Raw genomic sequence first — 57,671 nt, 5'->3', positions numbered from 1 at the left:
CCCAAGCCCAATCAATAGCCTCTTCTTTAAAATAGTCACCAATAGAAAAGTTGCCAAGCATTTCAAAGAACGTATGATGACGAGCTGTTTTCCCAACATTCTCGATATCATTCGTACGAATGGATTTTTGCGCGTTACAAATACGCGGATTATCAGGAACCACGCGGCCATCAAAGTATTTCTTTAATGTCGCGACCCCGCTGTTAATCCATAACAGTGTTGGATCATCATGCGGTACAAGTGACGCACTCGGTTCTACAGCATGTCCTTTTTCTTTAAAAAAGTCTAAAAACATTTGACGTACTTGAGCAGAAGTTAAAGTTTTCATTCAAAAATCCTCCCTTTTCATTTCATCAATCTCCACACAAACGAAAAAACACCCCGCCCTATGCAAGCATAAAACTACTTACACAGGGACGAGATGTTCTCGCGGTACCACCCTGATTATAGACATGTTCGTCTATCACCTTCACATCCGATAACGCTGGAAGAGAGCGGCAGTGTTTATCTGCACTCAGGACTAGCTTCCGTTAAAGGTCTGATAAGGCTTTTCTCAGCAAAATAAAGCCTCTCTCTGCAACAGCTTTTTAACGTACTCGGGTCCATCATTGAATTCAATATGTATGAATCGAAATTATTATAGACAACTCGGCTCGTCTTGTCAATGAACGCTTCGCCTCATCAGGATATATTGCACAATCATAACCCTGATAATCGCGGCAGTTGGTACGGCTAAAATCATCCCAATTAAGCCAAACAACTCTCCTCCTGCGAGCAAAACAAGCATAATGACGACAGGATGCATATGAAGACTTCTTCCAACGATAATCGGGCTAAGTATATTGCTTTCCAAAAATTGCAGCACAGCCACTGTGATCAGCACAATGATAACCGATTTCACCGAAATGGTAAAAGCAATAAATACAGCAGGAATCGCCCCAATAATAGGACCAAAATACGGAATCACATTCGTTGCTCCAATCAGCATGCCTAATACAAGCGGATACGGGATATGAAACAGCCAGAGAACGATGGCTGCTGCTCCCCCAATCAATGAACAAACAAGCAATTGTCCTCTAATATAATCACCAAGCGAGTCGTCGACTGCTTTCACAAATGCGTGTCCTCTCTTTCGAAATCTTGGCGGGGTTAAATACCATGCAGCCCGTTTCATTGTATTCATATCTTTCACCATATAAAAGACAAGAAAAGGAATGAGCGCTGCGACTAATGCGTAATCAAATAATACTTTACAGCTTAGAATCATCCGCTCTGCCCCATTTGCTGCATATGTTTCCGATTGAACAATCAAACGATCAAGCCGTTCATGCAGTCCGTCAGGCCAATGGCTTGTATGACGATGAATATGAGATAAAGCGCCATTATAGGTTTCGGCAAGCACAGGAATTTGTTCAGACAGCTCATTTAACTGCGTAATCATGACAGGCGCCCCTTTATAGACCGCAAAACCAATCCCACCAAAAAACAGCACATAAATCAATAAGAGACTGACTGTTCTCGGCAAGCCTCGCCCATGCAGTCTTTCCACAATAGGATAAAGCAAATAAGAAATAAAAATGGCAATGAGCAGCGGAATAAGAACCGCTTTTAACAATAAAAAAATAGGCATCCATAACTCGTCGAGCTGAACCAAAATGAGTAAGGATGCAAGGACAAGCAGTACACCTGCAGCATATATTAGAAATTGGATCGGACGTTTCTTCACCTTTTTCACCTCTTTTCTTATTGTTTAACCATCTTCTGCAATTATCCATGTAAATAAAATTTGTCCTAACTTTGTTAAAAATGAATACACATGAAACATACAGCTCCTTCCAAAGTCACTGTTTGCTGTAAAATCTCGTTAGAAAATATTCCATTATTTACTTATTTTCACACAAGGTATGCTAGAATCCACTTTAGCCAAATAAACACAAGAGGAGGTTCTTCATGATCACATTCGAAGAAGTCAACAAACATTATGGCCAGTTCCATGTACTTAAGGACATTAACCTACATATTCAAAAAGGTGAGGTTGTTGTGATCATCGGTCCTTCAGGGTCTGGTAAAAGCACGATGCTCAGGTGCATCAATCGTCTCGAAAGCATTGATGAAGGAAAAGTACTTGTCAACCAAGTGTCTGTTCAGCATCCGAAGACCAACATCAATCTTGTTAGGCAAAATATCGGGATGGTGTTTCAGCATTTTCACCTCTACCCGCATAAGACGGTGCTCGAAAACATTATGCTTGCGCCGATGAAGGTCAAAAAAGTGAGCAAGGAAGAAGCGAAGGAAACAGCTGAATTTTATTTAAATAAAGTTGGCATTCCTGATAAAGCAGACACCTACCCTTCAAGACTTTCCGGAGGACAGCAGCAGCGCGTTGCCATTGCAAGGGGGCTTGCTATGAAGCCTGAGGTCATGCTTTTCGATGAACCGACATCTGCTCTTGATCCAGAAATGATCGGTGAGGTACTAGATGTAATGAAACAGCTGGCCCGCGAAGGAATGACCATGGTTGTCGTCACACACGAGATGGGATTTGCCCGGGAAGTGGCTGACCGCATTGTCTTTATTGATGAAGGTAGAATTCTTGAAGAATCAACACCCGCTGCATTTTATGAGAAACCGCGCGAGAAACGTGCTCAGTTATTTTTAAGCCGTATTTTAAATCACTAGGGGGAATGGTTTGATGAAAAAAATGAAACGTTTTGGTCTATTACTCTTTATGACTTGCTGTATGGTCGCACTGGCTGCTTGTGGTTCTACTGAAAAAGGCTCGACTGATGCGAAGCAAGGAAGTTCATTAGAAGCCATTAAGAAAGACAAAAAAATCATTTTCGGTGTAAAGAATGACACCCGTCTTTTCGGTCTAAAAAATCCTAGCAACGGAGATATTGAAGGGTTTGATATTGATATCGCTAAAGCCATCGCAAAGGAAATGCTCGGCGATGAAGGAAAAGCAGAATTCAAAGAAGTGACATCTAAAACAAGAATTCCTTTGCTGCAAAAGGGTGATATTCATGCGATTGTTGCTACTATGACCATTACAGAAGAGCGCAAAAAAGAAGTCAATTTCTCAGATGTTTACTTTGAAGCAGGACAATCACTGCTTGTGAAAAAAGGAAGCGACATTCAATCAATTGATGATCTCAAAAAAGGAACGAAGGTGCTTGCAGTGAAAGGATCCACTTCGTCTCAAAATATCCGTGAGAAAGCACCTGAAGCATCTGTTTTAGAATTTGAAAACTATCAGGAAGCCTTTACAGCACTAAAATCAAACCAAGGGCAGGTGCTTACAACAGATAATGCCATCTTATTTGGCATGGCAGACGAGGATTCAAATTACGAAGTCGTCGGCGGAACCTTTACAGATGAGCCTTATGGCATTGCTGTGAAGAAAGGCGATCAACAATTGACAGATGCCATTAACAAAGCGTTAAAGACTTTAAAAGACAATGGAGAGTATGACAAGATTCATAAAAAATGGATCAAAGAATAATCGTTTGACTAAGTCAAGATGCCCACAGGTGAGCCGCTCATTGGCTCCCCTGTGGGCCAGGAAGGAAGTGAACTGATTGCTGCGGTTTTCAATTTTAACTGAAAACTTCAATCTTTATTTAGAAGGGTTTAAATATACCATTGGTGCAAGTGTCATTGCTTTGATTGGAAGCTTTTTGATCGGTACACTCATTGCGATTATGAGAATTGCTCCACTAAAGCCGCTCAACTGGTTAGGAACGGCTTACGTGGAATTTATTCGGAATATTCCGTTATTATTAATCACATTTGTTTTCTTCTTTGGTTTACCAGTGCTAGGTATTGTGGCAGATGGCTTCACAGCTGGAACCATTGCTCTGGCCATCTATACCTCTGCATTTATTGCTGAAGCCATTCGAGCAGGTATACAAGCAGTACCGCTTGGACAAATGGAAGCAGCCCGGGCTTCTGGTCTTTCATACGGCGGGACGATGCGATATATTATTCTTCCGCAAGCGATTAAAATTGTCGTTCCCCCTCTTGGGAATCAATTTATTAACCTTGTCAAAAACTCCTCTATTCTAGGTGTCATTGCCGGGTTTGATCTCATGTATCAAGGAGACCTCATCGCTTCTAGAACGTTTGTGACATTTGATGTATACATCTTTGTTGCCATGTTTTATCTGCTATTAACCATTCCGCTCAGTCTAGGCGTTGGTTATTTAGAAAGAAGATTGGCAAGAAGCCACTAGAAAGGAGGAAACACAATGGATTTTATAGGTGCCTACCAGCCTGATCATCTCGCCTTTTTACTTGAAGGATTTGCTGTCACCTTAAAAGTGGCTTTTATCTCCATCATTTTGAGCTTTATCATCGGATTAGTCGTTGGCACATTGCGGTTCGCTCAAATTCCGGTTTTATCAAAGGTGCTGGCGGTCATCGTAGAAACCATTCGGAACCTGCCGCTTTTGCTGATCATCTTTTTTACGTATTTTGCACTGCCTGAAATCGGCATCAAACTAAGCATCACAGCCTCTGCCATAGCAGCTTTAACCGTGTTTGAATCAGCCATGCTGTCAGAAATTATTCGGAGCGGTCTAAAATCAATTGATAAGGGCCAGATCGAAGCTGCCAGGTCTTCTGGTTTAACCTATATTCAAACATTAAAAACGATTATTATGCCCCAGGCTTTACGCCGTATGGTACCACCGATTGTGAGTCAATTTATTTCACTTTTAAAGGATACATCGCTTGCTGTTGTCATTGCGCTTCCTGAACTATTACATCACGCACAAATTTTAAACGGTCAGAGCCAGTCGTATTTACTGCCTATTTTCCTATTGGCGGCTATGATGTATTTTGTTGTCAACTTCAGCTTATCCTTACTTGCACGCCGTTTAGAATACCGGCAGGCATAAAAAAGACATCCGCTTGACGGATGTCTCAGATTGTTGACAAAGGGCTAAAATGATCTTGATTTTAGCCCTTTGTCTTCTTTTCAGCGTGATAGAAAACCTTTGCAGTCTAGGAAGGACACGCACCGGAACGGAGCGAATTTAACATACGTGAGTACCGGCGTGCAGGCCTGACACCGAATGCAAGGGTTTGTCTACACGCTGGACATCCGCTCATGGTGGATGTCCCTTTTGTTTAAAGCATTCGCATAACACGTTTTCTTAGCTTTTTCATATCCCGCTTCGATGGCATATCATATCGACTTGCAAAGTGATATGCCAGTGCACCTGCACCAAGCGTTAATAGTGAAGAAGTCATTTTGCCCATTCGAAATTCCCCCTTAACACTTATAGTTGAATTGAACGTTCATCATCACTAAACAGATCATCTAAACTGCTTAGAGTACCGTCTTCCTCCACTTGGTGTGTAGATATTTTGCCTTTTGACAGCGTCAGTTCAATAAAACAGCCCCAGCAATAATATTGATTGACCCCAATTTTTCCGATGTCTTTACATTTGCAATTTGGGCAAATGAGCATAATCAGCACCTCTTTACGTTCGGTTTAGAACAAGTGCTTCCTTTTGAACGTTCATCAAGGTTCCGGCAGCATGCAGCTGTTTTCGAATCCCTGATAGCTCTGTAAAGAAGCCGTCCGAGAGTTCATATGCTACGATTGTGCCCGAATTTGCGCAAAAGTATACATCTTCCAAAATACCTAAATTTTCACCATCAGCTGATTGCATCATTTTCTTTTTCAATTTCGAAAATAATAAGGATGGGGCAGAGGAATCCATTCCGACTCCCTCCTGGCAGCTCACATATAGACCTTTGTCTGTCAGCTTATCGCCAGCTGAGAATGGAATGAGTGCACAGTCTTTCTTTTTCCCCTCTAACACATATCCCCCGCAGCTGCCGCCGGCTAATAAGCAAATATCTTTGATGGCACCAAGTGAATGAGACTGCTCACCTGTATAAATCGACATTCCTTCAAGCTCTCGACATGTTCTCAAAATGTGCTCAACCACCTTTTGCGGAACAGTCTTATCGTGTGCGTTTGCTTCATGACTCATACGAAGAAATGGCTTCCATGAAGGAAGCCATTCAGATTGTGAACAAAAAGCTAAAATGATCTTTTTTAGCTTTTTGTCTTCTTTTCAGCGTGATATGAAAACCCTTGAAGTCTAGGAAGGCCGAGTACTGGAGCGGAGCGAATTTGATATTCGTGAGCACCGGCACGCAGGACTGACAACGAATGCGAGGGTTTGTCTTCACGCTAAATGGCTTCCATGAAGGAAGCCATTTACTCTTGCATAAAATCAAACGGGGTGATTCCCTCCATGCCAATATTTGCGTCATGTACGCTAAACGGCAGCTCTTTCTGGAGCGCTGCAAGCTCCGCATCCATGACCTCTTCGGTTTGGACTAAGCGCATCGTTAAGGACGTTTGTCTAAGGGAATCCTCATTATTTTTCACGCCCCACTCCAGCGCTGATTCTTCGCCACACAGAATCAAAAACTTTTTGCTTCGCGTGATCGCTGTATAAAGCAGATTTCGCCGTAGCATTCGGTAATAGCTTCTTACGACTGGCAGGACAACGATGGGAAATTCACTGCCTTGTGATTTGTGAATGGAGCAGCAATAGGCATGGGTAAATTGATGAAAATCTTTTTTCGTAAAGGTGATTTCGTTCCCATCAAAGGAGATCACGGCCATGTCTTCTTTTTCTGTGTTTTCTTTCGCATAAAAAATCGAGACAATTTCGCCAATATCACCGTTAAAAATGTTGTTCTCCGGCTGATTCACAAGCTGAAGTACCTTATCTCCCGTCCGGTACACCACATCACCAAACGGGATTTCTCTGCCTTTTGGTTTTTTAGGATTCAAAATGTGCTGAAGCATTTTATTCAGTTCATTGATACCTGCTTTCCCTTTATACATGGGTGCCAGCACTTGAATATCTTTTGCTGAATAGCCTTTTTGAGCAGCGTTGCTGACAACTTTCTCAATGACTTCTTTCATTTGATCAGCTGAACATTGAATAAAGGACCGATCCTTTGAGCGTGCGGTAATATCTTTTGGCAGCACGCCATTTTTCATATCATGTGCAAGTTCAACAATGGTTGAGCCGTCTGCCTGCCGGTAAATATCTGTTAGGGTAACAGCTGGCACGGCCTGTGAGGCAAGTAAATCTCTTAACACTTGACCCGGTCCGACAGATGGAAGCTGATGTTCATCTCCTACCATAATGACTTGAATGTGATCAGGGATCGCTTTAAACAAATGATTCGCAAGCCAAATATCTAGCATACTCGATTCATCAATGATGACAAGCTTTCCTTCAATCGGCTGTTCATCATCATGTGAGAAGCCCTCTGATCCATTCCAGCCTAATAGGCGGTGAATTGTCACAGCTGGAAGCCCCGTTGATTCTGTCATCCGTTTAGCCGCCCGTCCAGTTGGCGCCGCAAGCACAAATGGAAAAGATTCATCTTTTTTATAATCACTCGGATCAAGAGATACACCGTGAAGATCGCTATAGAGCTCGACAATTCCTTTAATGACGGTTGTTTTCCCTGTCCCAGGCCCGCCTGTTAAGAGCAGCATCGGGGACATGAGTGCCTTTTGAATCGCTTCCTTTTGTGTCGGAGCATACTGCACACCTAGCCGTTCCTCTAGCTCACCAAGTGCAAGAAGGAATTCTGATTCGGGAAATTGATCTGCATATTCCGTTTGGGAGACGATTTTTTGAATACGTTTGGCGACACTTTGCTCCGCATAAAATAAGGACGGGTGATAGCAGCGGTCATCTTCAATGATCATCTCTTTTCCTTCGCCAAGTGCCATTACCTGATTGGCAACGTCCATTTCAGTCACTTTGTAATCGTTGCTTGTTTGATTGAGCAGCTTACGGGTTTCAACGATCAGATCTTTCGTTTGTATGTACGTATGACCGTCCTGAAGGCTCGCTGTCTCAACTGTATAAAGCAAGGCTGCCCGGATTCGCTCTGGGTCACTTCCTGATATCCCTGTTCTAGCACCGAGCTCATCTGCTTTAATAAATCCGATTCCCTCTACATCTTTGACGAGCTGATAGGGATTTTCCTCGATCTTCTGCAAGGTTTCACTCTCGTACACTTGATAAATCTTCATACTGAGCTGCGGACCAAAGCCATATTGATTCAGGCTGATCATAATTTGTTCCAGCCCTTGATGCTCCTGAAGCGCTGCAGCCAGCTTATCTGCTTTCTTTTTTGACAGGCGCGGAACATCATACAAAACAGACGGGTCACGCATAATTTTATGAAGCGTCTGATTGCCGAGCTGCCCCACTATTTCTTCTGCCGTCTTTTTCCCTATCCCTTCAAATAAATCACTTGAGAGATAATGAATGATTCCTTGCTTCGTTGTCGGCACTTCCTTTTGAAAATGAGTCGCCTGAAACTGTTCACCAAATTTCGGATGACTTGTGACTTTGCCATAAAAGGTGTAGGTTTCCTCTTCATGAAGTGCTGGGAAGTAGCCTGTGACAGATGCTGTTTTTTCCTCTAAGTTTTCAGATGTTTCAATGACTTTTACCTTTAACACCGAGTATAAATTACTTTCATTATGGAAAATAACAGCTTGAACCGTCCCTTTTAAAAACGGCTCTTCCACAAGCTTCATTTGATCTGGATGTTCCTGCACAGGTCTTCCCACCTTCCATCTATTCTGCCTCTTGAATCAGCTTTTGCGCATGTAGTGCAAGCATATGGTCGGGCTGCACGTCAATGGCTTTTCCTAGCATCTCAAGCGCTTCGTCCTTTTTCTCTAAATACGCATACGCAACCCCCAAATTATAAAAGGCATCTGCATGCTGCGGATCTCGCGTGACCACTTCGGTAAAGGTCGTTACCGCTTCTTCCAGCATGTGTTCATTGGCTAAACACATGCCAAATTGAAATCTTGCTTCATTATCTTCTTCATTTAGTTCAACCGCACGCTGTAGGTAAGGCATCGCAAGCTTGGGCTGCTCTAATTTGATGAGCGTCTGTCCTAACATATAAAACAAATCACTATTTTCCATTCCAGCTTTTAGTGCTTGTTCAAAATAGTCTTTCGCTTTCATAAAGTCTTCTTTTAATGTGTACACATTTCCTGCTCCATAATAGGCCGCAGCTGCCATGCTATCAAGTTCAATCGCTTTTTGAAAGAAGTTTAAAGCGCGGTCAAATTCATTGATACTTGAAAGTAAGTTCGCAAAGTTAATATATGGAACTGGGTCCTTTGGGCTTTCTTCGATGGCTTTTGTAAAAGCTTCAGCTGCCTTTTCGATGTTCCCTTGATTTAAGGCTTCTATGCCGATCTCGTTATGGTTCATTTGCTCTCATCATCCTTTCATTAAAAAACCCCAACAGCGATCGTTGAGGTTGTTTAAAACATGTTACACATACGACAGCTTTTGACCGTCTTTAAAGACATCGTCAATTGTACCGCCGCCAAGACATTCGTCGCCATCATAAAAGACAACCGCTTGTCCTGGGGTGACAGCACGAACGGGTTCTTCAAAGATGACCATCGCTTCTTGCTCACCTGTCATTTTGACTTTCACATGATGATCTTCTTGACGGTATCTGAATTTTGCTGTACATGTTAATTCATCGTTTTCGCCGACAATATGAGGACGAGTCCAGCTAATATTAACGGCTGAAATACTTTCAGAATATAAAAGAGGGTTGTGGAAGCCTTGTTCAACAAACAATACATTTTGCTCCAAGTCCTTCCCAACAACAAACCAAGGATCACCGCTTCCGCCAATGCCAAGTCCTTGGCGCTGACCGATCGTGTAATACATCAGTCCATCATGTTCACCTTTTACTTCTCCGTCCATCGTCTGCATCGCGCCAGGCTGTGCAGGCAAATATTGGCTCAGGAACGTTTTGAAGTTTCTTTCCCCAATAAAGCAAATGCCCGTTGAATCTTTTTTCGTTGCTGTTGCGAGCTCTGCTTCTTTCGCTAGTTCACGAACCCTTTTTTTCTCTAAATCACCAATTGGGAACATCACTTTATCAAGTTGTTCTTGAGTCAGCTGATTTAAGAAATAGGTTTGATCTTTGTTTGCATCAAGACCTCTTAGCATTTTGACTTCCTCGCCAGTTCTGTCGACACGGGCATAGTGGCCTGTTGCCAAATAATCCGCACCTAGTGACAATGCATGCTCAAGAAAGGCTTTGAACTTAATTTCTTTGTTACACATGACATCTGGGTTTGGCGTTCTGCCCGCTTTATATTCATCAAGGAAATATTGAAACACTTTGTCCCAATATTGCTTCTCGAAATTCACTGCATAATAAGGGATTCCAATTTGGTTACAAACGCGAATGACATCCTCATAGTCCTCCGTTGCTGTACATACACCATTTTCATCTGTGTCATCCCAGTTTTTCATAAATATGCCGATTACATCATAGCCTTGCTCCTTTAACATAAGAGCAGCAACTGATGAATCGACTCCTCCGGACATACCGACCACAACTCTTGTGTCTTCTGGTCTTTTTGTCATCTTCATCAACTCCAATTTCAATGAAACAACGTACGCGTTTCGTTCTTCAGGTGCCTGGCTGTTTCATTTTTCACACACGAACAAAAGGGGAGCATTTATTTGGCTAGACGTTTGACAACAGCCGCTATTTTGCGCGCCGCCTGCTTCACATGATCCTCTTCATTTCCAAGCCCGAAGCTTATTCTGACTGAGGACGTCAGTTCTTTTGCTTCTTCACCATACATGGCGCTTAAAACGTGCGAAGGAAGGACAGATCCAGCCGTACATGCAGATCCGCTTGAAACAGCAATTCCTTCCATATCTAAATTCACAAGTAACGATTCAATGGAGACGCCTCGGAAATGAACATTTAAAATGTGCGGCAATGTCTCTTTCGGATGTCCATTGATAGAGAAATCTAGTGATTCCTCTTCGAATACTTGCAGCATGGCTTCTTTGAGCTTACCATAATGCATGGCTTTTTCTCTTCTATTTTGCTTTGTTAATTGAACAGCTTCTGCGAGGCCCACGATTCCCGCCACATTTTCAGTGCCAGCACGACGTTTTCTTTCTTGTTCTCCTCCAAAAAACTGCGGAGAAAGTTTCACGCGTTCATGGACATATAAAAAGCCTGTTCCCATCGGACCATTTAGCTTATGGCCAGAAGCAGATAAAAGGTCAATATGAAGTTCTTCTACATCAATTGGTATTGTGCCAAACGCCTGCACCGCATCAGTATGAAAATAAGCAGTATGATCATGCAATAGTTCGCCAATGTCTTTAATCGGCTGAATGACACCTGTTTCATTATTGCCGTACATGATGGTGACAAGAATCGTATCATCTCTGAGTGTTTGTTTTAATTGATCAAGATGAATCAATCCAGTTTCATTAACATCTAGATAAGTCACTTCAAATCCAAGCTTCTCTAAGCGTTCACATGTATGCAGCACCGCATGATGCTCTGTTTTCGCTGTGATGATATGTTTTCCTTCATGCTGCCTTGCCATTGCAACGCCAGTGATAGCTAAGTTGTCCGCTTCTGTTCCTCCACTTGTGAGGATGATCTCCTGCGGTTTACAGTGTAATTCTCCTGCAATGACTTCTCTTGCTTCATCGAGCCACTTTCTTGCCTCGCGCCCATATGAATGAATACTAGAGGGATTGCCAAATATCTCTGTAAAGTAAGGCATCATCTTGTCCACAATACGCTGATCCATAGGCGTTGTGGCCGCATGATCTAAATAGATTCGTTCCATTTCCGGTACACCTCTGATCTAAATATAGAACATATACGCCTCTTGATCCTCGTCATCTGTATAGCTTGCCAAGTCTTCAAGAGTTGTATTGTCCAGTACGTCTTTTACTGCATCACGAATACGAATCCAAAGTGCACGCTTTGCTGGTTCTTCGTTTTCAATGACTTCGACAGGACTAATAGGTCCTTCTAATACACGAATAATATCACCGGCTGTGATCTCGTTAGGTTCATGGGCAAGAACATAGCCCCCATATGCCCCGCGGATACTTTTCACAAGACGGGCATTGCGAAGCGGTGATACAAGCTGCTCTAAATAATGCTCAGACAAATTATTGTTTTGAGCGATTGATTTTAATGAAGTAGGGCCTTCGCCATGTTTTTTGGCTAATTCGATCATGATCGTCAGACCATATCTGCCTTTAGTTGAAATTTTCAAGTTAAACACCTCTGCGTTTTCTATTCTATGTCATCAATTATTTTTCTGATTTCATATACGCGATATATAGACCAAGAGCAATTATATCATACTTTCAGCCAACTTTCATTTGCGGGTTATGAGCACTCGGGGAGGACGCATCCCTTTTCTATTTGAAGAAATTTCGGTACTCTATACAAACAAGACATTGCTTTAGGAGAGATAATCATGAAACCTTTAGCGTATCGGATGCGCCCAAGTCATATTGAAGACATTATTGGGCAGGAGCATCTCGTTGGAGAAGGTCAAATTATTAGAAGAATGGTCGAGGCGAAACATTTATCCTCAATGATTTTATACGGACCGCCGGGCATCGGCAAAACATCGATTGCGACTGCGATAGCTGGAAGTACAAGTATTGCTTTTCGGACATTGAATGCGGTCATTCATAACAAAAAAGATATGGAAGCTGTCGCCGCTGAAGCAAAAATGAGCGGCCAGGTGATCCTCATTTTAGACGAAGTCCACAGGCTGGATAAAGGAAAGCAGGATTTCCTTCTTCCTTATTTAGAAAATGGCATGATTATTTTAATTGGCGCCACCACGGCCAACCCCTATCATGCGATCAATCCAGCTATCCGAAGCAGAACACAAATATTTGAGCTGAAGCCGCTTGAAACAGAGCAAATCAAAGCCGCATTAACAAGGGCATTACAGGATGAACATCGCGGGCTTGGCAGCTATTCGGTGACAGTCGATGATGAGGCGATGAATCATTTTGCTAGTGGATGCGGAGGAGATGTACGTTCTGCTTTAAACGCACTAGAACTCGCCGTCTTATCGACAAAAGCAGATGAAACTGGACACATCTTCATCACCCTTGCCGCAGCAGAAGAATGTTTACAAAAAAAGAGCTTCTCGCATGATAAAAACGGTGATGCTCATTATGATGTCCTGTCAGCTTTTCAAAAATCCATCAGAGGATCTGACGCAGATGCGGCGCTGCATTACCTTGCCAGACTGATTGAAGCAGGAGACCTTGAAAGCATTTCAAGAAGATTACTCGTGATGGCTTACGAGGATATTGGCTTAGCCAGTCCACAGGCAGGTCCCCGCGTGTTAAGTGCTGTCCAAACAGCAGAGAGGGTCGGTTTCCCGGAAGCGCGTATTCCGCTGGCCAATGCCGTCATCGAGCTATGCCTCTCTCCAAAATCAAACTCGGCTTATAAAGCGATTGATGCGGCGCTGCATGACATTCGTACAGGGAAAATCGGTGAAATCCCTGTTCATTTAAAAGATGCTCACTATAAAGGGGCAACAGCACTTGGGAGAGGCGTCGATTATTTATATCCACACGATTATGACAACGGCTGGGTGAAGCAGCAATATTTACCTGACCCGCTTAAAAACAAGCAATATTATGAACCGAAGCAAACTGGGAAATTTGAAGGTGCACTGAAGCAGATCTATGAGAATTTAAAACGACAAAAATAAAAAAAGCCCCTGCAATCAGCAGGAGGCTTTTTATTTATCCTTTACACGTGTAATCGGAATATCTTTTAAAAGCTTCATAATGACATGCCCACCCATGATCAGCCCGGCAACAGACGGGACGAACGCATTGGATGATGGCGGCATTTGCGCCTTACGAATCTTCGCTTCATCATTTCCAACTTCTTTTCTGACATCTTCACGAATGACAATTGGACTTTCGTCAGAGAAAATGACTTCAATTCCTTTACGAATTCCTTCCTTGCGCAGACGTGTTCTAACAACTTTTGCAATAGGATCTGTATGTGTTTTTGAAATATCATCAATTTTGAAGCGTGTCGGATCTGTTTTGTTTGCAGCACCCATACTAGAAATGATGTTCACATTGCGTTTTAGACATTCTTTCATCAAATGAATTTTATAATGAATCGTGTCTGACGCATCGATGACATAATCAAGTGGATACTCAAAAAATTGCTCGTATGTTTCCTCTGTATAAAACATCTTTAAGGCAACAACTTCACATTCTGGGTTAATATCAGCGATTCTCGCCTGCATTAAGTCAACCTTTGGCTGACCAACCGTTGATAGCAATGCCGGAAGCTGGCGATTCACATTTGTAATATCAATATCATCTTTATCAACAAGAACAATACGGCCAACGCCTGAACGAGCGAGTGCCTCTACTGCAAATGAACCAACGCCGCCCACTCCAAGCACTGCAACTGTACTGTTTTTTAATATATCTAAGCCTTCCTTGCCAATGGCAAGCTCGTTTCTTGAAAACTGATGTAACAAGTGCCTCACTCCACCTTTATTTAAAATGAATCGAAAGAATCATATCATATTCAGACTTCTCCGTCATCCTTCTCCAAAAGAAAAAAACACAAAAAAGTCCCGATGACGCCGCCAGCTTTTCCTTCGTTTTGAACCCCGCACCAAGCAGGTGGGTGCTTTCTTCCTCTCTTTATAAGTCCTCTAATGAGGCATTTATGCAGAAAGGAAAGGCAAGCTCCCGTATAAAAAAATGTTCGGTCAAAACTAGGTAACCACCGTACGTATCAGGACTTTATTTATTGATTGATGAAAGCATATCATAGGCATGTTCCTTTTTCAAGCGTTTACATGCCTATAAACATGCGCCTATTTTACTGTTTTACTTTTGTTTTAATGGCTAAACTCAGCTCATCAAGCTGCGCTTCGCTTACACGACCAGGAGCATCTGTGAGAACGCAGCTGGCACTTGCCGTTTTCGGGAACGCAATGGTATCTCTTAGGTTAGAGCGGCCGGCAAGCAGCATCACTAAGCGGTCAAGACCAAGCGCGATTCCGCCATGCGGAGGAACACCATGCTCAAACGCATCTAGAAGGAATCCGAACTGATCATAAGCTTCTTCTTTCGAAAAGCCAAGTAAACCAAACATTTTTTCTTGAATGTCCTTTTCGAAAATACGAATAGAACCTCCGCCTAGCTCATAGCCATTGAGCACAAGATCGTAAGCCTGCGCCTTCATGTCTTCTGGACTTATTTCAATGAGTTCAAGGTCATCACGTACTGGCATTGTGAAAGGATGGTGGGCAGCATAGAAGCGGCCTTCTTCTTCATCTTTTTCAAGCAGCGGCCAGTCAACCACCCACAAGAAATTGAATAGAGACTCATCAATGAGTCCAAGCTCTTTCCCAAGTTTCAGGCGAAGTGCTCCAAGCGCATCATGAACAACAGATGTCTTATCCGCAACAAAGAGTAAAAGGTCGCCTTCTTCCACTTGCAGCTGATCCTTTAATTCTGCTTGCTTTGCTTCATCAAAGAATTTAGCAATCGGCCCTTTTAATTCTGTCCCTTCAGCTTTTAGCCAAGCTAGACCTTTTGCACCGTAGTTCGCTGCAAATGCACCAAGTGCATCAATGTCTTTTCTTGAGTAGTTCGCTGCAGCCCCTTTTACATTAATGGCTTTAACAGCTCCGCCATTTTTCACAGCGCCACTGAAGACTTTGAAATCTGAGTCTTTTACCGTGTCTGAAATGTTCACAAGCTTCATTTCAAAACGCGTATCTGGCTTATCAGATCCATAAGAATTCATTGCTTCATCGTACGTCATACGTGGTAATGGCAATGTAAGCTCTACGCCTTTGACATCTTTCATAACCTTTGCCATCATCTCTTCAGCAAGCGTCATGATGTCCTCTTGACTCATAAAGGACATTTCAATATCGACTTGTGTGAATTCCGGCTGACGGTCAGCACGCAAGTCTTCATCTCTAAAGCAGCGAGCAATTTGATAATAACGATCCATCCCTGAGACCATCAGCAATTGTTTAAATAATTGCGGAGACTGAGGCAATGCATAGAACTCTCCTTCGTGTACACGGCTTGGAACAAGATAGTCACGTGCACCCTCTGGCGTACTCTTCGTTAAAATGGGTGTTTCAATATCTAGAAAGCCGTTGTCATCTAAGAAATGGCGGAATGCTTTTGTTACTTCATGTCGCATTTTCATCGTTTCAAACATTGCAGGACGGCGAAGATCTAGGTAACGGTATTTTAACCGCACATCTTCTGATACTTCGTCTGCTTGATCTGAAATAACAAATGGAGGGGTCTTCGCTTCGTTTAAAACTGTGACTGTGTCGACTTGAATTTCAATTTTACCAGTTTTTAAATTCGGGTTGATTGTTGCTTCCTCTCTTGCGACAACCGTTCCTTTAATATCAAGGACATATTCATTACGAATCGATTCTGCTGTCTCAAGCGCCTCTTTTGATAGGTCTGGATTGAAGACAACTTGTACAATGCCTGTACGGTCACGCAGATCAATAAAGATTAATCCGCCAAGGTCACGTCGTTTTTGGACCCATCCTTTTAATACAACGGTTTGACCGATTTGGTCTTCTGTTACTTCTCCACAATAAAAAGTTCTACCAAACACAAACATTCCACTCCTTCTTTACGCTTTCTGGTGGGCTTTCATCATTTGAATCAGCTCATCAAGCTTCACTTCAATTTGTTCACCCGTTGTCGTATCTTTCACATTCACAATTTGCTGCGCCAGTTCATCTTCACCAAGAACTGCAATAAATTTGGCTTTTAATCGATCAGCCGCTTTAAATTGTGCTTTTAGTTTCTTCCCGGTATAATCCATTTCACTTGAAATGCCTTCTTTTCTCAGGCGGTTCAATAATGAAACTGAATAATCTTTCGCTTGATCTCCTAGTGCAGCAATGTATAGATCAATGCCGTCTTGTAACGGCAGCTCAATATTTTCTGCATCAATGGCGGATAGGAAACGCTCAATACTCATCGCAAAACCAATACCTGGGGATTCAGGACCGCCAATTCCTTCAACAAGTCCATCATAACGGCCGCCGCCGGCTAATGTTGAAATCGCGCCAAAGCCTTCTGCATTACTCATGATCTCAAATGCTGTGTGATTGTAATAATCAAGACCGCGCACTAAGTTCGGATCGACGACATAGTCAATGCCTACATCTGTTAAATATTGTTTAACTTTTTCAAAATAAGTCCGTGATTCTTCGTTTAAGTAATCTTGAATGGATGGTGCCGTTGCCATCAGCTCATGATCACGATCCTTTTTACAATCAAGAATACGCAATGGATTTTGATGTAAACGAATTTGGCAGTCATGACAGAATTCATCAATTCTTGGCTCAAAGTGCTCGACAAGTGCTTTGCGGTAATCTGCTCGGCTCTCTTTGTCACCAAGGCTGTTAATAACAAGCTTTAAGTTAGAAAGACCTGCTTTCTCATAGACACTCATTGCAAGTGAAATGACTTCTGCATCAATGGCAGGATCCTTTGAACCGATCGCTTCAATCCCAAATTGATAAAATTGACGATATCTTCCCGTTTGCGGCCGCTCATAGCGGAACATTGGTCCAATGTAATACAGCTTTGTTGGCTGCGCCGGCTGTGCAAATAGTTTATTTTCAACATAAGAACGTACTGTTGAAGCCGTTCCCTCTGGACGAAGTGTGATGCTGCGTCCTTTTTTGTCTTCAAATGTGTACATCTCTTTTTGAACGATATCGGTTGATTCGCCTACTCCTCGTGCAAACAGCTCCGTATGCTCAAAAATCGGTGTGCGAATTTCTTTGTATTGAAAGGCTGCACATGTATCTCTCGCAATTTGTTCAACGTACTGCCAGCGTTCTGACTCTCCAGGTAAAATATCCTGTGTGCCTCTTGGAATATTAAAACTCATTTTTCGTCCTCCTACGACCATCATTCATTTTTTATGTGGACATATAAAAAACCCCCGCCCTCTACTATGTGTATAGTAGGGACGAGAGTTATACCCGTGGTGCCACCCTAGTTGAAACATGATCTAGCCATGTTCCCGCTCAAATCCTTAACGCAGATTCACGTTCTCCGCCTAATGACTCATTTTTAGAGCGTTCAGCAGGAAACCTACAGAGTGTTCTTTCGTGATAAATGCCATGCGGATTCGCTTTCAGCCTAAGGCGATTCCTCTCTGCTCACGCAATTTATCCTACTATTCTCTATCATCAGTTCCACATTTTAAATTTTCAAGTGTGTTGATTTATATTATAATAAGGTCGGTGCTGCCACTCTGTCAACCCTTGCCGTGCCTCTTTTTCTTTTCCAGCTCTTCTTTTGACGTACATCCGTATTCAGATGCGGTCTCTTCAAGGAAGCCTGGTTGATCCATTTCGTCGTGCTGCCAGCGATCAATATCACGATGTCCATTATATTGCACTCGTCCTAATTTTCTGCTTAATCTCATGTTTGTACATCCTTTTATCACATTTTTATCTAGTATAAACAGATTGATTCATTTTTATTAGGGAAACTGCAAGGAATTAGTCCATTACATAACGAATTAACATTCATCGGTTTTACAAGGGAGGGGAAAACACCGTTTTGAATCTGAAAAAACACAATCAAATGATGATGCTGCTCACTTGTTTTGTTCTCATCGCCAGTACTTGGCCTATGACACATGCTACTGCTCAAACAGATCAAGCTGTGGTTGCAACAGATGAAATCAATGTGAGGTCGGGTCCTGGTTTAAGCTATGGGATCGCAGCTGTTGTGAAACGCGGGGAAAGCTATCCCATTCTCACTGAACAAGGAGAATGGGTGCAGATCGGGCTGTCGAACGGACAAAAAGGCTGGGTCGTTTCATGGCTGATTACCAAGTCATCTGATGCACAAAAGCCTGCTAAGCAAAAGACGCAAGGTCAAAGTACGCAAGGAAGCAGTTCGATTACGTCAACAGCCTCCGACCTTCGCATTCGGACAGGCCCAGGGACTTCCTATCAAGTCATTGGCACTTTCCCGCAGGGCGCTTCCGCCAAAAAGCTGGACACAAGCGGCGAATGGACAAAAATATCGTACAAACAAGCGGAAGGCTGGGTCCACTCTGATTATATTTCCGGCGGACAAAACGCTTCTTCATCCAGTTCAGCTGAGCCCGCTCGTTCTAAACAGTCCGGCACAGTTGGCGTTTCAAGCTTGAATGTTCGAAAATCGGCGGCACCAAACGCACAAGTGGCCGCTTCACTTTCCCGTAACACTCAAGTCACCATTTTACGGGAGCAAAATGGCTGGTATGAAATCGAAGCAAAAGGCGTTAAAGGCTGGGTTGCAAGTTATTATATTGTTTCAAGCCAAGGAACAAGTTCAGCACCTGAAAAGAATTCATCCTCTTCGTCATCTCATCAGAAAGCGTACATCGTTTATGATGGAACGAATATTAGAAAAAGCGCTTCTACCTCTGCTGGTATTGCAGAAAGAGCAACAAAAGGAGCTGCTTATCAAATTGTTCGAACGCAAGGTGACTGGTATGAAGTGACACTATCAAATGGTGGAACAGGATATGTAGCGAGCTGGGTCGTTCAAACGAAGAAAAATAGCAGCGAAGCGCCAAGACCTCAGCAGGATTCATCGTCTGGAACTGGGTCGTTAAAAGGAAAAACGATTGTTCTTGATCCTGGTCATGGCGGAAAAGACAGCGGCACGATTGGCGCAGATGGTGCCTTTGAAAAGAATATCACCATTAAAACCGCCAATTTACTGGCAGGCAAACTAAGGGCTTCTGGTGCAAATGTCTATTTAACAAGAAGTGATGATACCTTTATCAGCCTTCAATCGAGGGTTGCAACATCTCATTACCGCAATGCAGATGCTTTCATTAGTCTTCATTATGATAGTTTTATGGATCCAAGTGTCAGAGGAAGTACAGCGTATTATTATCAAGCATCGAAGGATCAAAATCTGGCGACAAGCGTTCATACTGAAGTCGCAAAGCGATCACAAATTCCAGATAAGGGTGTCAAATTCGGAGATTATTTTGTTTTAAGAGAAAATAAACGCCCTTCCCTTTTATATGAACTCGGCTATTTAAGCAATCCTCAGGAGGAAGCGATCATTTATAGCGCCTCTTACCAAGAACGAGTCACAGAAGGAATGACAGAAGGATTAAAACAATATTTCCGTTAGTAAAAAAGAGGCCTCTGTGCCTCTTTTTTATGCCAAAAGAAAAAGACTCTAAACAAACTCACGCATGAGTTTATCTACAGTCTAGGGCAAGTCTATTCTTTGCTATCCATCCAGATGGTGACAGGCCCTGAATTGGTCAATGACACGTCCATCATCGCCCCAAAACGGCCAGTTTCTACATGGATGCCTTTTTCTCTAAGGGTTTCATTGAAGCATTCGTAAAGTGAGTTTGCCACGTCCGGCTTGGCGGCTTTCATAAAATTCGGCCGTCTTCCCTTTCTCGTATCACCATAAAGGGTAAATTGAGACACAGACAGAACGCTTCCTTTTACATCCAATAATGAACGATTCATTTTCCCGTTTTCATCTTCAAAAATACGTAAATGTGCAAGCTTTTCAGCTAAGTACAGCACATCTTCTTCTGTATCTTCATGTGTGACACCAACGAGCACCATATATCCTTCATTGATGGCACCTGTGATCTCATCTTCTACCTTCACAGATGCGCTCGTCACACGCTGCACAACAAGCCTCATAGACGATATACTTCCTTTCTAATTCATAAATCGGCGAACAGAGTAAATGTCTTTGATTTGTTTGATACGTTCCACTACTTTATGCAAATGATTGATATTTTGGATAAAGATCGCCATATGAATCGTCGCCACTTTGTTACGATCAGACTTTCCAGAAACAGAGGAAATGTTTGTTTTCGTCTCATTGACTGCTTGAAGCACCTCATTGAGTAAGCCGCGTCTATCATATCCTAATATCTCGATTTCCACATTGTATTCTTTACGGTTTCGAGCAGGCTGTTCATGCTCCCACTCTACCGGAATTAACCGTTCTTGCGCTTCCCCTGTCTTCACGTTCGGACAGTCCTCACGGTGAACAGATACACCTCGGCCTTTTGTAATAAAACCAACAATGCTATCACCTGGAACAGGATTACAGCACTTCGATAAACGAACAAGCAGGTTATCAATCCCCTTGACTCTTACGCCGGCTTCACGTTTTTTCCCGTGATACGGCTTTGACTCCACCGTCACTTCTTGGACGGTTTTCTCTTGTTCTTCTTGATCTCTTTGTTTTCTTTCTTTTTCTGTTAAACGATTCGCTACCTGAAGTGCAGTAATACCGTTATATCCAACGGCCGCATACATGTCCTCTTCGTTTGAAAAATTAAATTTATCGGCTACTTTTTGCAGGTTTTCAGCTGTGAGAATCTCTTTGACATCAAACTCAAGGTTTTTGATTTCTTTTTCAATGAGCTCTCGGCCTTTTTCGACATTTTCTTCACGGCGCTGCTTTTTGAAAAACTGTCTGATCTTGTGCTTCGCTTGGGAGGTTTGGGCAAGTTTGACCCAATCCTGACTTGGTCCATAGCTATGCTTTGATGTCAGAATTTCAATAATGTCACCTGTTTTCAGTTTATGATCAAGCGTGACCATCTTGCCGTTGACTTTGGCGCCAATTGTTTTATTCCCAATCTCCGAGTGAATTCGGTAAGAGAAGTCAATTGGAACTGAACCAGACGGCAGTTCAATCACGTCTCCTTTCGGTGTAAATACAAACACCATATCAGAAAAGAGATCGATCTTTAACGATTCCATAAATTCTTCTGCATCTGTGGATTCATTTTGGAACTCAAGAATTTCTCTAAACCAAGACAGCTTCTTTTGGAATACAGCTTCTTCCGTTGATTCTGCTGACTCTTTTCCTTCTTTGTATGCCCAGTGTGCCGCAATCCCGTATTCTGCAATTTCATGCATTTCAAATGTCCGGATCTGGACTTCAAGCGGATCACCTTTTGGACCAATCACGGTTGTATGAAGGGATTGGTACATGTTCGGCTTTGGCATCGCAATATAGTCCTTAAATCTCCCTGGCATCGGCTTCCAGCATGTATGAATAATACCGAGAACTGCATAGCAGTCTTTAATACTGTCGACCAAAATACGAACTGCCAGCAAATCATAAATTTCATTAAACTGCTTATTTTGCATGACCATTTTGCGATAAATACTATAGATATGTTTTGGTCTGCCGGAAAATTCAGCCTTGATGTTCACTTCAGACACGCGGTCTTTTACTTCATTGACAACCTCGTCCAAGTATTCCTCACGTTCAGCTCTTTTTCGCTTCATAAGATTCACAATCCGGTAATATTGCTGCGGATTTAAATAGCGGAGTGCTGTATCTTCAAGCTCCCACTTAATCTTTGAAATCCCTAATCTGTGCGCAAGCGGTGCAAAGATTTCAAGTGTTTCATTTGAAATTCTTCGCTGCTTTTCCTGTGGGAGGTGTTTGAGCGTTCTCATATTGTGAAGACGGTCTGCCAGCTTAATCAAGATCACGCGAATATCCTGCGCCATTGCCACGAACATTTTTCGGTGGTTTTCGGCCTGCTGTTCTTCTTGTGATTTATACTTAATCTTACCGAGCTTTGTTACACCATCAACAAGCATCGCCACTTCTTCGTTAAAATGCTCTTGCAAATCCTGTAATGTCACATCTGTATCCTCGACGACATCGTGCAGGAAGCCGCCCGCAATGGTCGATGGGTCCATTTCAAGGTCCACAAGAATACCCGCCACTTGAATTGGATGGATAATATAGGGCTCACCAGATTTCCGGTATTGCTCCTTGTGTGCATTCTCAGCATATTCATATGCTCGCTCTATAAATTGAATATGTTCAGCGGACAGGTATTCTCTTGCCTTATCAATGACCTGCTGCGCCGTTAAAACTTGTTCGTTCGCCATGGAATCACCTTTTTAAATGAAAACTGTATTGTAGTTTATTATCAAGAAAAAATCGATAGATGTAAAGAGAAGAAGTCCGCTAAAAGGTTTTTGATAGGAAAAAAGCACCCTTCTTACTGAGTGCTTTTTTCTTAAAACTCCATTAGTATTGCATTAACGTTAAGATATCGTAACCGTCAAGCTTCTTTCTGCCATCAAGATACGTCAGCTCAATTAAGAATGCAATCCCTGCCACAACGCCGCCTAATTCCTCTACAAGCTTAATGGACGCTTCAATCGTTCCACCAGTCGCAAGTAAGTCATCTGTAATCAGTACACGCTGACCAGGACGAATCGCATCTTTATGAATCGTTAATACATCTTTACCGTATTCTAAGCCGTAATCGACTTTAATGACTTCACGAGGAAGCTTCCCTTCTTTACGAACCGGTGCAAATCCTATACCAAGCGCGTATGCTACAGGACAGCCAATAATGAATCCACGCGCTTCAGGTCCAACAATGAGATCAATGTCTCTTTCCTTCGCGTATTCAACAATTTGATCCGTTGCATAACGGTACACTTCGCCTTTATCCATTAACGTTGTAATATCTTTAAATTGTACACCTTCCTTTGGGTAGTCAGGTACAACTGTCACATATTGTTTTAAATCCATCTTTTCCTTTTCCTCCTCGTACGTCAAAGCACCGGTGAGACTTCGCTCATCATGCTGTTCAGCCATTCCTTCAGCTCTTTGGCTGAGGAATATGTTAGTGTTTGATCGAGTTCCATCAATCGTTGTTTTGCTGTATAGGACGCTGATGCGGTTAAATCTTTTTTAGGGGCATCAACTACTATTGACAGCACACCATCCTCTATTTTAACAAAACCGAGTTCAAAAAACACCTTTGTCATAAAAATGATTGTATCTTTTGTCCAACCTCTATGCTTGGCAAGCTCCATCCCTCGTTCTTTGAGAGGAAAACTTCCCTGTTTTAACAAGAACCCATAAAACCATTTGAATTGGTCACGACTAGGGAAAGAAGACATAAAGTGATCTTCTTTTCTTTGAAAGACCGTATAAATTCTGGCTGGTTTTTGATTTTCTAAAAGCAGCTTAAGCAAGTGCTCATCTGCAGGAACATCTGCAAAAACCACATACTTATCTTGTACATCAAACGTTGAAATATTTTCTGCATGTACATAATGAACCGGGATATTCACTTCATCTTTTGTTTCTTCATCGAAACAGAAAACAAGATATTTTTCTGGATCAAGCGTCGAAACTTTCTTTTCCCAATCCTTTTTCCCGCGTAAATCAAACAGCTGCCATTCATCTACCCGGGCATCTTTTAGCATGAGCTGAGGCTTCTTCCGGTTATTCCATTCATTAATTGACATCTCACCAATCACGGAAATGCGGCTTCCCGGGACGACCTCTTCTTTTAATTTACCTTGGTGAAAACCGACACAGTCGAGTAACTTGTCTTCATCTTTTAGAGACATTTTAATGTGATGATGATTTGCCCCAATCGTTCGGATGTCTTCGAGCTTGGCATCTTCAATCATAATGAACGGCTTAGGATTGTGCATGCCAAATGGTGACAGCATCCCCACTTCCTCAATCGCTTGAACCGTAATTTCGTCTACTTTGCACACTGCATCGACCCGTTGAATCGGAATAAAATCTTCTTCTGTCAACGTTTCATTTGCATATTGATTCAATCTTTCCCTTAGTAAAGGAACATCATCCGCTTTAAGTGTCATACCTGCTGCCATAGGGTGCCCGCCGAAATGCGGCAGGATGTCGCGGCATTTGCTCAAATGGAAAAACAGATCAAAGCCTGGAATACTCCGTGCGGATCCTTTTGCCATTTGCGTGTCTTCATCTATCCCCAGCACAATTGCCGGACGAGAAAATGTATCCGTCAATTTAGAGGCAACAATTCCGACAACGCCTGGGTTCCAGCCAGCCTTGGCGACAACGATCGCAGACTGGTCAACGTCCATCTCTTCGACCATTTGAATGGCTTCTTCCGTGATTGTACTTACGATTTTTTGTCGTTCTTTGTTGAGTTCTTGTACAAAACGAGCGAGCTCTTCTGCTTCCTCCATATCCTCTGTCATCAGAAGATGAACAGCCGGATCTGCCTGCTCAATTCGCCCTACAGCATTCAGCCTTGGAGCAATTTGAAAGCCGACCGTTTCCTCGTTTGCTTCTTCGAGAGTGGCTCCAGCTTCTTTCATTAACGCTTTTAGCCCCGGTCTTTTAGACTGGCGTAGCTGCATGAGCCCTTTTTTGGCGAGCCATCTATTTTCATCATGGAGCGGGACGAGATCCGCGATTGTACCAATTGCAGCAAGATCTAATAGCTGAACTGGCAGTTTACCAAGCAGTGCATGCGCTACCTTAAACGCAACACCAACACCGGCGAGTTCTTTAAATGGATACTCACAGCCCGGCTGCTTTGGATGGACAATCGCAAGCGCCTCAGGCAGCTCATCACCTGGTTCATGGTGATCTGTGATGATCAGGTCTAATCCTATTTCTTTTGCAATACGTGCTTCATTCACAGCAGCAATGCCTGTATCGACTGTGATGACAAGCGATGCTCCTTGCTCTTTGATATATCGAAAAGCCTGTTCGTTAGGCCCATAGCCTTCTTTAAATCGATCTGGAATATAAAAGTCTACCTTTGCAGATCGCTCTTTTAATGTATGTAAAAGCACAGAGGTACTTGTCACACCATCCGCATCATAATCTCCGAAGATCACAATCGATTCCTGTTCTTCGATCGCTTTGTTGATGCGCTCTACTGCTTCTTTCATTCCCTTTAATAAGAATGGATCATGAAATTCAGCTTTTTGATCAAATAAAAAAGACCTCGCTTCTTCTACTTCTTCAAGTCCTCTTTTTATAAGAAGTGATGCAGTCAGCGCTGAAATATTCAGATTTTCAGAGAGTGATTTCACTTTTTCTTCGCTTGGATGTTCATATTCCCAGCGCATTTTGGATAATAACATAAATTCACCCCTCAACCACACTATTATACTAGAGTGGCCTGAGGGGTTTCAATTTTTATTTTATGAAATTGTGCTGGAAGATTATTTTTCCTTCCGGTCAAAAGACGCTGGCTGTTCTTTTAAAGGCGTGAGATTCGATTTCTTTTGAACGTCTTTGCCTACCTTTTTAGTAGAAACACTAGGTGTAGGCGTAACGGCTGCACGCTCAGCTTTTAATGCCTTTAGTTCTCGTTTCAGTTTCACGATTTGGAAAATTCCCGCAAACGCCACAATCAGTCCGCCCATGAGAACAGATCCAATAATGACAAGGATCAATGGCCATTCAGCCGTTCCAAATAAGTAGTCTACTTGCACAGGCCGCACATTGATCACGGCAAATACTGAGACAATTAATACGAAAATAAATGCGAGTATGATGGTCCATTGTTGTTTGTTCATCTACATATCCCCCAAGCTTTTTCTTTTATTCTTCCCTCTTTCTTGTCCTTCTTAAACACAGAAAGAAAATAGCGGGAGAAAATCTATCAGCACGGGCACGATTAGCTGCTGAGTTTTTCTTTAATAAAGTTCTTTAATTCTTTTCTTTCTCCAGATATGACAAGGGTGTCCCCTTCTTCAATGACCGTATCTGGCCCTGGATTTAAAATCTTCTCATGTGACTTTCTCACAATGGCGATGACTGTTACTTGATCATTTTGGCGAACATTGAGGTCTCCGATTGTCTGCTGAACAGCTGGTGCGTTCTTTTCAATCTTAAACCATTCAATCATCAGTTCATCAATTGCTACCTCAACTGTTTCTAGCGCTTTTGGCTTATATACCATGCCGCCCAAAATAGCCGCGATTTGTCTTGCTTCTTCATCGTTTAGCAAGATGCCAGAAATACATTCTTCATGGTCGTCCTCTTGAAAATGATACATTTCTCTTCTGCCGTCATCATGTGTAATGATGGCAAGCTTCTCATTATTTCTTGTGATCATTTCGGCTTTGTGACCGATACCTGGCAGTTCAGTTTCCCGAACCTTCATAACAGCCCCTCCAATGAATAAAGCCAAATGCCTCATATGGACACTTGCTTTCTGTACTGATCTAAACGTATGTCATTATAGCAAAAGACCATTTCAAGATCAATGAAACTCGAAATGTTTTTCAAATCGTCTTATTCTTGTGAAATATACGGATGATATATGAAAAAAAGACTGCCAAGCAGGCAGCCTCAGCGTGTAGACAAACCCTCGCATTCGGTGTCAGTCCTGCGCGCCGGTGCTCACGAATGTCGAATTCGCTCCGCTCCGGTGCTCGTCCTTCCTAGACTTCAAAGGTTTTCAATCACGCTGAAAAGAAGACAAAGGGCTAAAATAAACTTCATTTTAGCCCTTTGTCAACAATCTGAGACTGCCAAGCAGGCAGTCTTTCTAGATTAAATATCTTGTTCTGTGTCTATTTTAGCCGGCTTTTTCAGCTCGCGGCCTTTCCACATAAGCCAAATTTGCGCCGCAATATAAAGAGATGAGTACACCCCTGTTAATAAGCCGACAAGTAAGGCGATGGAGAAGTTTGTAATAGACGCTGATCCAAAGATGAGCAGTGCGACAACAACAACAAGTACGGTAAGCACTGTGTTGACAGATCGCGTAAAGGTTTGCTGTAAACTTAAGTTCACAATATACGATAGATCTTCAATTGTTTTCGGTTTGCGTTTTTTCATTTGTTCACGAACCCTGTCGAAGGTCACGATCGTGTCATTGATCGAGTATCCGATGACCGTGAGTATCGCCGCAATGAAGGTGACATCTACCTCTAAACGCGTAATACTAAAGAAAGCCACAATAAAGAATGCGTCGTATAGCAGAGAGATAATCGCTGCAATCGCCATTTTATATTCAAAACGGACAGAGACATATAAAATGATTCCGATTGAAGCAATGATGACGGCGTATAATGCATTACGGGCAAGTTCTTTTCCGACAGTCGGAGACACGGTACTGACGTTTGGTTCTGTGCCATATTGATCTTTGAAGTAATCTTTCACTTCAGCGATCTTTTCTTTATTCGGCACACCAACAAATCGAGCAGCTGCCTGATTTTCTTTTTGCCCTGATAACACGACACTGTCTGTTTCAAGATCTAACTTTTTAAAGTCTTGCTCCACTTGCTCAGTTGACAGCTTGTGATCGCTTTGGATATCTACTCTTGTTCCACTTGCAAAATCAATACCTGCATTGAGTTTGAAAATAGAAAGTACAATGATACCAGCAATGGTGATCGTCGCTGAGAAAATCATAAAGCCTTTCCGTTTGCTGACGAAATCCCATTTATCAAAAGGCGTTTTTGGTTCGGTATTTTCTGTTGTTTCGTGAATATTCATGATGTCTTTTTTACGGACACCAAACCAGCCTTTCTTACGGTCAAGGAAGCGGCTTTCAACAAGGAGTCCAAGAAGGAATCTTGATAGGAATACAGCCGTGATAAAGCTTGTTAGAATGGATAGGATCAGCATCGTTGCAAATCCTTTAACAGAGCTTGTCCCGAAGAAGAACAGAACCCCACCAGCAATAATACTCGTTAAGTTCGCATCAAAGATGGTCGCAAATGATCTGCGGTTCCCTGACCTGAAAGCAGAACGAACAGATTTACCGAGCTTAAGCTCCTCTTTGATCCGTTCATAAGTGATAATGTTGGCATCAACAGCCATCCCTACCCCAAGAATCAGTGCTGCAATTCCAGGTAGTGTCATAACCGCACCCATCCAGTCGAACACTTGCAAGGTAATATAGATATAGGCTGAAAGTGTAATGACAGCAATAAGACCAGGTAGTCGGTAATAAAGCAGCATGAATAAGAAGATAAATGCGATTCCTACAATTCCTGCGAATACGGTTTCGTTCAGCGCTTGTTCACCAAACTGTGCACTCACAGATGTTGAATATTTTTCAGTTAATTTTACTGGCAATGCCCCGGCATTTAAAATGCTTGCGAGGTCCTTTGCCTCTTGGACAGTAAAGCTTCCTTCAATTTGTACGTCACTGCTGTTAATCTCTTGGTTTACATTCGGTGCAGACACATACTTGTGGTCTGATTTTGAGACTTCTTTTTTGAAGGAATCTCCTTTATTGTAATCAAGCCAAATGACGAGCTGGTTATTCGGTGCCATGGCCGCTACTTTTCTTGTCACGTCACCAAATTTTTTCGCATCCTTTAGTTTGACAGTGACAATCGGCTCATTCGTTTGATTGAATGTTTGTTTTGCACTGTTTTCTACAAGATCGGAGCCGTTTAGGAGCTCTTTATCATTCGTATCTCTGAAGGAAAGCTGCGCTTCAGTCGAAAGAATCTCCCTTGCCCTGTTTTGATCTTTTACCCCGGCAAGCTGCACGCGGATACGGTTGTTGCCTTCAATTGAGATGTTTGGCTCACTCACACCAAGCACGTTTGCTCTACGGTTTAAAGCCTCCACTGTACTGACGAGAACGCTATTTGTGATCTTGTCCTCTTTTTTCACTGGGTGTACATCATATAGGACTTCAAATCCACCCTGCAAGTCCAGCCCTAGCGTCATATCTTTTGCAACAGGCTTTGTCAATAAGCCCACAACAGTTCCAATTAACAGAACCACTAAGAAAAACGCAAGAATGCGCCCTTTTTTCATTATGTATTTCCTCCTTAAACACCTGAATCCATTTAGATGGCTTATTTCAACAGTTCATCTAGCATATTCTTGCCATCTTCACTGTCCAAAAAAGCAGACGTTTTAAACGACTGAACGGTTGCATAGTTCATAAATTCGCCAATTTTCACAGATAAAATATCTGCAACCATTTCATGAATCGGATACTCTTGTTTTTTCTTCCACTTCTTATTCTCTAAGTATGACCATAATTCCTCTAAATCTACATCTTTATAGCCCAAAACGATGAATTCTTCAAGCTTACTGAACAGAAAAGGCTTTAAATGGTCTTTGTATATAGCAGCCGGATGTTGTGTCAATGTGAGGCTCCCCCTTTTCAGTTTTTTATCGAGAGACTTGTCATGCTTGGACGATATACACGCATATCTTATTGTATATGATTCTATGTCGTTTGAGAAGGCAGGTGATCTTTGATTTGACGAAGCAAACGTTTTTAAAGGGGACAATTATTTTAATTTTAGCAGGTTTTATCACGAGAATATTGGGTTTTGTCAATCGAATTGTCATCGCACGGTTCATTGGTGAAGAAGGGGTCGGGCTTTATATGATGGCTGCACCTACCTTTTTTCTAGCTGTGACGCTGACACAATTCGGACTGCCTGTCGCCATCAGTAAGCTTGTCGCAGAAGCAGAAGCCCGAGGTGACAAACAGAAAACAAAACGCATTCTGGTTATGTCCCTTGCGATAACAGGAACACTCAGCCTTATTTTCACACCGCTCTTTTTATGGTTTGCACCCATTATGGCGGAAAATATGCTGACAGATCCTAGAACGGTCTATCCACTGCTTGCCATTACACCAGTCGTACCGGTCATCGCCATCTCCAGTGTGTTAAGAGGATATTTCCAAGGAAGACAGCAGATGAGTCCACTTGCGATATCTCAAGTGCTGGAACAGGTCGCAAGAATTTCTCTTGTGGCGGTATGTACAACGGCTTTCCTTCCTTATGGGATTGAATATGCGGCAGCCGGTGCCATGATTTCATCTGTTATTGGAGAGATGATTTCACTTGCTTACTTACTGATCGCCTTCCGTTATAAAAAAACCATCCGTATTCGAAAACGATTTTTCAAGGCGATTCATGACGGGAAGGACACATTTAAACAGCTAATGAGTATTGCCCTGCCAACGACAGGCAGCCGTTTCATCGGCAATATTTCGTGGTTTTTAGAGCCGATTGTTGTCGCGCAAAGCCTTGCCATTGCTGGATATGCAGCTGTTGAAGCGACAAGACAGTATGGTGAGTTGACCGGGCTTGCGCTGACCCTTTTGACACTACCTAGTTTTATTACGTATTCACTCTCCACCGCACTAGTCCCGGCGATTAGTGAAGGAATGGAGCAGAACAAACGCAAAACGGTGGAATACCGGCTGAAGCAGGCGATGCGCCTTTGTTTACTCAGCGGAGGAATTTCATGTATTATTCTTTTCGTTTATGCAGAAGATTTAACGCTCTTCATGTATGGTTCATCGCATGCGGCCATCTATGTGAAATTCATGGCACCATTTTTTCTGCTATATTATTTTCAAGGTCCGCTTCAAGCTGTCCTTCAAGCATTGAATTTAGCTGGTGCAGCCATGACCAATAGCCTGATAGGTGCTGTTGTCAAAACAGGGATGATCTTCGTCCTTGCTTCCCAGCCGAGCTTTGGCATTATGGGCGCAGCACTTGCGATATTGATCGGCATCGTCCTTGTCACATTGCTCCATGCGGCAACTGTTGGAAAGGTTCTGACTATTCATTTACCATTGAAGGAATATGGTATATGCGTCCTTGTGATCATAGGCACAGGAGCTGTCAGCTTATGGCTGAAGTCTCAAGTCACCGGACTCTTTTCTGCCCCTCTTGAGCTTGTGATGCTGATCTTTGTCACATGCATCTTGTATGTCATTCTATTAATCTGTCTTGGGTTAGTGAAACGAGAAGAGCTGCGCCGCATCCCATTTATCGGGAAGCTGCTTTAGCTCATCTCTTCTTGATCACTTCATCTTTCAAATCAATATAAAAAGTCTTTTGGTTAAAGCTACAGTAGGAGATTTGGTCAAGGTCATGATAGCCTCTTTTGGCAAGCTCATCTTTCAGCCACTGTTCATTTTGATTAATTTGCTTAAGGTGGTCATGCTGCACAATACCGTCTGCAATAAGAGGAAGCTCAAGCGCGGCATGTGTGTCCTTATTTTCTTTTTCGACAACGGCGAGCTTTCCTGATGGCTCTAAGATGGCGTATGAGACATCCTGAATACTATCGATGTTATTTTCTCTTAATTGAATAAGCAGATCATCAAAATTGTATCGCTGTTTTCTCATCGCACCCTCGTCTATTTTTCCATTGATGATGATCAAGGTTGGCTTGCCGTCGAGAAAGCGCCGAACCCCTTGAAACTTTAACGAGAGGTAGGCAAGTGTGATTTGAATGAAGGTTAACAGCAGGATCGGCCATACCGTATGTAACATATGATCCTCTACTTCTTCTATCGCCAGCACCGCAATTTCAGCGATCATCATAAAAATGACAAGATCTAAAATACTAAGTTCTCCAATCTCTCTCTTTCCCATTAAACGAAAGATAAACCAAATGAGAAAATATAAAATGACCGTTCTCATGGAGATGATTAAGATGTCCTGCATGTGATGTAAACCCTCCTTCTCCAACATAGCTTGTGTCAAAACACTTTATTTATGTAGAAAAGAAAGCCTCTATTTTTATTGTGAGAAACATGTCTATTTTTTCTTCGTCGTGAATACATTTTAGTAAAAGACAAGCTTCGGTCAATTGGAGAGGAGACGAATCACATGCAGGAAACGAAACAAATAGGAAGAGGCATTTTATCTGGCTTAATTGCCATTTTTGTCGTGATGATTGTCACAAGCTTACTTGTATCACTCATGCTTACCTTTACAAGTATGCAGGAATCATCGTTTAAATGGATGATTATGATTTTGTCCTTCGTGGCATTTTTTTTAGGAGGGATCATTTCTGGGGGGAAAGCAAAGGAACGAGGCTGGCTCATTGGTGCTATCACTTCTTTTATCTTTTCTCTTACTGTATTCTTATTTCAGTATTTAGGGTTTGGGAAAACTTTTTCACCAGAGCAATTCATCTATCATGCTGCCTTTTTGGGGATATGTATGCTAGGGGGAATGATTGGGGTCAATCTCCGAGGCAAATAAAAAAAGAGCGATATGATTCGCTCTTTTTTTATGGCTATGTATTGGAGGATTAGCCTTTGTCAGCTAATTCTCTAATAGCACGACGGTCGAAAGTTAAACGGTTGTTTTCGCTTGTTTTGATGACCACTTTTGATTCATCAATTGAGTCGATTTCACCGTGTAAACCACCGATTGTAACGATTTTATCGCCTTTTGATAAAGATTGCTGCATCTGACGCACAGATTTTTGTTGCTTTTGCTGTGGACGAATTAACAAGAAGTAAAGCACAGCAAACATGACAACAATCATAATGATTGAACCCATACCACCATCCATTCTATCTCACCCCTTTCTAAATGATTGTAAAGCCTTTCGTTTATGCGTTAAAAGTTTTTCGCATTCGGTTTGTTAAAGCCATAACGCTCAAAAAACTCTTCTTTAAAATCACCTAAACGATCCTCACGGATAGCTTCTCTCACTTGCTCCATTAATTTTAACAGAAAATGAAGATTATGATAAGTTGTTAATCGAATTCCGAACGTTTCATTTGTACGGATTAAATGTCTAATATAGGCGCGTGTGTAGTTTTTGCATGTGTAGCAGTCACAGTTTTCATCGATTGGTCTGAAATCACGCTCATATTTTGCATTTTTCACAACAAGACGTCCTTCACTTGTCATCAAGGTGCCGTTTCTCGCAATTCTCGTCGGCAGTACGCAATCAAACATATCTACACCGCGAATGGCGCCATCAATTAATGAATCTGGTGAGCCGACCCCCATTAAGTACCTTGGCTTGTCTGCCGGTAAAAATGGCGTTGTGAACTCCAGCACACGGTTCATCACATCTTTTGGTTCACCAACAGATAAACCTCCGATAGCGTATCCTGGGAAATCAAGTGAAACAAGATCTTTTGCACTTTGTTTACGAAGCTCTTCGTATTCTCCGCCTTGGACAATCCCAAACAGACCTTGATCCTCTGGACGCTGGTGTGCCGTTAAGCAGCGCTCTGCCCATCTGCTTGTCCGCTCCACAGAACGTTTCATATAATCGTACTCCGCTGGATATGGGGGGCATTCGTCAAATGCCATCATAATATCAGAGCCGAGCGCATTTTGGATTTCCATGGCTTTTTCAGGAGAAAGGAACAGCTTGTCTCCGTTTAAATGATTACGGAAGTGAACGCCTTCTTCTTCTATTTTTCTAAATTCACTCAAAGAAAATACTTGGAAGCCGCCTGAATCAGTTAGAATGGCTCGATCCCAGTTCATAAATTTGTGCAAGCCGCCCGCTTCTTTCACAATGTCATGACCCGGACGGAGCCATAGATGGTACGTATTGCTTAAGATGATGCCTGCATCCATTGCTTTTAATTCTTCAGGCGCCATTGTTTTCACTGTAGCCAGTGTACCTACTGGCATAAATACAGGTGTTTCAAACGACCCGTGCGGTGTATGAACGCGGCCAAGACGTGCACCTGTTTGTTTGCATGATTTAATGAACTCATAACGTATCGGTAATTGCGACAAAAATGAGCCCTCCTGTCTTTGTTGTATGTTGTTATTGAATCAGCATGGCATCGCCAAAGCTGAAGAATCGGTATTCCTCTTTTACTGCCTCGTTGTACGCTTTCAGTACGTGTTCTCGTCCAGCTAATGCGCTGACAAGCATAATTAACGAGGATTTTGGCAGATGGAAGTTCGTGATCATTCCATCAATTGCCTTAAATGTGTAGCCAGGGTAAATAAAGATCGACGTCCAGCCACTTGACGCTTGGAATTTGCCATCATGTGCACTTGCAATGGTTTCAAGCGTTCGTGTTGATGTTGTGCCAACTGAAATAATTCGCCCGCCTTCTTGGCGCACGCGATTAAGCTCTGCAGCCGTTTCTTCATTCATTTCGTAAAACTCAGCGTGCATTTCATGTTCTTCAATACGCTCCGCACTGACCGGACGAAAAGTGCCAAGCCCCACGTGCAAGGTAATAAAAGCAATATGCACACCTTTCGCTTTGAGCGCATCCAGCAGTTCGGTTGTAAAGTGCAGACCGGCAGTAGGAGCGGCAGCTGAACCAACTTCTTTCGAATACACGGTTTGATACCGCTCACGATCATCAAGCTGCTCTTTAATATATGGAGGCAGCGGCATTTCTCCAAGGGATTCAAGCACTTCATAAAAAATGCCTGTATACTGAAACTCGACTTTTCTCCCGCCATGTTCCAATTCCTCTGTACATACGGCTTGGAGCCGTCCATCACCAAATGTGATAACCATTCCTTTTTTCACACGTTTTGCTGGTTTTACGAGTGTTTCCCAATTGTCTCCTTCTTCTTGTTTCAATAAAAGAAGTTCAACTTTTGCCCCTGTATCCTCTTTCATGCCAAACAGACGTGCAGGCAGAACGCGCGTATTATTTAAAACGAGACAATCACCCTTTTGAAAATAATCGGTGATTTGTGAGAATGTATCATGTGTGATCGCACCCGTTTGTTTATTTAAGACCATCAGTCTTGATGCATCTCGTTTTTCAAGTGGAACTTGTGCAATCAATCTTTCTGGTAAATCAAAATCAAATAGTTCTAGCTTCATTTCCTTCACCTATTCTGTAATTAACTAGTTAACGTTATTTCATCCGTCCAAAGATATTGAGTAAAATGGTTAGTACGATGCTAATGACAATGCACGTAATCACGGGAAAAAAGAACGTCACATTTCCTTTTTTCACAAAAATATCACCTGGAAGCCTACCAACCAATTGAAACAATAAGCCTGCGGCAAAAAGGACACCACCTAAAATCATCAATATTTTAGGGAATTCAGTCACGAATCGGAACCTCCATATGAAAATGTTCATACGCTTCTCTTGTGACGACCCGGCCTCTTGGCGTTCTTTGCAGAAAACCAATTTGCAGCAAATACGGTTCGTACACATCTTCAATCGTATGTGATTCTTCTCCAATTGTCGCTGATATCGTATCAAGTCCAACAGGACCGCCTCTAAATTTTTCAATCATACTTAAAAGCAGCTTGTGGTCTATATGATCCAGTCCCAGCCTGTCGACTTGGAGACGCTCAAGGGCATCTTCGGCAATGTCTTGTGTAATGGCATGATTCCCAAGCACCTGCGCAAAATCTCTTACTCTCCTGAGTAAACGATTGGCGACCCTCGGCGTTCCCCGAGAACGTCTCGCTATCTCTTCAGCTGAGCGAATGTCGATCCCAATCTCGAACAGCTCGGCTGTTCTTGCTACAATGTGAGCCAAATCTCTTTGCTCATAGTATTCCAATCTTGCATGTACCCCAAACCTATCACGAAGCGGCGCTGTTAAAAGCCCAACACGGGTCGTAGCACCTACAAGTGTAAATGGCGGTAAATCAAGCCGTACAGAGCGCGCTGTATCTCCTTTTCCAATGACGATATCTAGACAAAAATCCTCCATCGCAGGATATAGCACTTCCTCAATTGAGCGCTGCAAGCGATGAATTTCATCAATAAACAAAACATCGCCAGGTTCAAGAGATGTCAAGATAGCCGCCAAATCTCCAGGACGCTCAATCGCTGGTCCAGACGTTGTACGCAGCTGAACATTCATTTCATTGGCAATGATCGACGCAAGCGTTGTTTTCCCTAGTCCAGGCGGTCCATATAAAAGGACGTGATCAAGCGTTTCCTGCCTCATCCTGGCAGCTTCAATAAACACGCTGAGATTATCCTTTACTTTTCGCTGACCAATATATTGGCTAAGCGTCTGAGGCCGCAGACTTTGCTCAATGGCTGATTCATGGTTGTCTGCTTCAGTTGAGACGAGCCGTTCATCCATGAGACATCACCCTATTTCAACATTTTTTGTAAAGCTTTTTTCACATATTGATCGGTTGTGAGATTCTTCTCTTCTTTTAATAATGGAAGAACCTTTTTGATTTCACGATCACCATATCCAAGAACATTTAAGGCTTCAAGCGCTTCATCTAAAGCGGTTTGCTGCGTTTCGACCTGAATATGATCCTCGTGATTAAATAAGTTGCCAATCATTTCTGGCACCACATCTGCAAGCTTTCCTTTTAGATCAAGAATGATCTGACGGGCTGTTTTTTTGCCAACGCCAGGGAATTTAATAAGGAATGCTTCATCCTCACGTTCTATCGCTGAAATGACAGCGCCAGGATCACCGGAAGCAAGGATCGCAAGTGCGCCCTTTGGTCCAATCCCTGTGACATTTAACAGTTTTGTGAACAACGCTTTTTCTTCTCGTGTTTGAAATCCATATAACGAAAACGCGTCTTCCTTTATGTAATGATACGTATAAATCGTTTCTTGTTTATTTACTTGATAGATAAACGGGTTTGGGGTATAGACTTGATATCCCACTCCGCCGTTTTCAATGACAACATATTGCGGGCACACATAATCAATGGTCCCTTTCACAAACTCTATCACCGTTTTCACCTCTTTGACTGTTCTTCATTGTAACATAAATCGAAGAGAAAACCGCAATAAAAGTTAACATACGTTCGCTCAATCCATTTTTACGGTGCAACCATGAAAAACAGCTTGCGGTCTTCACACCAGCAAGCTGTCACACGCTTTTAAAACGATATTTCATTTCGGTAAGGTTTCATGACTTCAAGCACATGCTCAAATTCATCTTTTGTTCGAAAAGGAATGCCTTGTTCAAGCTGCTCCTCCACATGACTTTCTAAACGGGACGTATCAATTTGAAAGAAGAGGTGAATAGGCTCCGCCCAGTCGCCTGGCCTTCCATGAAACGTAGAAATGACACCGTCCTCTGATAATCCGATATATCCATTTGCTTTACTTAATGGAGAGATATCATCAATTTGTTTTCTAAAAAGGGCAAAATCCTCTTGTTGTTCCACGAGCGTCCAGCCTTTATACTGCGTCCAAAATGTGTCTTTGTCTTCTAATGATGCCCGGTGTCTTTCAATACTCACATCGCCGTCTAGATAGACTTTTTCAAGCTGAACGTTGATGGTGTTTGACTGCTTTTGCAAGTGTTCTTTTCCTTCCATATCCGCAGCGGAAAAAAGAACACTTGTCATGATAAGTCCTGTAACGAAACGTTTCATCTTCACTTTCACTATTTACACCTCTTTAGAACATAAGATCGATGCATGACATATGTAGTTTGACCCATTTTTCTAAACATTAACCAAACCGATTACATGGACTCGTTTTAAGAGTCTTTCATTGTATCCTTCATTCGTAAATGTTATGTTTTATACAATCCATTGCTTTATCGAATGAAACGGTTTTTTCATCATTCGTTTTTCAGCCGCATAAACTGAAACCAAAGAAGGTGAAGTCAATGTCAGATGTCAAAAGATTAGCCGAATCGATTCAGTATCATGAAGAAAAACGTTTTAATAAGCTCGCCTTAAAATCGGCAGAGCTTGAGCTGTGCGGCAAAGGAAGAAGTGCTTATGTATTTTCATATAAAAAAGACGGCAAGAAAATGGCGTTAAAAGTCTTTTTTCCCTCTTATCAACACATTGCCCGCAAAGAGGCAGCAATATATGAAAAACTTTCCGGTTCGTCTTACTACCCTGAGATTTATGAGTCTGGGGATCAGTATATTTTAATGGAATATATAAAAGGTCACACATTCTATGAATGCCTGACAAAGGGGATTCCGATCAAGAAACAAATGATTGAACAAGTAGATGAGGCGCTAGAAGAAGCACGTGATAAAGGGTTAAACCCTTCAGATATCCATCTGCGCAACCTGATCTTAACAAAGGAAGGGCTCGTGAAGGTAATCGACGTTGCCCGCTTCACCCAAACGAAAACATGTCATCAATGGGATGATTTAAAAGCTGCTTATGTCTATTACCAAAAACCTTTTTTCCCTAAAAAAGCGCCGCGTCTGTGGCTTGAAGTGATTGCCTATTTGTATAAAAAGAACTGGTTCTCCCGCGGCCAGCTTAACAACCGAAATGATTTCTCTGCATAATGAAAGCCGCTCTCCTTCCGAGCGGCTTTTTTGTTTTATTCTGTTTCTACATGAATGCTATTGACATTTAATAGGTTAATGATTTCATTATTCAGCTTAAACCATTGATTGGATTCCTCAATTTTTTTATACACATCGTAGGTAGCTGGACGTTTTAGCTCGAAATCAAGCACTTCCCCATTGTTCATATGAAATGTTACCTTGAATACTTTCATCATAAGATCACCTTCCACTCTTTCTTGTTCGCTAACTGGTAAGGTCAGCTCTTTTCATTCATTCTCTATTCAACTCGTTTCCCCTCCTTCTTTCCTTCCAAACGCAAGAAGTTTAAATTTTGTTTAAATTCACACAACATCTCTATCTCTCTAATCTGTAAAGAAGTATATTGTTTAGAAAGGAGGCTGTCTTCATGAAACAGAAAAAGAAACGAACATCTCCAGAGAGACAAACTGTCTTGTTTCATTTAACAGATGCCCTGATTCCGAGTATGGAAATCATGGCGATTGCAGTAAGAGCATTTTTCCATCTCGTGAGAAAAGCCTTTTCAGCCGTTTTATAAAAACCCCGCACAAGAGAAGTGCGAGGTTCTTTTTTAGGACTGATAGATTTGACTTCCTTGGCTGACAAACTCTTTTGCCTTCTTCTCCATCTCTTTTTTCACTTCTTCTGATTGATTGCGGATATCATGAGAAATTTTCATACTGCAAAACTTCGGTCCACACATGGAGCAAAAGTGAGCGGTCTTTGCACCTTCAGCTGGCAATGTTTCATCGTGGAACGCCAAAGCTCTTTCTGGATCAAGTGACAGGTGGAATTGATCCCGCCATCTAAATTCAAATCTCGCTTTCGATAATGCATCATCGCGCTTTTGTGCAGCAGGATGTCCTTTTGCTAGATCAGCTGCATGTGCGGCAATTTTATAAGCGATGACGCCTTCTCTCACATCTTCTTTATTTGGCAGACCTAAATGCTCTTTTGGTGTCACATAACACAGCATGGCTGTTCCATACCAGCCGATCATGGCAGCGCCGATAGCGGATGTAATGTGATCATATCCCGGGGCAATATCTGTTGTAAGAGGTCCTAACGTGTAAAATGGTGCCTCTTTGCAAATCTCCATCTGCTTATCGACATTTTCTTTGATTTTATCCATCGGGACATGTCCAGGTCCTTCAATCATCACCTGTACATCATGTTTCCAGGCGATCTCTGTCAATTCCCCTAACGTTTTCAGTTCTGCAAACTGCGCCTCATCATTTGCATCAGCGATCGAACCTGGTCTGAGTCCATCTCCAAGAGAAAAGGCAATATCATAGGTTTTCATAATTTCACAAATATCTTCGAAATGGGTATAAAGAAAGTTTTCTTGATGATGAGCGAGACACCATCTTGCCATAATCGCCCCGCCTCTTGACACAATTCCCGTTACTCGATCGACTGTAAGCGGAATATACCTTAATAGCACGCCCGCATGAATCGTGAAGTAGTCTACACCTTGTTCAGCTTGTTCAATTAATGTGTCTCGGTACACTTCCCACGTCAAATCTTCTGCCACTCCATTCACTTTTTCAAGTGCCTGATAAATGGGAACGGTTCCTACTGGGACTGGGCAATTTCGAATGATCCATTCTCTCGTTGTATGAATGTCCTTTCCAGTGGACAGGTCCATCATTGTGTCTGCCCCCCACCTGATCGCCCACGTCATCTTCTCTACCTCTTCATCGATGGATGATGTCACAGCTGAATTGCCAATATTCGCATTGATTTTGACGTGAAAATGCTTTCCAATAATCATCGGCTCACTTTCTGGATGGTTAATATTTGCTGGGATGACTGCTCTTCCGCTGGCTACTTCCTCTCTAACAAACTCAGGGCTTAGCTGTTCTCTCAAAGCGATAAATTCCATTTCAGGTGTGATGATGCCTTTTTTTGCATAATGCATTTGTGTCACACAGGCGCCATGTTTCGCGCGAAGCGGCACATGATGAAAATCAGTATGAACATGATGAAAGGGCTCTTTCCCCTTTGAACGATACCCGTTATCTTCCGGTTTCACATGACGCCCTTCGTAGCTTTCTGTATCTTCTCTTTCTTTAATCCACGCCGCTCTAAGACGCTTTAAACCCTTTGTAACATCAATATAGGCGTTCTCATCTGTGTACGGTCCACTTGTATCGTACACACGGATCGGGTCATTTTGAATGTCTCCCGCCTGTGTCACAGTATTTGAGAGCATAATCTCCCTTTTTGGCACCAAGATGTCAGATCTTGAGCCCTGCTCATACACCTTTCGACTTCCGTCAAAGCTTGATAGTAAAGATTGGGTTGATGGGACATTTTTCTTTTCTTTCATTTGCTGTTCTCTCCTTCTCTTTTTGTCATCGGACAGGATGGAATCAGCACCAGCAAAAAACCAGGCTCTATGTTGAGAACCTGGTTTCGTCGTCAGAAAAAAACATGAATGTCATTCATATGACACACGTATCATCTTCAACTTCCCCACGCTGGTACGAGCCAGATCAGGTCCAAAGGGTTAAGAAGCTTAAGCTTCTCTCTCAGCCCACTTAGCGGGCACCCCTAGTCACTCTTATTGATTTCCACATCAGTTTATCATAGAGGCGATATGAAAAAAAGAAGATTCAGGAAAATAGTTCCTTTCCCCTACAAGCTACACCGATGAGCATGATATGCAAACTTCTATACAACAGCTCTCCCCTTTAATTCGATCAAAACAGAAATAATCATTGATCCTTTTATCCTATCATGTATAATTAATCTAAACGGAGAATTTTTATACAAACCATTTGTTCAAAGGAAGTTCTAGTCGATTGCAAACATTTCTAACATTTATCGTCGTAGGATTCTCAATTGCTCTACCTGTTGGAGCGATCACGGTTGAAATGACAAAGCAGGGGTTAAAAAACGGGTTCTTTCATGGCTTAACAGTTGGAGCCGGCGGCATGACAATAGATATCTTGCTCATCTTGGCTTTATATGCAGGGTTCGCACAGTTTTTATCATTGCCGTTTGTCCAAATTCCGCTCTGGCTGATCGGGGCCGTATTCTTGATGATTCTTGCATATGATTCCATTAAAAATGCGGACCAAGACATCCATTTAGCAGGAGAAAAAGTCAACAAATCATTCGCAAAAACTTACCGAAACGGCTTGCTTGTGGCAGTATCCCCTGGAAACCTTGTGTTCTGGGTATCGGTGTTTGGTGCTGTACTGGCAGATGCTTATACTAAAACTGATTCATCTGAATTTATGTTGGCTGCCGGCGGTATTTTGGCAGGGATTCTTCTTCATGACCTCGGTCTTCTCACAATTGTGTCTTTGACAAGAAAAGTGATGAATCGGACAATGATCAAGTGGACATCCATTATTGCTGGTATTTTATTACTTGGATTTGGCTGTTATTTCTTTTACGAATTTTATATAGGCATCAAGGTATATTTTTAAGAAAAGGCTAGAGTTCGTAATGAACTTTAGCCTTTTTTATTTTATTCAACTATCGGGTCATGCCTGTTTGGCCTGTTTCAAATTGCGTTTTTCTCATATCTCTGAAGCGTGTGAATGCTCCTTCGTCTTTGATGACTTGGACAGCTCTTCCATCTGCATAACGAGTCGCTGCTTCTTCTATTTGTGTTACGCCTTCTGCCGTCAGGCGTCCATCTGATTTAATCGCAATATACACATTTTCATCAGTGACCATCACTTGTGAGTCTGCTACGTGGTTCATTTTATTCACACGGTTCGCAATTTTTCGTGAACGCTGTACGTTCTCTTGTTTATCGTAGCCAGAGAACGACATTTGGTTATGATAATTCATATCTCCATGACTATAGCGTCCATCTCCGCCAGTAAGCGGCATTCTCACTTGATCCTCCGTAGGACGTGAACGATAATCAACATTCGTTGTATTTCCGTTCATCCCTTCCATAAGCTCAGAAATTGGGCCTTGGTGATCTTGGTTGTTGTCTGTCGCCCGTTGATTCGAATGATAACCAACCGGCTGGCCTGATTGATTGTGACGAGTATCTACACCCGCGTTGTCATTTGTACCACATGCAGTTAAACCAATAGGAAGAAGCACTAATGCGATTGTTTTTTGCCATTTTTGTCTCAAACGAAAAACCCCCTGTACAAATTCAATCTCATGAGCGCGAAAACAGGCTCTGTTTTAGCATGTACAGTTCAGGGAAAAATCAAGCTGTCAGTTATAAACAAAAAAAGGAACGATTGAGATCGTCCCTTCCGTCGTTAATCTTCTTCGTCTTCTTCTGGTCTTGCAAAAACCGATTGACTTGGATATTGCTGCATGTATGGCTGAGCGGGATAACCACCCATTTGACCATACGGAACAGGATTTGGATAATGTCCAGGCCATGGCTGATGATGATGCTTCATGCCATCATCACATCCGCAGTCTTCCTTGCCATATGCTTCATTTGAGGCGTTTGGATAAAAGCCTTGATTAGCATTTGCGTTTGCGTTTGCGTTTGCGTTTGCATTTGCATTTGGATGCATGTGGTGGTGCCAGTGATGTCCATCGTTTGCATGATGCTCATAATTTTCCCCATAGTAAGCTGGCGCTTGATAGGCTGGATAATATGGCTGAGCAGGGTAAGGATACGGCATCATATGGTGGTGATAATACGGCTGGACCGGATAACAAAGACCTGATCCCGGTAAAATAGGTGAAGCCGGTACCATTTGCTGCGGATATGGATACATCGCAGGCATGTAATGACCATGACCATAATAAGGATCATATGATTCATGATGATGGTGATGATGCTCTTTATTTTCAGCCATTCCTCCTACTGCTGCTCCTCCAACATTCGGCATTTGTGGGAAGTTAGGAAGGTTTGGGTAATTGCTATGCTCCATCTCTTTTCCCTCCTCTTTTTGATGCGGAATATGAATAAATGGATCATATCCCTTTGCCACTTCATCTTTGTGATGATCCTTATTTTCATAATGAAGATGGTCCTTATGATCTTTATGGTCCTTATTTTCATGATGAAAATGATCCTTGTGATCTTTATGGTCCTTCTTCTCATGAACATGATCTTTCTTTTCATGAAAGTGATCTTTTTTCTCATGATGTTCTTTTTGAGGAGGAGGCGTAAATGGCTGGTAGAGATTGGTCTGATAATAGTTCACATCAACTTGTGGAAAAACTGGCTGCTCGATCTTTGGCACTGGCGGTACATAAGGGACCGGTTCATTTGGCTTTTCCTTCGGTTTCGTATCTTGCACTTGCACGACGTCCTTTGGCTTTTCTTTCACATACGGATGTTCTTTAGGTTTTGGCATTTCTTTCACTTTTTGATGATCTGTTTTCACAGGAACACCACTAGATGGAATCTTGATCTTCATACCCGGCATGATCAAATCTGGATTACTGAGCTGTGAATTTAGTTTTTTCAATTCTTGAAAGTCGACTCCGTATTTCTTTGAAATTTTCCAAAGGGAGTCTCCTTTTTGCACAATATGAATTTTCAACGTTTTCCCCTCCTATGCAAAACGTGAACGTAGCGGTTATGTCAGAAGTACAATATGTTTCAACATAAATTTATGCCTATTTACAAGCCAATATGATAAAAACTTGTTTTCTGATAGGAGGGGCTGATTCATTATTTAATGGTGAGCATTTTATTTAATGCAAGCAAAGCCTCTTTTGTAATCTCTTCATTGACCTGAATCAAACCGACTGGCTCACCCTTTTCAATGCTTTCAAGTGACCACAACAAATGAGGCAGATCAATACGGTTCATTGTCAAACACGGACACATATCTGGGTTAAGGGATTCAATTTGTTTATCCGGGTGCTGATCTATGATGCGTTTGACTAAATTCATCTCTGTTCCGATCGCCCACTTGCTTCCTGCTGGTGCCTGCTTGATCGTATCAATAATAAATTTCGTTGAACCAGCTAGATCAGAAGCTCTTACCACCTCATGTGTGCACTCTGGATGCACAAGGATTTGAATGTCACGATCTCTTTTTCTCGTTTGTTCAATATTCTGAACGGTAAACTTCTCATGTACAGAACAATGCCCTTTCCATAAAATCATTTTGATGCGATTGAGCGGTTGATCGGTGATGAGCTTTTCTTCTACTTGATCCCAGACAGCCATTTCTTCTAGCGGGATACCTAAATCAAAGGCTGTATTACGCCCTAAATGCTGATCAGGGAGAAACAAAATCCGCTCTTTTTGTGTAAGCGCCCACTCCAGTACTTTCTTAGCGTTTGAAGATGTGACGGTCGCCCCGCCATGCTTGCCGACAAATGCTTTAATATCAGCTGTTGAGTTGACATAAGTGAGCGGGAGTATCGTATCTCCAAATAGATCAGTGAGCTGTTCCCAGGCTCTGTCCGTTTGTTTCATGTTCGCCATATCTGCCATTGAACAGCCTGCTCTCATATCTGGCAACAGGACGTGTTGATTCTTTTTTGACAGCATATCTGCCGTTTCTGCCATGAAGTGAACACCGCAGAACACAATGTATTCTGCCTCCTGATTGTCAGCTGCTATTTGCGCTAGCTGCAATGAATCACCTGTTGCATCTGCAAATTGGATGACCTCATCTTTTTGATAATGATGGCCTGGTATAAAAAGCTTTGATCCAAAAGCTCGTTTAATGTCTAACACACGCTGCTTCATCTCTTCATAAGAGCGGTGTTTATATTCATCTGGCATCATGGCCGAATGTTGATTCGCTAGTACATCAAGCATGGACATGAGTCGTTCCCCCTTTATGACTGAATTCCATATTCATACTAAAATCAAATGATGGAGCGGAATGTGTCAGAAAACCAAGTGAAATGAGATCGACACCTGTCCCCCGGTAGCTTGGTAATGTCTCTAACGTGATGCCTCCTGATGCCTCTGTCAGGATCGTCTCTGGTGTCATTTGTTTAAAACGTTTCACTTCATCCGGAGAACAGTTGTCAAACATGATGACATCCGCTTTTGCTTCAATGGCTTCCATGAGCTGTGCTTCTGATTCAATTTCCACTTCAATTTTCACCATATGACCGGCGTATGCTCTTGCTTTTTCTACCGCTTCACGGATAGAACCACATGCGGCAATATGGTTATCTTTAATCATCACACCATCCGATAAGCCGAAACGATGATTCTTTCCGCCTCCTACTTTCACTGCATATTTCTCTAACATGCGCAAGCCAGGTGTCGTTTTTCTCGTATCACAAATCGTAATAGACGGATCAGCTAATCGTTGCACTGCTTCATGTGTTAAGGTGGCGATTCCTGTCATGCGCTGTAATATATTCAGAATGACCCGTTCTCCTTTTAGCAAGTCGTTGACCGGGCCTCTTATTTGAGCCATTACAGCGCCTGAATGAATCCAATCGCCCTCTTTGAAAAACAGCTCAGTTTGAATCTGTTCATTCAGCAGGCCATACCCCATTTCAACGATTGGTGATCCTGCCAATACGCCCGATTGTTTTGCGATGATGTAAGCTGTTCCTTTCTTGTCTTCAAAAATGGCATCAGCTGATACGTCTCCAAAGCCAATATCTTCTTTTAAAAAATGAGTAAGCATTTGTTTTAACTGTAAACGTTCCATTCGGCACCGATCCTTTCATTTTTCATGATGTGAATGTGACCCTTTTCATGTACAATCTGTTTTCCTCGCCACAAAGCATCATTCCGCTTTGGATAATCCATTCGATAATGGCCGCCCCTGCTTTCTGTACGGAGTAATGCAGACTTAACAAGGCAAATGGCTAATGCCCATTGATTGCTTAATTCAATCTGTTCATTTGTGATATCCTTCACATTAATTTGCTGAAAAGAGACTTGTTCTAATTCATCGAGTAAGGTCTGCAAGCCTTTTTCATCTCTGACAATTGCGGCATATGCTGTCATCTTTTTTCTAATCTGAGCCTCTGAAATAGTTGGGACAGACCATACTTCTTTTATAGAAAGAGATGGGATTGTTTTTTGCAGTTTTGGCAATTGCTCAATACGTCTAGCCGCTTTTCTTCCTAAAACGAGACCTTCCAGAAGAGAATTACTCGCCAATCGATTGGCGCCGTGTAGCCCTGTACAAGCTGCTTCACCGATGGCAAAAAGCGATTGAACGGTCGTTTCTCCATGTTCATTGACCTTGATTCCGCCCATTAAAAAATGCATACCAGGAGAAACTGGCAATCGGCCGCTTGCCATATGGACTCCAGCTCGCTGACACATCGCATCAATCGCTGGAAAACGAACAGAAAAATGCGGAATATCATGGATGTTGAGATACAGATGATGACCTAATTGCTGCTCATGAAAAATAGCTCTAGCGACCACATCTCTAGGAGCTAAATCGACCTGTGGATGAATCCCTTTCATGATCCGCCTGCCTGTTTCATCTTCTAAATATGCTCCCTCTCCTCGCACTGCCTCTGAAACAAGACCGACTGCTTTTCCAGCGATCGTCAAAAGAGTCGGATGAAATTGAACAAATTCGAGATCCACTAATTGTGCTCCAGCTCGATGGGCCATCATCAGCCCGTCTCCTGTTACAGAAGGATCATTTGTGTTTGTCTCATATAGGGATCCGCAGCCCCCTGTGGATAAAACAACTGCATCTGCGGTCATGGTATGTACGTGTCCTTTCTCGTCTTTCCACACAACACCGACACATTTCCCTTCATGAACTAATAGATCAATGACATGATGATATTCGCATAAATGAATATGTGAGCCAAGCTGACTTTTTAAAAACTGCACGAGGGTTTTACCTGTTTGATCTCCTCCTGCATGCAAAATGCGATTAGAGGTGTGAGCTCCCTCTTTACCTAACTGCGGCATTCCCGCTTCATTCCGATCAAATGGACAGCCTTCTGCTACGAGCTGCTGCACAAGGTGTTTTCCAAAACCCACTATCTCCTGTACGGTCTTGTCATCATTATGATCACAGCCGGCAGCTAGCGTGTCTTGCACATGCTGATCAACTGAATCATGTGCTGAAAAGGCAGCAGCGATTCCTCCTTGTGCAAGCATGGAATTACTAGAGGAAAATTGTTTTTTTGTCATCATGATGACTTGGCAATTTTCTGATATGGTTTTTGCAAAGGAAAGCGCCGCTATGCCTGATCCCACCACAATGACTTTTTTGATTGATGACACAATCACCCCTCCTGTCATTTACACCTGTCTTGACACATATCATTACACAACACTACAATAAATACAAGAAAAAATTTTCATACAGGAGATGGATGGTTTGGTCTATTTAGATTACGCAGCTTCTACACCCGTTTCTGAGGAAGCTCTACATGTATTCCAACAGCTGAGCAAAGATTGCTACGGGAATGCAAGCAGCCTTCATGATGCAGGGGGAAGAGCTAATGACATATTGACTTATAGCAGACAATCACTCGCTACGATTCTTGAGGGCGAACCAGACGGCATCTACTTTACAAGTGGCGGAACTGAATCCAATATCCTTGCGATTCAATCGATCATGAATGGGCTGCCCGCACATAAACAGCATGTCATCACCACATCAGTTGAACATCCTTCCGTTCATCACGCGCTCGATGCCTTGCACCGTCTTGGTGTGAAGGTCACAATCATTGAACCGAATCAAAACGGGATCATCACAGAGGACATTCTTAAAAAAGCTTTATTGCCTGAAACAGGATTAGTGTCCATTCAGCATGCAAACTCAGAAACAGGTATTATCCAGCCATTGGCTCAATTAGCACCTCTTTTAAAAGAAAGACAAATTCTTTTTCATACAGATGCCGTGCAAACATTCGGAAAAATTCGTGTGTCTATCAAGGAGCTTGGGGTCGATGCCATGTCCATCTCCAGTCATAAAGTGTATGCACCTAAGGGCGCTGGCGCTGTCTATATGGCCGCGCATGTCCCTTGGAGGCCTTTATATACAGGTGCAGTGCAGGAAAACGGCTTACGTCCAGGAACTGTGAACGTTCCGTGCATCGGTGCTTTTGTTGCGGCGAGTGAACAAATGATGCTTAAGCTAGATGAGCAGCATCAACTGGATGAGCAGCTTCGTGATTATTTTCTTCAGCAGCTAAAAAAACGTCAGCTGCCTGTCCGTGCGCTTCAGGACAATAACAAGCGCCGCATGCTGCCTCATATTATTGGTTGTTTTTTTGAAGGGTTTGAAGGACAATATGTAATGTTAGCATGTAACCGGTATGGGATTTGTATATCGACTGGAAGTGCATGTGCTTCTGGTTATCATCATCCTTCCCCTGCTGTGAAGGCATTGCATGTATCAGATCGTGATGCCCTTCAGTTCATTCGAATATCATTTGGACGACTATCATCAAAAGATGACATTGATCAGCTTTTGCATACATTTGAGAACTTGCAAAAGGAGAAGAAAGGAGCATAAGACGTGGTTGAAGAGAGGAAACTCATTGGCGAAGACAGAAGAAATGCCATATTACAGTGGCTGAAAGAAACAGATACACCGCTCACTGGAAGCTTTTTAGCTAAAAAGGCCGCTGTATCACGACAAGTTATTGTACAAGATATATCATTATTAAAAGCAAAAAACGAACCCATTATCGCCACAAGCCAAGGCTATGTGTATATGGCGCCGCTGCATGCGCCAGAAACGGAAATTGAACAAATTATCGCCTGCAAGCATGATCCTCTTCGTACAGAAGAGGAACTGACACTGATTGTAGATTTTGGTGTGACGGTGAAAGACGTGATCATAGAACACCCAGTGTACGGAGAGCTGACTGCCTCTATTCGCGTCAGCACACGTAAACAAGTAGCTGACTTCGTTCATCACATTTCTAATACGGGCGCCTCCTACTTGTCAGAGCTAACAGATGGCGTACACTTACATACACTCACTTCCTACAGCCAAAAGCAGCTTGACCAAGCCATTCAAGCGCTAGATGACGCTGGATTTCTGATTACAGACTAAAAAAATAGTGTCCTACACAGGACACTATTTTTCATTCGTTAATTCATATGTTTGGTAGCTGCCGAGCAGTTTGACCTCACAGCCAATCGCTTCTAATTCTTGAATCGCGCCAGGGACAAGCACATCATCCATTTCTTTTTCGATATCAATGATAAATAAATAATGTCCAAGACCTGTTTTTGTCGGGCGAGATTCAATTTTTGACAAGTTAAGATTTCGCCAGGAAAAAGCAGATAGCACGCGATGTAATGCGCCTGATTGGTCATCCTTTGGCAGACTGACAACAATGGTCGTTTTTGGCTTTGATGAGAAACCAGAATTCATTGGGAACGACGCCTTAGGATCTTTATGTAAAATAACAAAGCGTGTGTGATTGTGCGGATAATCATGAATGTCTTTTTTCGCAATGGTCAATCCGTACGTTTTTGCGGCAATCTCATTGGCAATCGCACCAGCAGCTTCATCTGGATGCTCACTGATGTATTTCGCTGCATAGCCTGTGGATTCCACTGGCCGGTGCGGAATATCGGGGTAATGCTTTTTTAGAAATTGATGACACTGGGCAATCGCATGCGGATGTGATTGAATCACATCTAATGTCTCCCAACTCTCCGCTCTTGATGGATGGACAAGCAAATGCTGCCGAATCGGCGCTGTCATTTCACCAACAATGGATAGTGCTTCTTCATGAATTAAATAATCAATCGTTAAGTTCACAGATCCTTCAAGTGCATTTTCAAGCGGAACGACCGCCAAATCTACTTCGCCCTTTGAAACAGCATCCATACATTGCGGAATCGTTGCATAGGCCCGCTGCACTGCATCTTTTGGAAAGCAAGAGCATACGGCCAAATGAGTAAATGTTGCCTCTGGTCCAAAATAACCTACAGTTAATTGCTTCATCTGCTATGATCTCTCCTTTTACGCCCCAGAACCTAGAATTTCAACTTTTTCGACAAATTCAAGTTTTCTTAATTGATTCATGACTGTATTGATATCATCTGCCATGCCAGCCGTACTGATCGATAAGGTGACATTCGCTCTTCCTTGCAGCGGAATGGTTTGGTGAATGGATAACACATTACAGCCAGAGTCAGCCACAATTTGGAGCAGCCTTGACAGAGCTCCAGACCGGTCCTCAAGATGGAAAAACAATGTGATGATCTGCTCTTTGACCATCGTATAAAACGGAAAAACAGCATCTCGATATTTATAAAAAGCACTGCGGCTTAAGTCCGCTTTTTGAACAGCATCGGCAACTGAATCCGCTTTTTTGCGATCAAGCAGCTTTTTGACTTCAAGCGTTTTTCGCATCGCATCTGGAAGTACATCCTCTCTCACTAAATAGAACGTTTCTTCTTTCACCTGTTTTCTCCCCTTTTAAAAACGGGAGAGCCCATGGACTGGACCCTCCTTGTGATCAATCAATAAATTCAAATTCAAACTCAAGCAGACGAATGATATCGCCATCTTTCGCACCGCGCTCACGTAAGGCATCATCGACACCCATTCCGCGCAATTGTCTAGAGAATCGTTTAACGGACTCATCTCTTGAGAAATCTGTCATCTTAAACAGTCGCTCAAGTGCTTTACCAGTTAAGACAAACGTACCATCAGGCTCTCTCGCGATCTCAAATGCTGCATCTCCCTCATCAAACTTGTACATCACACGGTTATCAGACAGCTCTTCTTCATTATAAAGCGGGAATTCCGGTGTCGTTTCAAGCTGATTGGCGATTTCAAATAAGAGCTCACGAAGCCCTTCTCTTGTAATCGCACTAATTGGGAACACTTTATAGTCATCTGTTAGTTTTTCTTTAAATGCGGCTAGATTGTCAGCTGCATCTGGCATGTCCATTTTGTTGGCCACAATGATTTGCGGACGCTCTGTCAATCTCATATTGTATTGCTCAAGCTCTTCATTAATCGTCACGTAGTCTTCGTATGGGTCACGCCCTTCAAGTCCAGACATATCAATGACATGGACAATCACACGTGTACGCTCAATATGACGTAAAAATTGATGACCTAAGCCAACGCCTTCGTGCGCTCCTTCGATAAGTCCTGGCAGATCCGCCATGACAAAGCTCCGGCTATCGTCTGTTTCGACAACTCCTAGGTTCGGCACAAGCGTTGTAAAATGATAATCTGCAATTTTCGGTTTAGCGGAAGAGACAATCGAAAGTAGCGTCGACTTCCCGACACTTGGGAAACCAACGAGTCCAACATCCGCAAGCACTTTTAATTCTAAGATGACATCACGTTCTTTACCTGGCTCACCGTTTTCAGAAAGCTGTGGTGCAGGGTTTGCCGGTGTTGCGAAGCGTGAATTTCCACGTCCGCCTCGTCCGCCTTTTGCAATCACTGCGCGCTGCCCATGCTCTGTTAAGTCAGCTAGTACTTGTTCCGTCTCTGCATCTGTGACAACCGTGCCCGGTGGAACTTTAACGACCATTTCTTCAGCATTTCGTCCATGCTGGTTTTTACTCATCCCGTGCTCGCCGCGATCAGCCTTGAAATGCCGCTTATAACGAAAGTCCATCAACGTTCTGAGGCCTTCGTCTACTTCAAATACAACATCTGCACCATTTCCGCCGTCGCCGCCTGCTGGGCCGCCTTTTGGCACATATTTTTCACGACGGAACGCCACCATACCGTTTCCGCCGTCACCGCCTTTAACATACACTTTAACCTGATCTACAAACATAACTTCCTCCGTTTCTCTGCATCACATATCTCGTTCTTGCCTCAAACAAAGCTCAATCATGGACTCATGAGATGTCACATGAAATTGCGTTATACTCATACATGGATAGTTTGCGTCATGAAACGCATTTAACGCATCCAAACTTGTTAATTTTCCTTTGAAATCAAAATATAAGATCACATCATTCTCTTCATGATCTGTTTGGAACGTGACCGTTAAATGATTTTCAGTTTTTTGGCAAACTGATTGATCGAATATCGAAAACAACTCCCGTGATACCGTTAGCAGCTGCGATTCATATGCTGATAAGTCTCGGGCTTCACCAAGCACTTCATATTCTAGGGTGATAAAATGCGACTCCCAATTAAATGTTAGAAAGTAATAGGCCAATTGGGGAATTTTTAAATTTGAGAGTTTGGATTCATGCTGTGCTTCAATGACCATTTCTTCTATAATTTCAAACACTCGGTCATATTTTTCTAATGTCAAGTTGCCTTTAATCAGCTGCAATTTATTCATCCAGTCATGTCTTGAACGACTGAGCAGATAGATCAATTCATTTGTTAATGCAACGTGAGTTAATTTTTCATTTTGTTTACTTGATATCTCTTCCATTATCGCACTCCCAATCGTTTGGTCTCTCTTTTAGGAGTCTTATCATCAATATGTCTCCCTGAATTATAACAGAGAAGACAGCATAGAAAAACACTAGTTATGTGAGGAAAGGTTGTTTTTTCTGATCGTATAGGAGAAAATGAGGCAAAGTCAGCAAACGTTCTTTGATATTTATGGAGTGCATCTTCTTTTATCATCTTCGGTACCAATTATAAAAAATCGCAAAAGCTCCCTGAATAGTGAAAAAAACTCCAGTCAATGACCGGAGTTTTTAGCAATTATTGTGCCGCAGGATATACGCTCACTTTTTTACGGTCACGACCGAAACGTTCGAATTTAACAGTTCCGTCGATTTTAGCGAAAAGAGTGTCGTCGCCTCCGCGTCCAACGTTTTCACCTGGATAGATTTTCGTTCCACGTTGACGATAAAGGATAGAACCACCAGTTACGAATTGACCATCAGCACGTTTAGCGCCTAAACGTTTAGACTCAGAGTCACGTCCGTTCTTTGTAGAACCTACCCCTTTTTTAGATGCGAAAAATTGAAGATCTAATCTAAGCATGAAGTTCACCTCCTATTTTTTTGTCGATATTCTCACATAATCGTGATAATCTCGTTCGATTGTCTCTAAGGAAACGACCATGCCTTCTAAAAGCAGCTGAGCTTTTTCAAAGGATACTGGATCTGTATCAGTCGGTAATTCAAAAGTGAAATAGCCGCCTTCTTCTCCAATATCGAGCAGTGGATCAATTCCTGTCAGTGCAATAATTGAATTGACTGAGCCGAAAACAACTGCAGATACACCTGCACAAACGAGATCCTGACCTTTTTCAGCAAACTCGGCATGTCCAGTCATTTGAAAAGACGTAATGCTTTCATCTGCCGCTGACCGAGTAATGGTTGCTTTGATCATATCACTCACACGCCTTAAGCGTTGATTTTTTCGATAACAACTTTAGTGTAAGGTTGACGATGACCTTGTTTTTTGTGGTTGTTTTTCTTCGCTTTGTACTTGAACACAGTAATTTTCTTACCACGACCTTGTTTTTCAACTTTAGCCGTTACTGTTGCTCCAGCAACTGAAGGGTTACCCACTTTGACAGTGTCTCCGCCGACAAACAATACGTTTTCGAAAGTTACTGTTTCGCCTGCTTCAGCAGCTAGTTTTTCAACATAAACAGTTTGACCTTCTTCAACTTTAACTTGTTTACCACCAGTTTCGATAATTGCGTACATCTCTGCACCTCCTAATAAACTCAGACTCGCCGAATACAGGGGGCCATAATAGGCACTTTACACCTGCTCCGCGCGGTTGTAGCACGGGTGCTACATATCCATAACATTAAAAAATATATCAAATTAGACGCAGAATGTCAATGTATTTTCACCATTAGTAAGGTAAAAGAAGATCCTCCATTGAAGAGGTGGTTCTTCGGTCTGAAAAATAAGCATGGAGCAGTTCATTTTCATCAAGCTGACTCATTTTCATGCCATCCCTTTCGATAATGATCGGGTGCTTACAGCCCTTTTGAAATCGAGCCAGCACTTCGTATACTTTTTCTTCAGCACTTGCTCTAAGCGGAATGAGCTTCTCTACCTTTTGCTCTTTTTTACCGTAATACCGTTCTAGTAAAAAGCGGACCCTGACGTAATGCCTCTGCCGGTGTTCCATCACAAGTGAATAGGCTAAAAATGTGAGCAACACCCAGCCATTGAATTGCATCGGAGCAAAACAGAGTAACCCTGCTGTCAAAAGACTAAAAAAGACAAGTGAGCCTTTTATCGCAAGGGCATGTGCACGTTGAAAAGGGTAAAAAGCAGATAAGAGCAAAAAGAATAATTTTCCGCCATCAAGCGGCCAAATGGGCAAAAGATTTACAAGAAAAATCGCCATATTATAAAAGGTAAATATCGTAAAGTTGTCGTGCGAGATAAAAGAAGCTTCCATGAGAAACCATGCCATGAGCTGGAGCGGCACATGCTGAAGCGGTCCGCATAAAATGACCGCCAGCTCTTCTTTTAGCGGGCGGTTCCCATGCTCTTCTACTTCTACCGCTCCGCCAAATGGCAGTAAAAAAATCCGCCGAATGCGCCAATGATAATAGCAAGCAGCCGCTGCATGTCCAAGCTCATGGACACAGACGATAATGAGCAGACAAAGCAGCGGCTTAATTTGACCTGAAAGAATCGCAAATGCCATCACAATCCAAAGAAGTGGGTGAATGTGAATTTTCGTCAGCATGAGCAGCCATCTATTCAAAGGTCATCACCTGAATAGGGTCGATAAATTGTTCATTTTGCTTAATGGCAAAGTAATACGTGCCCTTCCCTTGATCATCAAGCGAAATTTGACCAATTTTTTCACCCTTATCGACAAAATCGTATAAGGCCACATCGGCTTCCTTTAATTGACCGTACCAGCTATAGCTGTTATCCGCATGCTGCACAACCACTGTAAGCCCTGTGTCACTTTTCTTTTTCACCTCTACAACATAGCCTTCTTTCATACTATCAATGGCTTCTGCCGATGTTTCAACTTTGACACCTGCACCATTTTGGGTAAATGATTCTTGCACTTTTCCAGAAGCAGGTACAACCAGTTCATTATTGGCTTGTACGTCTTTTCGGTCTGCCTTTTTCTCAGTTAAAAAGGCAAGCGGGTTCCCAACTGTTTTCTCAAACCAGCGGTTGGCAGCAGCAAATTGAAAATCTTGCTCAAAGGTTTGACTAATCATCGGCTTCAGCTGCTGAAACGGACCTGCCTGGCCTTTAAACGAAATGGCTGCAATCAACACAAGGGACGCAGATAGTAAACATTTAAGCACAAAGGTATTAGGGTTAAATAACGGATGCCGATACTTCTTCGGCTGATGAGACATCGACTCATAGGAAGACGATCCAGAATGCTTTTCTTCCTCTGTCAACATGACCCATGGCGGGATATCGTCTTTTTTCTTGAAAGCCGCCTTCTTAGGGGCAGCAGCTGGCTGCTTTGTTTTACGGCGCTGCGCGATTTTCTTTCGGTACTCGTCCACTCTTTTCATGAGATCACCCTTTACATACAAACAGTTTGTACATTTTATGTGGCGACTTCATGTGATATGCAACAAAAAAGACCGATTCTCATCGAATCGGTCTGATCTCACGTGAATGGTTATGCTCTAACACCAAAAAATGCTTTGAGCTTTGCAAACATCCCTTTGTTTTCGTCTTCAAATGATTGCAGTGGAACAGATTCACCTAGTACGCGGCGAGCAATATTGCGATACGCAATTGATACTTTGTTTTTAGCATCCATCACAATAGGTTCACCATTGTTTGAAGCCTTAATCACATCATCATCATCTGCTACAATGCCAAGAAGATCAATCGATAAATGATGTACAACTTCATCCACATCCATTGAATCGCCATTTTTCGCCATGTGTGTACGAATACGGTTGACAATTAAACGAGGCGGTTCGATATCTTCTTGTTCTAATAAGCCGATGATTCGGTCCGCATCTCTTACAGCTGAGATCTCAGGCGTCGTGACGACAATTGCCTTGTCCGCACCTGATACAGCATTTTTAAAGCCTTGCTCAATTCCAGCAGGGCAATCAATGACAACATAATCAAAGTCTTGTTTCAATGATTGAATCAATTCTTTGATCTGCTCCGGCTCTACAGCCGTTTTATCGCTTGTTTGAGCAGCAGGTAAAAGGTACAAAAGATCTTCGAAACGCTTATCTTTTACAAGCGCTTGATGGATTTTGCATCTTCCTTCTACTACATCAACTAGATCATAAATAATGCGGTTTTCAAGCCCCATCACGACATCCAGATTTCGAAGACCAATGTCGGTATCAACTAGACACACTTTTTTCCCTTGAATTGCTAGTGCTGTGCCTAAGTTTGCAGATGTTGTTGTTTTGCCAACGCCGCCTTTTCCTGAGGTAATCACAATAGCCTCGCCCAATTTCACATTCCTCCCTCAAGCCTTGTCAGATTAGGTCTTATATGAGCCAATTGCTGCAGGCGTTCAATGATCATATTGCCATCTATATCTAAATAAGCACATTCCATTTCATTTCCATCTTCTTTTTGATCTGGTGCACGGTTAAACACTTGTGAGATGCGAAGCTGTGTTGGAATCATATGAGATGCCGCAATGACAGCTTGTTTGTTACCATTGCATCCAGCATGCGCCACACCTTTTAATGCACCGAGCACAAAAATATTTCCCCCTGCACGAATGGTTCCGCCAGGATTGACATCTCCTATTAATAAGAGATCGCCTTCTACATGAAGCACCTGTCCAGAGCGTACAATTTTCGCTACAGAGGTGATTTCAGCCTCTGCTTTTAATCGTCTCGCCTCTTCAGTTGACATGACGTCACTTTCAATGGAGTGAATGACGAGATGTTCATTTTCAGACACCGCTTCAGTCAAACGCTTCTCCTGATCCTCTGTTAAATACCGAAAACCAAGTTTAATATGCACATTGACCTTATGCCCTTCCCTTCCATCTGTATATTGCTCAAGCAAAAGAACCTCTCGCAAGCCAGAAAGAAGGTCATCAAACGAACAGTCATCATTTAACTGTAATGTTAATCCGTTTTTCGTACCTTTTATTGTCACATATTGCTGTTTTTGAGTTTTCAAGATGCTCACCTCAACAACATACTCATTTCGCCGTAATTGGACAAACTCCTGCTTTTATTCGTCGATCAGTCCTTGTTTCA

Annotated in this window: 62 protein-coding genes, 1 other RNA gene, 1 riboswitch and 3 other annotated features (2 of these 67 cut by a window edge); of the genes, 13 read left to right on the top strand and 50 right to left on the bottom strand. The window is 42.5% G+C overall.

All coding sequences use genetic code 11. The features are described from left to right. Positions 1–328, bottom strand: the 5' end (the start) of a protein-coding gene (gene alaS, locus BA70_RS09800) for an alanine--tRNA ligase (protein ID WP_034321385.1). Its footprint begins 2,309 nt before the window's first position; only the first 328 of its 2,637 coding nucleotides appear in the window; its start codon is at positions 326–328; its stop codon lies beyond the left edge, outside the window. Between the two features lie 81 nt (positions 329–409). Beyond that, positions 410–618: a binding site (T-box leader), on the bottom strand. Between the two features lie 43 nt (positions 619–661). Beyond that, positions 662–1,726, bottom strand: a complete 1,065-nt coding sequence (locus BA70_RS09795; protein WP_034321383.1) for an AI-2E family transporter — start codon at positions 1,724–1,726, stop codon at positions 662–664. A 224-nt stretch (positions 1,727–1,950) separates the two neighbouring features. Here BA70_RS09795 and BA70_RS09790 point away from each other — a divergent pair, with 224 nt between their 5' ends. The 4 genes from BA70_RS09790 to BA70_RS09775 all read left to right on the top strand — a co-directional run bounded on the left by BA70_RS09790 (position 1,951) and on the right by BA70_RS09775 (position 4,898). Further along, positions 1,951–2,679: an amino acid ABC transporter ATP-binding protein gene (locus BA70_RS09790; protein ID WP_034321381.1), complete on the top strand. Its 729-nt coding sequence runs from the start codon at positions 1,951–1,953 to the stop codon at positions 2,677–2,679. Between the two features lie 13 nt (positions 2,680–2,692). After that, the gene (locus tag BA70_RS09785; RefSeq protein ID WP_034321379.1) at positions 2,693–3,502 is read left to right on the top strand and encodes a transporter substrate-binding domain-containing protein; all 810 of its coding nucleotides are present in this window, start codon (positions 2,693–2,695) and stop codon (positions 3,500–3,502) included. Positions 3,503–3,578: 76 nt separating this feature from the next. Further along, the gene (locus BA70_RS09780) at positions 3,579–4,232 is read left to right on the top strand and encodes an amino acid ABC transporter permease (protein ID WP_034321376.1); all 654 of its coding nucleotides are present in this window, start codon (positions 3,579–3,581) and stop codon (positions 4,230–4,232) included. Between the two features lie 15 nt (positions 4,233–4,247). Further along, entirely contained in the window at positions 4,248–4,898 is a 651-nt protein-coding gene (locus tag BA70_RS09775) for an amino acid ABC transporter permease (RefSeq protein WP_034321373.1), read from the top strand. A gap of 232 nt (positions 4,899–5,130) precedes the next feature. On the opposite strand, the gene BA70_RS19475 is transcribed toward BA70_RS09775, so the two are convergent. The 8 genes from BA70_RS19475 to cymR all read right to left on the bottom strand — a co-directional run bounded on the left by BA70_RS19475 (position 5,131) and on the right by cymR (position 12,152). Further along, positions 5,131–5,262: a YrzQ family protein gene (locus BA70_RS19475; RefSeq protein WP_078061693.1), complete on the bottom strand. Its 132-nt coding sequence runs from the start codon at positions 5,260–5,262 to the stop codon at positions 5,131–5,133. A gap of 20 nt (positions 5,263–5,282) precedes the next feature. Further along, entirely contained in the window at positions 5,283–5,474 is a 192-nt protein-coding gene (locus tag BA70_RS09770; protein ID WP_003216308.1) for a hypothetical protein, read from the bottom strand. Positions 5,475–5,487: 13 nt separating this feature from the next. Further along, positions 5,488–6,006: a PRC-barrel domain-containing protein gene (locus BA70_RS09765; protein WP_051691136.1), complete on the bottom strand. Its 519-nt coding sequence runs from the start codon at positions 6,004–6,006 to the stop codon at positions 5,488–5,490. Between the two features lie 230 nt (positions 6,007–6,236). Next, entirely contained in the window at positions 6,237–8,621 is a 2,385-nt protein-coding gene (gene recD2 / locus BA70_RS09755) for an SF1B family DNA helicase RecD2 (protein ID WP_034321368.1), read from the bottom strand. Positions 8,622–8,640: 19 nt separating this feature from the next. Then, on the bottom strand, positions 8,641–9,294 hold the full coding sequence (locus BA70_RS09750; RefSeq protein WP_034321366.1) for a tetratricopeptide repeat protein: 654 nt from the start codon (positions 9,292–9,294) through the stop codon (positions 8,641–8,643). Positions 9,295–9,357: 63 nt separating this feature from the next. After that, positions 9,358–10,476, bottom strand: coding sequence for a tRNA 2-thiouridine(34) synthase MnmA (gene mnmA / locus BA70_RS09745; protein WP_034321363.1), 1,119 nt, complete (start codon positions 10,474–10,476; stop codon positions 9,358–9,360). Positions 10,477–10,571: 95 nt separating this feature from the next. Then, a complete protein-coding gene (locus BA70_RS09740; RefSeq protein ID WP_034321360.1) occupies positions 10,572–11,714 on the bottom strand; it encodes a cysteine desulfurase family protein in 1,143 nt (380 codons plus the stop codon). 18 nt (positions 11,715–11,732) lie between these two features. Further along, positions 11,733–12,152 (bottom strand): cysteine metabolism transcriptional regulator CymR, encoded by a 420-nt coding sequence (gene cymR / locus BA70_RS09735; protein WP_034321357.1) that lies wholly within the window; start codon positions 12,150–12,152, stop codon positions 11,733–11,735. A gap of 207 nt (positions 12,153–12,359) precedes the next feature. Between cymR and BA70_RS09730 the strand changes: the two genes are divergently transcribed. Continuing rightward, the gene (locus BA70_RS09730) at positions 12,360–13,625 is read left to right on the top strand and encodes a replication-associated recombination protein A (RefSeq protein ID WP_034321356.1); all 1,266 of its coding nucleotides are present in this window, start codon (positions 12,360–12,362) and stop codon (positions 13,623–13,625) included. A gap of 30 nt (positions 13,626–13,655) precedes the next feature. On the opposite strand, the gene BA70_RS09725 is transcribed toward BA70_RS09730, so the two are convergent. The 5 genes from BA70_RS09725 to BA70_RS20170 all read right to left on the bottom strand — a co-directional run bounded on the left by BA70_RS09725 (position 13,656) and on the right by BA70_RS20170 (position 18,385). Further along, entirely contained in the window at positions 13,656–14,420 is a 765-nt protein-coding gene (locus BA70_RS09725) for a tRNA threonylcarbamoyladenosine dehydratase (RefSeq protein ID WP_034321354.1), read from the bottom strand. A gap of 92 nt (positions 14,421–14,512) precedes the next feature. Continuing rightward, a non-coding RNA gene (gene ssrS / locus BA70_RS19470) (6S RNA) lies at positions 14,513–14,693 on the bottom strand. Positions 14,694–14,770: 77 nt separating this feature from the next. After that, on the bottom strand, positions 14,771–16,549 hold the full coding sequence (gene aspS, locus BA70_RS09720; RefSeq protein ID WP_149865357.1) for an aspartate--tRNA ligase: 1,779 nt from the start codon (positions 16,547–16,549) through the stop codon (positions 14,771–14,773). Positions 16,550–16,567: 18 nt separating this feature from the next. Continuing rightward, the gene (gene hisS / locus BA70_RS09715) at positions 16,568–17,842 is read right to left on the bottom strand and encodes a histidine--tRNA ligase (protein ID WP_034321347.1); all 1,275 of its coding nucleotides are present in this window, start codon (positions 17,840–17,842) and stop codon (positions 16,568–16,570) included. 74 nt (positions 17,843–17,916) lie between these two features. After that, positions 17,917–18,156: a binding site (T-box leader), on the bottom strand. 58 nt (positions 18,157–18,214) lie between these two features. After that, positions 18,215–18,385: a YrzK family protein gene (locus tag BA70_RS20170; RefSeq protein WP_003216250.1), complete on the bottom strand. Its 171-nt coding sequence runs from the start codon at positions 18,383–18,385 to the stop codon at positions 18,215–18,217. 161 nt (positions 18,386–18,546) lie between these two features. On the opposite strand from BA70_RS20170, the gene BA70_RS09710 reads away from it, so the two are divergent. Beyond that, positions 18,547–20,103: an N-acetylmuramoyl-L-alanine amidase family protein gene (locus BA70_RS09710; protein ID WP_476727062.1), complete on the top strand. Its 1,557-nt coding sequence runs from the start codon at positions 18,547–18,549 to the stop codon at positions 20,101–20,103. Positions 20,104–20,195: 92 nt separating this feature from the next. On the opposite strand, the gene dtd is transcribed toward BA70_RS09710, so the two are convergent. The 8 genes from dtd to BA70_RS09670 all read right to left on the bottom strand — a co-directional run bounded on the left by dtd (position 20,196) and on the right by BA70_RS09670 (position 29,858). Beyond that, positions 20,196–20,639 (bottom strand): D-aminoacyl-tRNA deacylase, encoded by a 444-nt coding sequence (dtd, locus tag BA70_RS09705; RefSeq protein WP_034321342.1) that lies wholly within the window; start codon positions 20,637–20,639, stop codon positions 20,196–20,198. Positions 20,640–20,657: 18 nt separating this feature from the next. Next, on the bottom strand, positions 20,658–22,868 hold the full coding sequence (locus tag BA70_RS09700) for a RelA/SpoT family protein (protein ID WP_034321339.1): 2,211 nt from the start codon (positions 22,866–22,868) through the stop codon (positions 20,658–20,660). A gap of 142 nt (positions 22,869–23,010) precedes the next feature. Continuing rightward, positions 23,011–23,523, bottom strand: coding sequence for an adenine phosphoribosyltransferase (locus tag BA70_RS09695; protein WP_034321337.1), 513 nt, complete (start codon positions 23,521–23,523; stop codon positions 23,011–23,013). Between the two features lie 23 nt (positions 23,524–23,546). Beyond that, the gene (gene recJ, locus BA70_RS09690; RefSeq protein ID WP_034321335.1) at positions 23,547–25,871 is read right to left on the bottom strand and encodes a single-stranded-DNA-specific exonuclease RecJ; all 2,325 of its coding nucleotides are present in this window, start codon (positions 25,869–25,871) and stop codon (positions 23,547–23,549) included. Positions 25,872–25,952: 81 nt separating this feature from the next. After that, entirely contained in the window at positions 25,953–26,309 is a 357-nt protein-coding gene (locus BA70_RS09685; RefSeq protein ID WP_034321333.1) for a LapA family protein, read from the bottom strand. 101 nt (positions 26,310–26,410) lie between these two features. Then, on the bottom strand, positions 26,411–26,899 hold the full coding sequence (locus BA70_RS09680; protein WP_034321330.1) for a cation:proton antiporter regulatory subunit: 489 nt from the start codon (positions 26,897–26,899) through the stop codon (positions 26,411–26,413). A 392-nt stretch (positions 26,900–27,291) separates the two neighbouring features. Continuing rightward, positions 27,292–29,520: a protein translocase subunit SecDF gene (gene secDF / locus BA70_RS09675; RefSeq protein ID WP_034321328.1), complete on the bottom strand. Its 2,229-nt coding sequence runs from the start codon at positions 29,518–29,520 to the stop codon at positions 27,292–27,294. Positions 29,521–29,561: 41 nt separating this feature from the next. Then, positions 29,562–29,858, bottom strand: a complete 297-nt coding sequence (locus BA70_RS09670; protein ID WP_003216788.1) for a post-transcriptional regulator — start codon at positions 29,856–29,858, stop codon at positions 29,562–29,564. A 116-nt stretch (positions 29,859–29,974) separates the two neighbouring features. Here BA70_RS09670 and spoVB point away from each other — a divergent pair, with 116 nt between their 5' ends. Next, the gene (gene spoVB / locus BA70_RS09665; protein ID WP_034321326.1) at positions 29,975–31,525 is read left to right on the top strand and encodes a stage V sporulation protein B; all 1,551 of its coding nucleotides are present in this window, start codon (positions 29,975–29,977) and stop codon (positions 31,523–31,525) included. A 1-nt stretch (position 31,526) separates the two neighbouring features. On the opposite strand, the gene BA70_RS09660 is transcribed toward spoVB, so the two are convergent. Next, positions 31,527–32,189, bottom strand: coding sequence for a DUF421 domain-containing protein (locus BA70_RS09660; protein ID WP_034321323.1), 663 nt, complete (start codon positions 32,187–32,189; stop codon positions 31,527–31,529). A gap of 165 nt (positions 32,190–32,354) precedes the next feature. Here BA70_RS09660 and BA70_RS09655 point away from each other — a divergent pair, with 165 nt between their 5' ends. After that, complete coding sequence (locus BA70_RS09655; protein WP_034321320.1) at positions 32,355–32,732, top strand: TIGR04086 family membrane protein; 378 nt, start codon at positions 32,355–32,357, stop codon at positions 32,730–32,732. Between the two features lie 49 nt (positions 32,733–32,781). On the opposite strand, the gene yajC is transcribed toward BA70_RS09655, so the two are convergent. The 7 genes from yajC to BA70_RS09620 all read right to left on the bottom strand — a co-directional run bounded on the left by yajC (position 32,782) and on the right by BA70_RS09620 (position 37,800). After that, the gene (gene yajC, locus BA70_RS09650) at positions 32,782–33,048 is read right to left on the bottom strand and encodes a preprotein translocase subunit YajC (RefSeq protein ID WP_034321317.1); all 267 of its coding nucleotides are present in this window, start codon (positions 33,046–33,048) and stop codon (positions 32,782–32,784) included. A gap of 47 nt (positions 33,049–33,095) precedes the next feature. Further along, complete coding sequence (gene tgt / locus BA70_RS09645) at positions 33,096–34,241, bottom strand: tRNA guanosine(34) transglycosylase Tgt (protein ID WP_034321314.1); 1,146 nt, start codon at positions 34,239–34,241, stop codon at positions 33,096–33,098. A gap of 31 nt (positions 34,242–34,272) precedes the next feature. Next, the gene (gene queA / locus BA70_RS09640; protein ID WP_034321311.1) at positions 34,273–35,301 is read right to left on the bottom strand and encodes a tRNA preQ1(34) S-adenosylmethionine ribosyltransferase-isomerase QueA; all 1,029 of its coding nucleotides are present in this window, start codon (positions 35,299–35,301) and stop codon (positions 34,273–34,275) included. A 34-nt stretch (positions 35,302–35,335) separates the two neighbouring features. After that, positions 35,336–35,536, bottom strand: a complete 201-nt coding sequence (locus tag BA70_RS09635) for a DUF2905 domain-containing protein (RefSeq protein ID WP_034321309.1) — start codon at positions 35,534–35,536, stop codon at positions 35,336–35,338. Next, positions 35,529–36,533: a Holliday junction branch migration DNA helicase RuvB gene (ruvB, locus tag BA70_RS09630; protein ID WP_034321306.1), complete on the bottom strand. Its 1,005-nt coding sequence runs from the start codon at positions 36,531–36,533 to the stop codon at positions 35,529–35,531. The genes BA70_RS09635 and ruvB overlap by 8 nt, the downstream gene beginning before the upstream one ends. Before the next feature lie 11 nt (positions 36,534–36,544). Next, a complete protein-coding gene (gene ruvA / locus BA70_RS09625) occupies positions 36,545–37,150 on the bottom strand; it encodes a Holliday junction branch migration protein RuvA (protein WP_034321303.1) in 606 nt (201 codons plus the stop codon). Positions 37,151–37,299: 149 nt separating this feature from the next. Beyond that, positions 37,300–37,800 (bottom strand): intercompartmental signaling factor BofC, encoded by a 501-nt coding sequence (locus tag BA70_RS09620; RefSeq protein ID WP_034321426.1) that lies wholly within the window; start codon positions 37,798–37,800, stop codon positions 37,300–37,302. A 239-nt stretch (positions 37,801–38,039) separates the two neighbouring features. Here BA70_RS09620 and BA70_RS09615 point away from each other — a divergent pair, with 239 nt between their 5' ends. After that, the gene (locus tag BA70_RS09615; protein ID WP_034321300.1) at positions 38,040–38,684 is read left to right on the top strand and encodes a protein kinase family protein; all 645 of its coding nucleotides are present in this window, start codon (positions 38,040–38,042) and stop codon (positions 38,682–38,684) included. Between the two features lie 35 nt (positions 38,685–38,719). On the opposite strand, the gene BA70_RS09610 is transcribed toward BA70_RS09615, so the two are convergent. Then, positions 38,720–38,902, bottom strand: a complete 183-nt coding sequence (locus BA70_RS09610) for a hypothetical protein (RefSeq protein WP_078061691.1) — start codon at positions 38,900–38,902, stop codon at positions 38,720–38,722. A 191-nt stretch (positions 38,903–39,093) separates the two neighbouring features. Here BA70_RS09610 and BA70_RS20315 point away from each other — a divergent pair, with 191 nt between their 5' ends. Further along, positions 39,094–39,243: a hypothetical protein gene (locus BA70_RS20315; protein ID WP_167331432.1), complete on the top strand. Its 150-nt coding sequence runs from the start codon at positions 39,094–39,096 to the stop codon at positions 39,241–39,243. Positions 39,244–39,276: 33 nt separating this feature from the next. Here BA70_RS20315 and thiC read toward each other — a convergent pair whose 3' ends face one another. After that, positions 39,277–41,037, bottom strand: a complete 1,761-nt coding sequence (gene thiC / locus BA70_RS09605) for a phosphomethylpyrimidine synthase ThiC (RefSeq protein ID WP_034321294.1) — start codon at positions 41,035–41,037, stop codon at positions 39,277–39,279. A gap of 126 nt (positions 41,038–41,163) precedes the next feature. Continuing rightward, positions 41,164–41,273: riboswitch (TPP riboswitch) on the bottom strand. Positions 41,274–41,512: 239 nt separating this feature from the next. On the opposite strand from thiC, the gene BA70_RS09600 reads away from it, so the two are divergent. Next, entirely contained in the window at positions 41,513–42,145 is a 633-nt protein-coding gene (locus BA70_RS09600; RefSeq protein ID WP_034321292.1) for a LysE family transporter, read from the top strand. A gap of 49 nt (positions 42,146–42,194) precedes the next feature. On the opposite strand, the gene BA70_RS09595 is transcribed toward BA70_RS09600, so the two are convergent. The 5 genes from BA70_RS09595 to nadB all read right to left on the bottom strand — a co-directional run bounded on the left by BA70_RS09595 (position 42,195) and on the right by nadB (position 47,838). Next, positions 42,195–42,812 carry a YhcN/YlaJ family sporulation lipoprotein gene (locus BA70_RS09595; protein WP_034321290.1) on the bottom strand — a complete coding sequence of 206 codons (618 nt, stop codon included), beginning with the start codon at positions 42,810–42,812 and terminating at the stop codon, positions 42,195–42,197. Positions 42,813–42,946: 134 nt separating this feature from the next. Continuing rightward, positions 42,947–44,194, bottom strand: a complete 1,248-nt coding sequence (gene safA / locus BA70_RS09590; RefSeq protein WP_034321288.1) for a SafA/ExsA family spore coat assembly protein — start codon at positions 44,192–44,194, stop codon at positions 42,947–42,949. Positions 44,195–44,325: 131 nt separating this feature from the next. After that, positions 44,326–45,435 (bottom strand): quinolinate synthase NadA, encoded by a 1,110-nt coding sequence (gene nadA / locus BA70_RS09585; RefSeq protein WP_034321286.1) that lies wholly within the window; start codon positions 45,433–45,435, stop codon positions 44,326–44,328. Then, the gene (gene nadC, locus BA70_RS09580; protein ID WP_034321284.1) at positions 45,422–46,285 is read right to left on the bottom strand and encodes a carboxylating nicotinate-nucleotide diphosphorylase; all 864 of its coding nucleotides are present in this window, start codon (positions 46,283–46,285) and stop codon (positions 45,422–45,424) included. Before nadC ends, nadA begins: the two co-directional genes overlap by 14 nt. Beyond that, positions 46,267–47,838 carry an L-aspartate oxidase gene (nadB, locus tag BA70_RS09575; RefSeq protein WP_078061690.1) on the bottom strand — a complete coding sequence of 524 codons (1,572 nt, stop codon included), beginning with the start codon at positions 47,836–47,838 and terminating at the stop codon, positions 46,267–46,269. The genes nadC and nadB overlap by 19 nt, the downstream gene beginning before the upstream one ends. A 97-nt stretch (positions 47,839–47,935) precedes the next feature. Here nadB and BA70_RS09570 point away from each other — a divergent pair, with 97 nt between their 5' ends. After that, entirely contained in the window at positions 47,936–49,078 is a 1,143-nt protein-coding gene (locus BA70_RS09570) for an IscS subfamily cysteine desulfurase (protein ID WP_034321281.1), read from the top strand. 3 nt (positions 49,079–49,081) lie between these two features. Further along, positions 49,082–49,624: a transcription repressor NadR gene (locus tag BA70_RS20410; protein WP_034321279.1), complete on the top strand. Its 543-nt coding sequence runs from the start codon at positions 49,082–49,084 to the stop codon at positions 49,622–49,624. 24 nt (positions 49,625–49,648) lie between these two features. Here the strand turns inward: BA70_RS20410 and pheA are convergent, their stop codons facing one another. The 12 genes from pheA to mreD form a co-directional block, all read right to left on the bottom strand. Continuing rightward, a complete protein-coding gene (gene pheA, locus BA70_RS09560) occupies positions 49,649–50,527 on the bottom strand; it encodes a prephenate dehydratase (RefSeq protein ID WP_034321277.1) in 879 nt (292 codons plus the stop codon). An 18-nt stretch (positions 50,528–50,545) separates the two neighbouring features. Further along, positions 50,546–50,989, bottom strand: coding sequence for an ACT domain-containing protein (locus BA70_RS09555; RefSeq protein WP_008342790.1), 444 nt, complete (start codon positions 50,987–50,989; stop codon positions 50,546–50,548). A gap of 55 nt (positions 50,990–51,044) precedes the next feature. After that, positions 51,045–52,331, bottom strand: a complete 1,287-nt coding sequence (gene obgE, locus BA70_RS09550) for a GTPase ObgE (protein WP_034321274.1) — start codon at positions 52,329–52,331, stop codon at positions 51,045–51,047. 21 nt (positions 52,332–52,352) lie between these two features. Next, positions 52,353–52,946 carry a sporulation initiation phosphotransferase B gene (locus BA70_RS09545; RefSeq protein ID WP_034321270.1) on the bottom strand — a complete coding sequence of 198 codons (594 nt, stop codon included), beginning with the start codon at positions 52,944–52,946 and terminating at the stop codon, positions 52,353–52,355. 278 nt (positions 52,947–53,224) lie between these two features. Then, complete coding sequence (gene rpmA, locus BA70_RS09540) at positions 53,225–53,509, bottom strand: 50S ribosomal protein L27 (RefSeq protein WP_003216586.1); 285 nt, start codon at positions 53,507–53,509, stop codon at positions 53,225–53,227. Between the two features lie 12 nt (positions 53,510–53,521). Next, a complete protein-coding gene (locus BA70_RS09535) occupies positions 53,522–53,860 on the bottom strand; it encodes a ribosomal-processing cysteine protease Prp (protein WP_034321267.1) in 339 nt (112 codons plus the stop codon). A gap of 14 nt (positions 53,861–53,874) precedes the next feature. Next, a complete protein-coding gene (rplU, locus tag BA70_RS09530; protein ID WP_034321264.1) occupies positions 53,875–54,183 on the bottom strand; it encodes a 50S ribosomal protein L21 in 309 nt (102 codons plus the stop codon). A gap of 12 nt (positions 54,184–54,195) precedes the next feature. Continuing rightward, positions 54,196–54,271, bottom strand: a sequence feature (ribosomal protein L21 leader region). A gap of 66 nt (positions 54,272–54,337) precedes the next feature. Beyond that, the gene (locus BA70_RS09525) at positions 54,338–55,207 is read right to left on the bottom strand and encodes a M50 family metallopeptidase (RefSeq protein ID WP_034321261.1); all 870 of its coding nucleotides are present in this window, start codon (positions 55,205–55,207) and stop codon (positions 54,338–54,340) included. Next, a complete protein-coding gene (locus BA70_RS09520) occupies positions 55,200–55,991 on the bottom strand; it encodes a M23 family metallopeptidase (protein ID WP_034321258.1) in 792 nt (263 codons plus the stop codon). The genes BA70_RS09525 and BA70_RS09520 overlap by 8 nt, the downstream gene beginning before the upstream one ends. A 110-nt stretch (positions 55,992–56,101) precedes the next feature. Next, positions 56,102–56,905 (bottom strand): septum site-determining protein MinD, encoded by an 804-nt coding sequence (gene minD / locus BA70_RS09515; protein ID WP_007501531.1) that lies wholly within the window; start codon positions 56,903–56,905, stop codon positions 56,102–56,104. Positions 56,906–56,907: 2 nt separating this feature from the next. Further along, on the bottom strand, positions 56,908–57,591 hold the full coding sequence (minC, locus tag BA70_RS09510) for a septum site-determining protein MinC (protein ID WP_034321255.1): 684 nt from the start codon (positions 57,589–57,591) through the stop codon (positions 56,908–56,910). Between the two features lie 54 nt (positions 57,592–57,645). Further along, a protein-coding gene (gene mreD, locus BA70_RS09505; protein ID WP_034321253.1) for a rod shape-determining protein MreD crosses the window boundary here: on the bottom strand, positions 57,646–57,671 show its 3' end. Its footprint extends 493 nt past the window's final position; the window shows 26 of its 519 coding nt (coding positions 494–519); its start codon lies beyond the right edge, outside the window; the stop codon is at positions 57,646–57,648.

Origin of the sequence: Bacillus zhangzhouensis, assembly GCF_000715205.1 — a bacterium.
Classification (GTDB): Bacteria; Bacillota; Bacilli; order Bacillales; family Bacillaceae; genus Bacillus; species Bacillus zhangzhouensis.
The sequence above is the reverse complement of the archived record's forward strand: the minus strand, read 5'-3'. Positions and strand labels throughout refer to the sequence as shown.

Bases quoted from the DNA above. Each gene is read 5' to 3' on its own strand.
- obgE (WP_034321274.1), bottom strand. From the start codon at position 52,331: ATGTTTGTAGATCAGGTTAAAGTGTATGTTAAAGGCGGTGACGGCGGA.
- BA70_RS09750 (WP_034321366.1), bottom strand. From the start codon at position 9,294: ATGAACCATAACGAGATCGGCATAGAAGCCTTAAATCAAGGGAACATC.
- BA70_RS09610 (WP_078061691.1), bottom strand. From the start codon at position 38,902: ATGATGAAAGTATTCAAGGTAACATTTCATATGAACAATGGGGAAGTG.
- hisS (WP_034321347.1), bottom strand. From the start codon at position 17,842: ATGAGTTTTAATATTCCAAGAGGCACACAGGATATTTTACCTGGAGAG.
- rplU (WP_034321264.1), bottom strand. From the start codon at position 54,183: ATGTACGCAATTATCGAAACTGGTGGTAAACAAGTTAAAGTTGAAGAA.
- BA70_RS09775 (WP_034321373.1), top strand. From the start codon at position 4,248: ATGGATTTTATAGGTGCCTACCAGCCTGATCATCTCGCCTTTTTACTT.
- BA70_RS09535 (WP_034321267.1), bottom strand. From the start codon at position 53,860: ATGATCAAAGCAACCATTACTCGGTCAGCGGCAGATGAAAGCATTACG.
- yajC (WP_034321317.1), bottom strand. From the start codon at position 33,048: ATGGATGGTGGTATGGGTTCAATCATTATGATTGTTGTCATGTTTGCT.
- pheA (WP_034321277.1), bottom strand. From the start codon at position 50,527: ATGAAGCAATTAACTGTAGGTTATTTTGGACCAGAGGCAACATTTACT.
- nadA (WP_034321286.1), bottom strand. From the start codon at position 45,435: ATGTCCATGCTTGATGTACTAGCGAATCAACATTCGGCCATGATGCCA.
- BA70_RS09710 (WP_476727062.1), top strand. From the start codon at position 18,547: ATGATGATGCTGCTCACTTGTTTTGTTCTCATCGCCAGTACTTGGCCT.
- BA70_RS09545 (WP_034321270.1), bottom strand. From the start codon at position 52,946: ATGGAAGAGATATCAAGTAAACAAAATGAAAAATTAACTCACGTTGCA.
- BA70_RS09695 (WP_034321337.1), bottom strand. From the start codon at position 23,523: ATGGATTTAAAACAATATGTGACAGTTGTACCTGACTACCCAAAGGAA.
- BA70_RS09740 (WP_034321360.1), bottom strand. From the start codon at position 11,714: ATGGAACGAATCTATTTAGATCATGCGGCCACAACGCCTATGGATCAG.
- ruvB (WP_034321306.1), bottom strand. From the start codon at position 36,533: ATGGATGAACGGCTCGTCTCAACTGAAGCAGACAACCATGAATCAGCC.
- BA70_RS20170 (WP_003216250.1), bottom strand. From the start codon at position 18,385: ATGAGATTAAGCAGAAAATTAGGACGAGTGCAATATAATGGACATCGT.
- nadC (WP_034321284.1), bottom strand. From the start codon at position 46,285: ATGGAACGTTTACAGTTAAAACAAATGCTTACTCATTTTTTAAAAGAA.
- BA70_RS09685 (WP_034321333.1), bottom strand. From the start codon at position 26,309: ATGAACAAACAACAATGGACCATCATACTCGCATTTATTTTCGTATTA.
- dtd (WP_034321342.1), bottom strand. From the start codon at position 20,639: ATGAGGCTTGTTGTGCAGCGTGTGACGAGCGCATCTGTGAAGGTAGAA.
- recJ (WP_034321335.1), bottom strand. From the start codon at position 25,871: ATGTTATTATCCAAAATGCGCTGGGAATATGAACATCCAAGCGAAGAA.
- BA70_RS09680 (WP_034321330.1), bottom strand. From the start codon at position 26,899: ATGAAGGTTCGGGAAACTGAACTGCCAGGTATCGGTCACAAAGCCGAA.
- BA70_RS19475 (WP_078061693.1), bottom strand. From the start codon at position 5,262: ATGGGCAAAATGACTTCTTCACTATTAACGCTTGGTGCAGGTGCACTG.
- BA70_RS09770 (WP_003216308.1), bottom strand. From the start codon at position 5,474: ATGCTCATTTGCCCAAATTGCAAATGTAAAGACATCGGAAAAATTGGG.
- mnmA (WP_034321363.1), bottom strand. From the start codon at position 10,476: ATGACAAAAAGACCAGAAGACACAAGAGTTGTGGTCGGTATGTCCGGA.
- BA70_RS09785 (WP_034321379.1), top strand. From the start codon at position 2,693: ATGAAAAAAATGAAACGTTTTGGTCTATTACTCTTTATGACTTGCTGT.
- BA70_RS09790 (WP_034321381.1), top strand. From the start codon at position 1,951: ATGATCACATTCGAAGAAGTCAACAAACATTATGGCCAGTTCCATGTA.
- BA70_RS09520 (WP_034321258.1), bottom strand. From the start codon at position 55,991: ATGAAAAGAGTGGACGAGTACCGAAAGAAAATCGCGCAGCGCCGTAAA.
- queA (WP_034321311.1), bottom strand. From the start codon at position 35,301: ATGAAGCTAGAACTATTTGATTTTGATTTACCAGAAAGATTGATTGCA.
- BA70_RS09655 (WP_034321320.1), top strand. From the start codon at position 32,355: ATGCAGGAAACGAAACAAATAGGAAGAGGCATTTTATCTGGCTTAATT.
- BA70_RS09730 (WP_034321356.1), top strand. From the start codon at position 12,360: ATGAAACCTTTAGCGTATCGGATGCGCCCAAGTCATATTGAAGACATT.
- rpmA (WP_003216586.1), bottom strand. From the start codon at position 53,509: ATGCTTAGATTAGATCTTCAATTTTTCGCATCTAAAAAAGGGGTAGGT.
- BA70_RS09660 (WP_034321323.1), bottom strand. From the start codon at position 32,189: ATGCAGGACATCTTAATCATCTCCATGAGAACGGTCATTTTATATTTT.
- BA70_RS09700 (WP_034321339.1), bottom strand. From the start codon at position 22,868: ATGGCGAACGAACAAGTTTTAACGGCGCAGCAGGTCATTGATAAGGCA.
- secDF (WP_034321328.1), bottom strand. From the start codon at position 29,520: ATGAAAAAAGGGCGCATTCTTGCGTTTTTCTTAGTGGTTCTGTTAATT.
- BA70_RS09620 (WP_034321426.1), bottom strand. From the start codon at position 37,800: ATGAAACGTTTCGTTACAGGACTTATCATGACAAGTGTTCTTTTTTCC.
- BA70_RS09765 (WP_051691136.1), bottom strand. From the start codon at position 6,006: ATGAGTCATGAAGCAAACGCACACGATAAGACTGTTCCGCAAAAGGTG.
- thiC (WP_034321294.1), bottom strand. From the start codon at position 41,037: ATGAAAGAAAAGAAAAATGTCCCATCAACCCAATCTTTACTATCAAGC.
- BA70_RS20315 (WP_167331432.1), top strand. From the start codon at position 39,094: ATGAAACAGAAAAAGAAACGAACATCTCCAGAGAGACAAACTGTCTTG.
- BA70_RS09615 (WP_034321300.1), top strand. From the start codon at position 38,040: ATGTCAGATGTCAAAAGATTAGCCGAATCGATTCAGTATCATGAAGAA.